Raw genomic sequence first — 46,740 nt, forward strand, 5'->3', positions numbered from 1 at the left:
ATTCTCGCCGGTGTGTCCCCGGCCGCTTCCGCCGCCGCCACGTCCTGCGCGTTGGCCGCCAACACCTCGTCCCGCCGCGCCCAGATGGCGTCCGCCATCGCAACGAGCGCCCGGTTTTTCTCTTCCGTCCCGGCGGCCGCCAACGCCCGCGCCGCCCGCTGCGCAACCCGCAACTGGGCATAGATCGCTTCTTTCAGGCCTGCCTCTGCTCCTGCCACCCGCATCGCTCCCTTGCCAGATTGTCATGCTGCCATCCGCCCGCCGCCGGCCCGCCGAACGGGTCCTTCCCATCAGGAGGGTTCCGCCGACCGCGACACGAGGATGACCAGGTCATTCCGGTGGACGACCTCCTGGAGGTGGGTCAGCACCTCGCCCCGGGCGCGCCGCTCCAGCAGCATGCGCAGGTCGCGATCGGAAAAATTGACGACGCCTTTGCCGAACACGCGGCCGTCCGGACCGGCGATTTCGACCACTGCCCCCTCCTGAAACGTGCCGATGACGCCGGTGACCCCCGGCAAGAGCAGACTGACCGACCGGTTGCACAACGCCTCCACCGCGCCGGCGTCCACCAGGATCCGCCCGCTCGCGCGCGACCCGTACGCCACCCACGACTTCTTGCCGCGCACCGGGTGCGGCCGGGCGTGAAACCAGGTGCCGACCGGCTCCCCGGCGGCGATCCGCAACAGCACATCCTCCGCCTCGCTCGAGGCGACGACGGTGTCGATGCCGGATTCCATCGCGATGCGCGCCGCCGCCAGCTTGGTGCGCATGCCGCCCGTCCCGACCTTGCTGCCGCGGCCGCCCGCCGCCCGCTCCATCTCCGGTGTCAGCTCCCACACGTCGGTGATGCGCCGGGCGGATGGGTCCCGGCGCGGATCGGCCGTGTACAGCCCGTCGATGTCGGTCAAGAGCACCAAGAGCTGCGCCTCGGCCACCAACGCGACCAGGCTCGCCAGCGTGTCGTTGTCGCCGAAGCGAATCTCTTCCACGGCGACGGTGTCGTTCTCGTTGACCACCGGGATGACCCCGTGCTGCAGCAGTGTCTCCATCGTATTGCGGATGTGGAGGAACCGCTTGCGGTCCGCGATGTCCGCGCGCGTTAAGAGGAGCTGGGCGATGAGGAGGCCGTGCTCCGCGAACCGGCGCTCGTACTCTGCCATCAGCAGCCCTTGCCCCACGGCGGCGGCCGCTTGCTTCTCCGGCAGGGTGATGGACGCCCGCTGCCATCCCAGACGCTCCGTCCCCGCCGCGACAGCGCCGGAGGAAACCAGGACCACTTGCCACCCGTGCTCAAAGCGCAAGCGGACCATCTGCTCAGTCAGGCGCGACACCTTCCGGGCGCACAAGCCGCCATCCGGGCTGGTCAGACTGCTCGAACCCACCTTGATGACCGCGCGCCGAACCTTCACGGTGTCACCCCTCCCCTCCGCGCAGGCGGGCGGATTGCCCCCTTTTTGCCTCGCTGTACCTCGAACCGGACTTGGCAGCTCCTGTGCGACACATACCAAGATGATACTGCAAAACGAGGCTTGGCGGAATGTGCCGCCGTCCCTGCCTTGGCCGCGGCGAACACGGCCGCGTGCGCCTCCTCACTTCAACCGCAACAGGCGCCACGGATACGGTGGACTGGCGATGGGCGCGGTGGTCACGAGCGGTACGGAGATGGTCTGCCGGCCCGCGGTCACCCGCAGCACGCCGAGGCTGGCGCCGCCTGGCACGGGCGCGTGGACCTCGCCCGGCACGACGCGCGCTTCCATCCACATGCCGGGCCAAGCGATGACGGTTGCACCCGACCGAGCCACCACCTGCGTTTCGTCTCCCCACGGTGCCCGGATGGTGCCGACGACCTGGCCAGGCTGGGCCACGTGCATCAACCTCAGCTGCCGCCGTGCGTCGTTCGCCAGCGTGCGGGCCTCCGTGAGCGCCGCGTCCAACATGTGCATACCGCCCTGACCGAGCACCACGCCCATCACCGTCACCGGCTGGTTCTCAATCATGCCTTCCGCCGCGAAGGCAAAGCACCCGCCCGCCTCCAGCGAGCTGCCGGTCTTGATGCCGATGATCCCGTCACGCCCGAGCGCAGCGTCCACGTTGTAGACCGTTCCAGCCACCGGGAGGGTGGCCTGCGGCATCCGCACAATCTCCCGCAACACCGGATTCTGCATCACCAACTCGGCGACGCGGTACTGGTCCAGCGCCGTGCTCACCGTCTGCGGATTGGCGCCGCTGGCGTCCGCGTACGTCGTATGCACCATGCCGAGTGCCCGCGCTTTCTGGTTCATCATGCGCACGAACGACGCTTCATCCCCCGCCACCCAGTTGGCGAGCATGGTCGCGATGTTGTTCGCGGAAGGGAGCAGCAGGCCCTCCAACAACTGGCGCTCCGTCAGGCGCTCGCCTGCCACCACCTTCATCACCGATTCGCCGGCCTTCTTATCCCGCTCGTACACCGCCACGTCGGCCGGCGTCACGGTCAGGACGGGCCCTTCCTCACCCGGTTGCAGCGGATGCTTCTCCAAAACCAACAGGGCGGTCATCATCTTGGTGAGGCTGGCGATGGGCACCGGCGTCTCCGGGCCGTACTGGCCCATGAGGCCGACCCCTTCGATGCCGACCACCGCTTGTCCGGTCGTCGGCCAGTGGAACGACACCGTCCCTGGCACCGCCTGGACCGCCGCGACCGCCGGCTGAATCTTGAGCATCGGCAGCGGGCGAAACACCTGGACCACCGCCAGGATGAGGATCAGCAACAACACGCCGAGGATGGTCAGACCAGTCTTGCGCACGTTCGTCCTCCTCGTCTATCGCACCGGCTTCGGTACGGAGATAGCGTCAAAAGGTTTTCGGCGGTTGAAACAGCGCCAGCCGTTCGTCCGGCCCGGAGAAGACAGCACGATTGTACATCAGTTTTTTGTTCGACGCAGGGAAAGCCGCATCCTGCTCGCTGCATGTGGAAGAATCTTACTCACCTGCCACGGCAGGCCCCTTGACCGCGGTGGGTCCGCGCGCTGCACCCTGACGGCATGGTTCACCATGCCGCGCGTCATCACGCCGCCTGCCCATCCGCAGAGCAGCCAAGCGCCCACCCCGGGCGGGATGAGACATGCGGCGAGGTAGGACGACGAGAACCCATGCCAAACGCCGGGCGGCACCATGCGCAGCCACGTCGAAAACGGGTGCACCCAAAGCTGAAACACGCCGTTGCACCACTCGTTGCCGCCGTCCTGAGCGGCGAGTGCCAGCGAGGCGCCGGCCAATACCCATCCGGGCGCCTGCGCCGCCCACGCCGCCTGCACCACCCAACGCCCCCGCCAGCCCCGCCACCCTGCGTGCGCGCCACACCCCAGCGCGAACATCAACCACGCGGCACTCAAGGCGGCGGCCACCTGGTCGCACGCGGTGGCGGCCAACGTGGTGAACACCAGCACGACGTAGCTGTCGAAGAGACGGCGTGCCAACCGCTCATCCCTCCTTTGGCCCGGCGGCACCATCGCCCGCCGGACCGCCTGCCTTGGCGACGACCTGCAGCAAGCGGCTCTGGTACAAGTCGTCCGGAACAATCCACGCCTTCGGCGGGCACAACGTCACCCCGGCCCGCCGGTACGCGGTCCATACCAACTTGCTGCAGTACTGCCGCCGGTCGTCGGACAGGGGGGCGAACGGGTCGTACATGCGCCCTACGTACGCCTGCGCGATGCGCGCGCTCTGCCGCCGGACCGCCGCAGGCACCGCCGGGCGCAGCAGCGCGGCCTTTTCATAGTACTGAAAGACGGAGAGGGGGCGAAGCGTCGTCCCGCGCACGAAGTCGGTGGCATCGATCACCCATCCGCCGCCGGCGTACAGCACGGCGTGTGACCAATAACCATAGGCGCAGTGCGGATTGTGAAAGACGAGGACGTCGCCCGGCTCCGCCAAACGCTGCCAAGCGGAGATCTGAATCCGAGGTACGGCAGGCACGGCGCCGTTCAAGCGCCCCATCGTCATGCCGCGCAACACCGTGCGGGCAAACGCGATGTCGCTGCCCGGCGGCATCGGCACCGGAAGCCACGCGAAGAGAAGGATGACGGCCAAAAGCGCCGCCAATCCTGCACACTCCATCCAGTACGGATGGCAAACACGGCGCACCCGCATCTCCCTCCTTTGTCCGCAGGAGTATGGCGCAACCCCCGCCACGGCATACTACCGCCACCGCAAAAAGCCTCGTCTCACCCTGGGAAGGAGGGATGGCACGTGCCGGGCCGACAACACCCCACCCGTCGTTTCGCCCCTCGCCCCTGGTGGATGTCCGCCGGTTGGCGAGCGTTGGCGCACGCCATATTGGCCATGTTGATCGGCGAGGAGTGGGAGCCAAGCGCACCCCCGCCGGCGCATGAAGAGCGCCTGTCGCGAACACACTGATCCAGGCATCTCACACAGAGGAGGATCTTGGGTGTTCTACACGGTGCAGTGTGCGGCTGATTCGCCGCGGACGCGGTGGCTGCTCACGGGGCTCGCCCGCCGGTGCGAGGCCATGGGATACAAGCGGATCGCCGCCGGCGAAGCGGAGGCAGCGGACGTGCGCTTGGTGTTCAACTTCATCGATCCGTCGCAACCCCGCCCCTACCGGCGCCGGGCTCAGGCCACGTTCGTCGTCTCGATTGCCGAAGCCGATCCACCGCCTGCCAACGTGTTGTACGCGGGCTATCCCCTTTTGGTGCGTTCGCTTGCGAACCTCTTGATCTACTTAGTGCACGGGCGCGACGGGATCGACACGTACTTCATCACCTTGGAACAAGGCTGCTATCCGGTGCCCTGCCGGCCGGGGGAGGACGAGGCGTACTTCGACGCCTTATGGGAGCGCATTCGCCCGTTGGCGACGTCCAACCTCGTCATCGACAACGAGTTCCACCCCGACCTGCCCCAGGCGCTCTGGGAAGGAGACGAGGTCACGGAACGGGTGCGCTGGGCGGCGCGGAAGATCGACGAAATGAACCTCTGGCCGGCGCCGTTCCCCATCCAAGAGATCCTGCCGCCGGAAGACTTGCGCCATGTCAAACGGCTGTACGGCATCGGCGGCCTCAGCTACGGCAACCTGAGCGCCCGCAAGGACGGGGAACGCTTCTGGATGAGCGCCAGCGGCGTCAACAAAGCGAACCTGCATAAAATCGGCGAGGACATCCTGATGGTGACCGGATTCAACCCCGGCCGGCGGGCGATGCGCCTCAGCGTCCCTCCGCACGTGCAACCGCGCCGGGTGTCGGTCGATGCCATCGAACACTGGATGATCTACCGCGAACACCCGCAGGTCGGCGCCATCGTCCACATCCACGCCTGGATGGAAGGCGTCCAATCGACCCAGGTCAATTACCCGTGCGGAACGGTCGAACTGGCCAAAGCTGTGGCGGAGCTGGTGCGGCAAGCGGACGATCCCGCCCGCGCCATCATCGGGCTGAAAAACCACGGCTTGACCATCACCGGGCCGGATCTCGATGACATCTTCGAGCGGATCGACGGCAAGATCATCCCTCAGGTCCCCATGAGCTGAACCGGGCAGCGATTTCCGCGAGGCGCTGCCGCCAGCCGCGGACGGTGAGATGGTAGTACCGCTCCACCAGCCGCGGAAAGGCGTAGCCGACCGGCGCGATGGCCTGAAGGCGGCGCGGCACCACCATCTCGTCGCGCCGGTTCACCACAGCCCGGACGACGGCCTCCCCCGCCCGTTCCGCGGTCAGCACCGGGATGCCCGGCGGCAGCGGGAACCACTCGCCGTGGAGCTTCCCGGCGACGAGCGGCGTGTCCACCGGCCCGGGGGAAACCAGACCGACGTGGAAGCCAAGCGGCCGCAGCTCCTGCCGCAGGCTGAGGGCGAACCCGCGCAACGCATGCTTCGGCGCGGCGTAGGCGGCGAAGAACGGCGGTGTGCACGGGACCGACAGCGAGGAGAGGTAGACGATGGAGCGGCGCGCCCCCCGGGCCAACTGCGGCAGCAGCGCCTGCGTGACCATGACGGCCCCCCAGTAGAGGACGTCCATCGCCCGGCGCGCCCGCTCGAGATCGAGGCCCGCCACCGGTGCCAACTCGAGTTCTCCGGCACCGTACACCAACGCCCCCAGCTCGCCGAGGTCCGCGACGGCACGCGCCAACGCATTTATCTCCGCCGGATGGGTGACGTCGGCCGGGAACGCCACCGCATCTCCCCCCTGCTCGCGAATGGCGGTTGCAGCCGCCGCCAAGCGATCCGCTCCCCGCGCGACGAGCACCACCCGCGCGCCCCGGCGCGCGAACCCGGCAGCCGCCGCGCGGCCGATGCCGCTCGAACCGCCGACGACGACCACCGTCTCGCCTGCGAACGAACCCTTGCGCCTGTGCCACCTCAAGGCACGCCCCCTCCTTGCATCTGCTTATCGGCACGTTTCTCGTCAATACGTTCCTCGTCGGCACGTTCCTCGTCGGCGCGCGCCTTGGTTGCACGCGGAACGAGGTCCGGCACGGCCGCGAGCAAGCGCACGCCGCCTTGCATCACCTCGGCCCGGAGCCCGTCTGCCACCAAGGATTCACCGTCCGTGTGACCTGGCCAAGCGGCCGCCGCCTGCACGCACACCCGCTGGCCGCGCAGCACGGTGACGTACGGATGGTGCCGGACGTGCCGGCCCGAAAAGACGAGCGGGAACAGGCGCACAAACCGCCCCACGTCCAGGTCGGCGACCACGCACACGTCGAGCAGGCCGTCGTGCCAGCGTGCATCCGGGCAGATGCGCATTCCGCCGGCGTAATACGGGCAATTGGCGATGGTGATCATCCATGCCCGCGGCACAAAGAGCGACGTGTCGTCCACGGTGATGCGGGCCGGTTGCGGCCGAAAGGCGAAGAGTGCAGCGCAGGCTCCGGCCGCGTACCCGAACTTGCCAAGCCGCTGGATGCCGGGGTGTTGCCGGATGCGCGCCACCACGTCGCCGTCGAAACCCACACCGGCCGCCATCAGGCAACGCCGGCCGTTGACCAAAGCGAGATCGAGCGAAACCGTCCGATTGTCTGCCAGCATCTCGAACAGCGCGTCGGCGCGGCGGGGCAGGCCGAGCGAACGGGCCACGTCGTTGCCGGTGCCAAACGGCAACACCCCGACGACCCCTTGGCCCACGGCCACACCGTTGACCACCTCGTGGAGCGTCCCGTCGCCCCCCACCGCGACAATGCGCTCGAATCCTGCGCGCTGCGCCTGACGGGCCACCTCGCTGGCCTCGCCCGGACGCGTGGTCGCGTGCACTTCGAACGCGAACCGCGCGCCGGCGAGCTGCGGGAGAAACGCCCGCCACCTGTGGCCGCACCGGCCGCGCCCGGCCGCCGGATTGACGATGAACATCGTTTTCACGCATCCCACCTCGCGCGATGGCCTGTCCCTGCATGCGGCCGTGCAGGGACGTGTGCGGCCGCAGAGGAACCTAACGCCCCGCCAAGGCCTGAGGACGCATCGGCGCCCGGTGCATCGCCAGGACCGCCTCGTAGTGGCGGACGAGGTCTTCCGTCGTCCGCCGCCAGTCGAGCCGCTGCACGACGGCCTGCGCATAGGCGCACAGCGTTTCCCGGACCGCATCGTCGTACAAGATGGTCCGCATCGCCCGCGCGGTGTCGTCCGGATCGTCCGGATGGAACAGCACCCCGGCGCGACCGCGGTGGAGCACTTCCCGCGACGCGGGTGCATCGGCCGCCATGACGGGCAGGCCGCTCGCCATCGCCTCCAACAACACCAAGCCCAGGGTCTCGGTGGTCGACGGGAAGACGAATCCGTCCGCCGAGGCATATGCGGCCGCCAGCTCCTCGCCGAACAGGTAACCGAGAAACGTCACGCGCCGCCCGGCGAGCGCGCGTTCCACCGCCGCCTTGTGCGGGCCGTCGCCGACGAGCGCCAGATGGACCTCGTCCGGCAGGCGGTCGAGCGCGGCGGCGAGCTTTGCCAACCCCTTTTCCGCGGCAATCCGCCCGACGTACAACAACACCTTGCCGGACGCCGCGCCGCCAAGCAACCGCCGGCGCATCGCCATGCTGCGTTTGGCCGGAGAGAACAGGCGGGTGTCCAACCCCCGTTCCCACAGGGCAAGCCGCTCGAAGCCGCGCGCCTCGAGGTCAGCCATCGTGGCGCGCGACGGGCACAGGTTCACGGCCGCTTGGTTGTGAATGGCGCGAAACGCCCGCCACAGCCACGGTTCGAGCCACGGCAGGCGATAGAAGCGGGCGTAGGCAGGGATGTGGGTATGGTACGACATCACCAGCGGGCGACGCAGGCGCCGGGCGTAATAGATGGCCGCGAAACTGAGAAACCCCGGATTGACCGCGTGGATGACATCCGGGTCAAACGCCTGCAGCCGCCGGCCGACCCACGGCCACGGTCGGGCGAAGCGCTTGCCCGGATAGAGAGGGAAAGAGAACGGCGGCACGCCCACCACCGCCGCACCGGCGTACGCTTGCGGCCCGCCTGCCGGCGCCACCAGCAGGACATCGTGGCCCAATTCGGCGAGGTGGCAGAGCGTGGCGCACAACCGGGTGACCACGCCGTCGGTGTTGGGGAGGAAGGTCTCAGAAAAGATGGCAATCCGCACGCGCGACAACCGCCTTCATCCGGGATATCGATGTCCCCGGGTGTCCATGTTGGCCACCCTTTCCTTAGATTCCCTCAGGCCCGTACCGTCATACCCGGCATGCTGCGGCGCCGCGGCACGAAAAATGCTGTAGAAAAGCCCTTCGCTTCGACACCCGGGTTCCGACACGATTCGCGCACCACGTCTCGTATCGTGATCTGTGGGGGTGAAACCATGGCCATTCAGCAGGCACCCAAATCGCGATGGGCCTACCTTGGCCTCGGGGTGGGCGCGGTGGTGGTCGTCGCGGTTTTCCACCACGGCCTGCCGTGGCGTGTCCCCGCACCGCCGTCGCGCTTCCTCGCGCAAAAGGCCGCCTATCCTGCCGTCCTCCACCCGGGTGCGGCGGAGACGACGCAGATCCGGCAGATCGACGCGGTCATCCGGCTCATCCCGGGAGCGCGTCCTGCGCCCGCCCGTCTCCGCGCAGACCACCCCTTGCCCAACGGCCCGCAACCTGTCGTGTGGCGGGAGGCCGGACGCGTCTACCGCGCCATCCACTGCCTCGCGGTCCAAGATGCGCGATCGCGCCGCTTTGTCCCCATCTCCCCTGACCTCACCAACGCCTACCTCCCCGGTTCATCCGGCTTTGGCGTGGATGGCATCACCGCCGTCGCGCGCACCGGCGACGGCTGGGTGGTGGGCACGCTCACCGGCCGCCTTGCCGTCAGCCGCGACGGACACCGCTGGCTGTTGATCACCGGCCTGCCGCAGCGTTCAATCACCGCCATCGCCGCCCTGACCGGAACCCCCGGCGCCGTGGTGGTGGGGTACGGCGGATACGGCACCGCGACCCCGGAGGTCCCGGGCCACATCTACGCCACGTTCGACGCAGGCCGGCACTGGGTGGATTGGACCGGCGGGCTGCCCGACGCCCCGGTACAGGCCATCCGCGCGTCCGTACCGCGCCACGGGACACGGGCATACGACCTGCGGGCCGAGGTGGACGGCAGGTGGTACGAGATGGTCACCCCGGGCCATTGGCTTTTTGCTGCGGTCAATCCCGGGGCAGGACGAGCGACACCGCCTGCCGCTCTTCCGCGAAGTGTTCGCGCAACCGTTCGTTCGCGTCCTCCCAGCGCAGCGATAAAAGCACGTCCAACGTCGCGAACAGGTCGGCCTGCCGCAGGTGGTAGGCCGTGAAATGGCGCGCGACGTACCCCAATGCGTCCAAGCCCGAGAGAAAGCGCCCGATGTGCTTGCGCCGGCTGCGCTCGAACACATCTTTCGGGATGCCCTCCTGGCGCGCCCGCGCCACCGCCGCCGTCGCCCGCGCGATGAACGCCTCCGGCCGGCTGACGTTGCCGCCGACGAGCGAGTATCCGTACGACGGCGCCAGCTCGTACTCCCACGTGAAGCTCGGATCGATCACGCCCTCGTCCAGCAGCTCATGGTACAGGTCGGCGCTGCGCCCGAACAGGGCGTCGAGCACCATCCCGGTCAAAAGCTCCTGCCGGAGCAGATCCAATCCCGCCAAGCCGACCCGGACTTCCTTCCATCCGATGAGGCAGCGCGGCTGGCTGACCGCGAGACGGGTTTCCTGGCGCGCGGCCGCCGCATCCGCCGGTTCGTCCGGCAATACGCGGGTGATGCGGGGCGGCGGCCCGAACGACTTCTTGGCCTGGTTGTCGCGGATGAGATCCATCAGCGCATGCGGATCCAACCCGCCGACGGCGAAAAATACCATGTTGCTCGGATGGTAAAAAGTGGAATAACACTCGTACAGCAAGTCCTTGGTGATTTGCCCGATGCTCTCCACCGTCCCCGCGATCTCCGTCCGCACCGGATGCGCGTGGTACAGGGCTTTGAGCAGGCCGTAGAAGCTGCGCGCCTCCGGATGGTCCTCGTACATGCGGATCTCCTGGGCGATGATGCCCTTCTCCTTCTCCACGTTCTCGTCGGTGAAGTACGGTTCCTGGACGAAATCGAGCAGGATGCGGATGTTTTCCGCCACGTCTTCCGTGCAGGAGAACAGGTACGTCGTCTGGTCAAACGAGGTGAACGCGTTGGCCGACGCGCCGTGGGCGGCGAACTGGTTGAACACATCCCCGGCGGGCGATTCGAACATCTTGTGTTCGAGGAAGTGGGCGATGCCGTCCGGGACCGTCCGCACCGGCCCGCCGTCGCGGGCAAACGCGCTGTCCACCGAGCCGTAATGCGCGGTGAACGTCGCGTACACCTGCCGGTAGCCCGGCCGCGGCAACAAGTACACCTGCAGGCCGTTGGCCAACTGCTCGTGGTACAACGTCAACCCCAGCTGCTCATACGGGATCTCCCGCATGCACCCCCACCTCCTCGCTGCGCAGGAAGTAAATGGTGTCGAGCGCCAACGACTGGGCCACCCTGGTCACATCCGCGCGCGTCACCGCCTCCAACGCCTGCAACAGGTCGTCGACCTCGCGGTGCACACCGGCCAAAGCGCCTGAGAAGTGGATGTCCGCGAGCGACAACGGCTGATCCCCCAACTGCAGGAACTGATTGCGCAGCCCCCGCTTGGCGAACGCCAGCTCCTGCTCCGACACCTCGCCCGCCTTGAGCGCCTCCACCTGCGCGCAGATGATCGCCAATGCCTGGTCGTATTTCCCAGCGTCAATCCCGGTCTGCACCATCAGCACGCCGGACAACCCGTCCAGACGGCTCGAGGCGTAATAGGCGAGGCTCGCCTTCTCGCGGACGTTGACGAACAGCTTCGACGTCGGAGACCCCCCCAATACCGCATTGGCGACCAACAGCGCCGGATAATCCGGGCTTGCGTACGACACCCCGGTGCGAAACCCCAGGTTCAGCTTGCCTTGCTGCACAGGCTGGTGTTCGACCACGTGCCGCACCTCGCTCCCGCGCGGCGACAATGCGGTGACCGGAGGCGCTGCATGGGCGCGAACCTCTGCGGCAAAGGGCGAAAACGCAGACAGCAACCGGCCGAGCAGCGCCTCGGCCATCCGCCCTTCGTCCGCGAACGCGCCGATGGCGTACACGTGCACGTCCGCCGACGCCAGCAATGCGCGGTGTTCCTGCCACAACGTGGATCCCGAGAGGTGAGCCAGGTCCTCCAGGTAGCCGAGGCGCGGCAGGCCGTGCGGATGGCCGCTGCACACCGACTCCAGGCACCGCTCCATGGCGTATTGGATCTTGTCGTCGCGGATGCTCTCGATCCGCTTACGGTGCAGAACCTTCTCTTTCTCCACGTGTTCGGGAACGAATCCGTCCCCCGCGATCGCCGGGGCGGTGATGACCTCCGTCAAGAGGGCCGCCGCCGCGTCGAACAGCCCGTCCGCTCCTCTGAGCGCACGCTCCTCCGGTACGCTCGCGTACGCCTCGATGACTTGGCGATCTCCTTTCTTCCCGGCGCCCGTGCGCACCATGGCGCCGTACAGGTCGTCCGCGCGCCGCATCAACGCCCGCATGTTGGGAAGGCTGGCGGTGCCCTCCAGCCACAGGTAGGGCAAAAGCGCCGTCGCCGTGACGTGATGGCGGGCGAGCGGGCGCGCCAGCTTGACGTCGAGGTACCGGGTGCGAAACTGGCTCGTCGCCAAGACGTGCAGATGGAACCGGCCGCGGCGGTGGGTCACAAACCCGGGCATGCCCGGCACCTCCTTCGTCATGACGGTTTGACCTGACGAGGTTATGTAAAGAAAGAGGGGTTATCCCCCTCCGTCACCGTCAGTATGGCTGATTCCATGTCCGGTTATCAAGGCGGCGGGCTCACGTCCTGCCGTGCCTCACCGCCTGTGCAGGTGGTAGCCGAGCGCCTGCGGAACGTCGAAGTCGGCGCGCCGGATCACCTGCGCCTCCTGGATCCAGCGCTGGATCTCGCGCGTCAAGCGCGGGGCGATGTACCGCGGCGGCCCGTACCTTGCCACCACCTCCCGCTTCGCCAGCTGGTGGCGGGTCATGCAGTGCGCGTTGGTCAGGGCTTCGACCAACTCGCCACACACCGGGCAGAGAAACATGGAACCCCTTCCTTTCCCGAGTCTTCAGACACCGCAGTGGTTCATGCATATGGCGCGCCCTGCACCGGTATGCCTGACCCGCTCTGCACCGCAGGCTGTGCTATCATAGATGCGTGACGCGCGATGCACGATGCGACGAAAGACGGAGATGACATCATGCGACACGGGAGCGGCCCGAAGAGACGTAGCATGTGGGCGTGTACATGGTATGCGTGCGAGCTGTACGAACTGATGGGCGCGTGCGCCCTGGCTGCGGTCGCTGGGGTGTTTTTCACCCACGCCCGCCTGTTCGCCGCCATCACTGGCATGGACGGCCATCCGCTTTGGATCGCGGCGCTGGCCGGGGTACTGCGGTCCCCGCAGGCCTGGGTGCTCGTCTTCGCACCGCTGGCCCTGGCGGGCGCGCACCTGGCGGCGCGGCGCAGCCCGCGCTTACGATGGCGCCGGGCGGCGTACCCGCTCAGGGCGCTCTTCTCTTTTTCCATTGTGCTCTTGGTTTACCGCTGCGTCAATGCGTACGTCGCCGTGTTCCAGCCGTGGGACCGGGACGAGGTGTTGGCCGCCCTCGACGCCCGGCTGTGGCTCGGCCACACGCCGGCGCAGTGGTTGGACGGCATTGTTTCACCCCCTCTGACCTGGCTGATGTGCGGCGCCTACGCCTCGTGGTTCGTGCTGGTGTACGCCACGGTGTGGGTGATGCTGCAGCACAGCCAACAAGCCGCGGCAGAGTATGTCAATACCGCCGTGCTGGCATTCTACCTGGGCTACTTGACTTATTTGTTGGTGCCGGCCATCGGGCCGGCGTACACCTTGCCTTTCCGGCATCCGCTCTCCGGCCTCGTCGGGCTGTTCACCCAAGGCCAAGCCCGCTTGGCGCGGGACTGCTTTCCGAGCCTGCACACGGGCCTGGCGGTCGTCATGGCCACCTCGGTGTGGCGTTACCGGCGCCGGTGGTTTCCTTGGTACGCTGCGCTCACGGCCGCCATCATCCTGTCGACCATGTACCTGCGCTTCCACTACGGGATCGACGTCGTCGCCGGCGCGGCCCTCGGCTGTGTCACGGCGTACATCGGCCCCGTCCTGACGCGGGCGTGGCGGCAACGCCAACTCCTTGCCGCCGCGGCCCGCGCGTGGCCGCGCGCCGGCCGCGTCGCCACCGTCGCGACGACGGCCGTGCCGGGATCGAACTATTGAAAAGGACAGGGGCGTATTATATGATGAACCTAGTGTCTGGCACATCCGCTGCTCGAGGAGGAATCGCGCGTGGCATTCGTCATCACATCGCCGTGCATCGGAGAAAAAGCGGCTGATTGCGTCGAAGCCTGCCCGGTGGATTGCATCCACGAAGGGCCAGATCAGTACTACATCGATCCGGACACCTGCATCGACTGCGGCGCATGCGAGGCCGTATGCCCGGTGAACGCCATCTACCAGGAGGACTTCGTCCCCGAGGAAGAGAAGGAGTTCATCGAGAAGAACCGCGCGTTCTTCCGCAATCGGTGAGGTCACGGTCTGTGGCGCAGTTCTGCGTGACGTCCGCGTAACCGGCCTGCGGCGGCCGGTTCAGACCCCATGGCGTTTGAACCGGCTCGGCCGGGTCTCCGTGGTGTTGTTTCCGCTTTCTTGCCTCTTCCCGCCCACACCATGACCCAGGTCCCGAGTTGAACAAAACCGAGTCCGGTTGCAAGTTGCGCGATGATCCGCGCGTGCGGCCGGGTGGATACCATCATCAGGAACAAGGCGATGCCGAGCACACGGCCCGCGTTTTGAAACGCTTCCCGGACGACGATGTGGACGGCTGCGTCGCGCCCTGTGGGACAAAGGCGATCCATTCCGTCCGCCACCATGCCCTGCAGCGGAATGATGAACATCGGCAACACCACCGCGAGGATACAGCCGTACGCCACCATCACGGCAGGCGTGACAGGCAGTTGAAACAACAGGGCGGCCGCCGCCATGGCCGCCGCGCCGACGCCCATGAACCCCAGGCGACGGTGCGGCTTGATCAGGCGGCCAAAAGCATAAAAGGCGGCGAACATCAGCCCGTTTTGCAGGAGAAGGAAACGTCCGAGCCGCGCCTCGCTGCCGGTGGTCACATACAGAAGCAACCCAATGAGAAACAGAAACACGCCCTCGCGCAACCCGTAGATGAGGCAGCCGGCCATCACCATCCGCCAAGGGCGGCGCGCCAGCGCGCCGGCCGCCACCTCCCATGCGAAACGCGCCGCGGCGGGCTCCGGGCGGATCTGAAAACTGAGGAACGCCGCCAGCGCGAACATGCCCAAGGAGAGGGCGAAGATGACATGATACCCGGCCAGCCCGCCGAGGCGGTCCTCGGCGGTGATGAGCCAGCCTGCCACGGGCGGGGCAATCATCCCGGCGGCCGCCGTCACCACGCCGTGGTAGCCGTAAAACGCCTCCCGTTCACCGTGGCGGGTCAAGGTGAGGCCGAGCAGGTTGAACGCAAACCAGTAAAACCCGCCCGCCGTGCCCATGAGCGCCCCGAGCAACACCGGCCACGACGCCACCTGCGTGCCGCCCGCCAGCGCGACAGCGTAAAACAGCGCGTGCAAGGCCAGCCCGATGCGCAGCGGCCAACCGGCGTGCCACCGGATGGACAGCTGTCCGGCGGCCACAAAGGTGATGGGCAACAGCGTGTACACCGCCAGGTTGTACCACCCGATGGCCGCGTAGGTACGGTCGACCTTCCACAAATACACGTTCACGAACGTATTCGACAAGCCCACCGCCAAGCCGAACACGCCGCTGATGCCGATGAGCCACCACGCCTGCTTGCGCATCGCCGCACCGTCACCCCCAGCCGATGGCCCGTTCGCGATGTCCCCCAGACCGAGCCGCGCGTACGCCGACCCAGTTCTCCCCGCGCGCCTCATCCCGCGCACCCCACGCGCCTGTGCAACCGGGTGCAAAGTCTGGTATCCTGGAGGCGCTTGTATCTGAAAGAGGAGGGGAAGCGGATGACGGCGCCAGACTTCACCGCGCCCAAGGCGGCGTACGAGCGGTACGACGGCATCCTGCTCGGCGCCAACGTCTCCGTGGCCAAGACGGGTTTGTTGGCTGCGGTCGAAGAGACCATCCGTTACGATGCCAACACGTTCATGATCTATACGCGCAGCAACCGGGGCGGCAAAGCACGGCCCATCACCGAGTTTCACCGCGACGAAGGGTGGGCGTTGATGCGCCAGCACGCCATCGCCGATCCGGTGGTGCATCTGTCCTACCTGGTCAACTTGGCGAGCCCGAAACCGGACACGTGGGCGTACGGGGTGAGCGTTCTGCGCGAGGAGATTGAGCGCGTCGCGTACCTCGGCTTTCGGTACATCGTCATGCATCCCGGCAGCCACGTCGGCGAAGGCCCCGCGTACGCCATCGAGCGGATCGCAGAGGGGCTCAACGAGGTCCTCACGGGGGAAGAACCGCTGACGGTGTGCCTGGAGACCATGGCCGGAGACGGTTCAAAAGTGGGCAATTCCCTGGAGGAGATTGCGGCCATCATCGAGCGGGTGCACCATGGGGACAAGCTCGGGGTCTGCATCGACACCTGCCACAACCACAGCTACGGCTACGACATCGTCTCCGACTTCGACGGCTTTCTCGAGTTGTTCGACCGCATCCTCGGACTGGACCGGCTCAAGGTGGTGCACATCAACGATTCGAAGACGCCGTTTGGCTCGCGCAAAGACCGCCACGCCAACATCGGGGAAGGCTCCATTGGCCTCGCGGCTTTGAAACGGATTGTCCATCACGAGCAACTGCGCGGCATCCCGCTCATCCTGGAAACACCTGGCGGTAAGTATCGTGCCGAGATGGACCTGTTGCTCGACCGCCCGCGCGGGCCGGAGGAGCTGTACGTACCGCTCGGCGGCAGCGGGGAGCCGGCCTGACGGGCACAGGTCAGACGTTGTCCCAGCCCCCGCCCCCGTCCCCGTCCCAGCCGTCGTCCGGGTCCCCGAAGCCGCCGCCGTCGTCATCCGGGGCGTTCCCGGCAGACCAGAAACCCGGCGGATCGTCGTCCGGCGGATCGTCGTCCGGCGGATCGTCGTGCCAGGAAGCGTCCGCGCCCTCCCATCCGTTCGATCCGCCGCCCCAGCCGGGGCCGCCCCAACCGGGGCCGTGCTCGTGCAGCAGGTCGCTCAGCATCCACCACTCGGCAGCCGTGGCGACCGCCTGCGCCAGCATCCACCAGGGCCCGGTATCGTACGGCCCGGCCGCCGGGACCGCCCAACCGCCGTCCGGCCATCCGGCCTGCCATCCCTGGTGGCGAGCCGCAAGTTCATCCGCGCGCCTGCGCAACGTCTCTTCCTCCTCCCGATGGGAGAGGAGCGCCGCCACGACGCGCAATTCTTCGGACAGCCACCGTTCGTACCGGCTGAGCTCCTCCTCATCCGCCACCGACCACAGCCGCTCTTGCCACGCGGAGAGCTTCTGGTACTCAGCCGAATCCGCAAGCCCCGCGGCGGCCAACTGCGCCAACGCGTCGGCCAACCGGCGCTGCAGCGCGTCCCGCCGCGCGCCGAGTTCGGCCTCCTCGCTGCGGAACGCCGCAGCCTCATGCTCCAGTTCGCTGCGCAGTTCGGAGAGGGTGCCGCGCACCGCGAGCAGGCGGTCCACGTCCTCCGCCCGCACCGCCGGGCTGCCGGACGCGCCGGCATGTTCAGCCGCGCCTGCGCCGGCCAGGGCCGCATCCGCCTCCGCCAACGCAGCGTCGCAGCGGGCGCGAAACGCAGCATACCGGCTCGCATCCTGCCGCCGCCAGTGCTCCGCGAGCGTCTTTGCTTCCGGGGAACGAAGCCAGGCGGCAAGGGTTTGCACCTGGTCGGCAGCACGTGCGGCGGCCACCCGGAGGGCGTGCGGATCCGGCGTTTGGGCCAACGCCACCACCTGCGAAGCGCGGCGCAGCACCTCGGGCGTCGCCCGGCGCAGCCAGGCGCACGACCACGCCGCGTCGGGGCTCGCCGCTTGCTCGGCCGACATGGCGGCGAGATCGGACGCCTCCTGCTTCAGACGGCGGACGTCCTCCGCCGCCCGGCTGTGCGCAAGCTGCAGGGACGCCAGCTTGGCCAGGCAGGCGTCGAGGATGGGCATGCGGCTGGCTGCTTCCTGCCGCCACTCCGCCCAGACCGCCAACTGCTCCGCCGCCCGCTCCCACTTGGCGATCTCCATCTTCACCTGCGCGAGCCCTGCCCGCCGCGCGGCCTCGTCCGGTTCGGCGGCAAGGCGGGCCAGACGTTGGTCAAGGTCCTGCCATGCACGCTGCCAAGCGGCCGGCAGTTCCCCGCAGAGCTTGGTGATCTGCTCCCGGATGGCGCGCCATGTGTTCGACCAGCGCTCCACCTGGGCGCGCGCCCCCTCCAGCCGCCGGCGGAACGCGTCCAACTGGCGCTCCCACGCCGTCAGCCGCTCCCGCAGCGCCGCCACGTCGTCCTGGAGCCGCGCGACGGCGACGCGGTCGTCGAAACGGACCCAAAAGCTGCGCACCCGGGCGAGGCGTTCGAATTGTTCGTGCAGGCGCGCATACGCATCGCTCAACGCCACGCCTGTTTCTTGAAGGGTTTTCACTTCCTCCGCCCACTCACCGTGGCGGTACACATCGAGAAACGGCAACTCGGCGGTGAGCCGCGGCAGCCGTTCAGCCACTTGCTGTAAATCCGCACGCGCCGCATCGAGCATCCGGCGGAACTCTCCGACCCGTTGCATGGCGGACACCCCTCCCAGACAGGCGACGAGCAGCATACCCGTCCACAGCCAAAACGCCACCGTGCTGCCCCCCTCTTCACGGCTTGCGGTCGTGCACGCGCTCCTTTTGCCACGTCCGCCACTGCCAGACCGCAAAGCTCCCCAGCCAAGAGAGCATCACGTACAGCAACAGCCAAGGCCAGAAGTGCAGGGTGAAGCGGAAGTACATCGCCGCGCCGGTGCCGAAAAGCACGATGGCGCTCGGCAACAGAACCCGGCGCCACCAGGCGTAAAGCATGGCTCCGGCCGCGAACGACAGCAGGGGAAACCAACCGGCCACAAAGGTCATGACGTCGTCGGGTACCACGGCGCCCACCTCGTTGCTTTCGGCGGCGCAGCATGCCATGCCAACGTGCCTGCCCACGCCCGCGCCGCTTGATGGCAAAGTCAAGGCTGCTGGCCCTATCTTAGCACAACGCCTGCGCGCTGTGGCGGCCGCCGCCGCAGACACGTGTGGCGCAAAGGGTGGCGCGAAGCACCGCGCTGCATCACGCGAAATACCCGCCTGCCGCCAAGATGCGCCCGGCAATCTCACGTTTCATCCGCTTGCCGTTCACCGGTTCGTAGCGCGTCCACTTGCGCCAGACCGCAAGATGGGTGCGCAGGGCGTCGCCCTCCTCCATCGCCGCCAGCGCATCGCGGGACCGGGCGGCGATGCGGTCGAACGCCTCGCGGACGTACACCCGCACCATGTCCGCCTGGTGTTCCGCGCGGCCGCCGCCCCGCTCTGCCGCCTTCTCGGCGCGAAGCAAGGCGCTCTCTGCCGCGTACACCTCGATGGCGAGATCGGCCAAGGCGGCGAGGATCTCCTGCTCCCCTTCCAGCGCCTGCCCAAAGCGCTGGACCGCCAACCCTCCCGTGTAGAGAAACAACCGTTTGCCCACGGTGAGCAAGCGCCGCTCTGCGGCGAACACCCCCTGCGCCTCGTCGGGGCTTGGGTTGAACACCTCGCGCTCCACATCTTTCGCCGCCTGAAGAAGCGGCAACTCCCCTTTCATGGCTCGCCGCAGCAACATCTCCGGGATCAGCAGGCGGTTGATCTCGTTCGTGCCCTCGAAGATCCGGTTGATCCGCGCGTCGCGGTACATGCGTTCCACCGGATAGTCCTCGATATACCCATAGCCGCCGTGGATCTGGACCGCCTCATCGACGACGAACCCGAGCGCTTCCGAGGCGTACACCTTGTTGATGGAGCACTCGAGGGCGTACTCCGCAATCCGCCGCGCCGCATCCCGGCCATCCGCCGGTCCGCCGTCTGCCGACAGCTCACGGTCGATGTCGCCGGTAGTCCGATAGCACATGCTTTCCGTGACGAATGCCCGGATGGCCATATCGGCCAGCTTCTGCTGGATGAGCGGAAACTCGGCGATGGCCCTGCCGAACTGCCTGCGGGTCTGCGCGTAGCGGACCGCTTCCGCGATGGCTTCCTTCATGCCGCCGACACAGCCGACCGCCAGCTTGTGGCGGCCGATGTTCAGGATGTTGAACGCAATCACGTGACCGCGCCCCGGTTCTCCGAGCAGGTTCTCAACCGGAACCGGCACGTCCTGCAAGATGAGCGGGCGGGTGGACGACGCCTTGATCCCCATCTTGTGTTCCTCGGGCCCCGTGGCCACGCCGGGGAAATCCCGCTCCACGATGAACGCGGAGAACCGCTCGCCGTCGATCTTGGCGTAGACGATGAACACGTCGGCAAACGCCGCATTGGTGATGAACTGCTTGCTGCCGTTCAGGATGTAATGCCGCCCGTCCGGCGCGAGGCGGGCGGTGGTACGGGCGCTGAGCGCGTCCGATCCCGACTCGGGTTCGGTGAGCGCGTACGCGGCGAACTTGTCCCCTGCGGCAAGTGCCGGCAGGTAGCGGGTCTTCTGGTCCTCACTGCCGAAGAAGACGATGGGCAGGGTGCCGATGCCCACATGCGCACCGTGGCTGAGTGCGAACGATCCGCCCTGCGCCAGCGCCTCGCTGATGAGCGCCGCCGACACCTTATCCAGCCCCAGCCCCCCGTACGCCTCCGGCACCTCGGCCGCGAGCAGTCCTTGCTGGCCAGCCTTGCGCAGCAGGCGCACCGTCAGGTCCCAGTCCTGCCGCTCCAACGCGGCCAGGTGGGGCCGCACCTCCCGCTCGACGAACGACCGCGCCGCCTCATGGATGAGGCGGTGCTCCGCGGTGAAATCCTCCGGCGTGAAGACCGCCTCCGCCGGGGTATCGGCGATCAAAAACGCCCCGCCGCGCATCCACGGTGCCCGTTCCATCACACCCAACCTCCCGTCTCAAGGATCACGCCTGTTCGGACATGTCCGCCCGTTTGGCCACCATCACGCCTGCGATCACGCCCGTTCGAACACGCCCGCTGCCCCCATGCCGCCGCCGACGCACATGGTGACCAACCCGTAGCGTCCGCCGCGGCGGACCAGCTCGTAGAGGAGCGAAACCACGAGGCGCGCGCCCGTACACCCGAGCGGATGCCCGAGCGCGATGGCGCCCCCGTTGACGTTGACGCGGGATGGGTCGAGCTCGAGCGCCCGGATGACCTGCACCGCCTGGGCCGCGAACGCCTCGTTCAACTCGATGAGGTCCACGTCCGCCAAGGAAATCCCCGCGCGTAAAAGCGCTTTGGGCACCGCCGCCACCGGGCCGATGCCCATCACATCCGGATCGACCCCCGCGACGGCGAACGCGCGAAAGACGCCGAGCGGCTTGACGCCGAGTTCCTTCGCCTTTTCCGGCGACACGACGAGCACCGCCGCGGCGCCGTCGCTCATCTGCGACGCATTGCCCGCCGTCACCGTCCCGCCCTCGCGAAACACCGGCTTGAGGCGGGCCAACGCCTCGAGGGAGGTGTCGGGCCGCACCCCCTCGTCCACAGTCAGCGTCCGCTCCACGGTCTCCACGCGGCCTTCCGGGCCAAGCCGCCGCTCCTTGACCGTCACCGGCACCGTCTCCTCGGCGAACCGGCCCGCCGCGATGGCGGCGGCAGCCCGCTGGTGGCTTTGGAGCGCGAACGCGTCCTGCGCTTCCCGGGTGACGCCGAAGCGGCGCGCCACCTCCTCCGCCGTCTGGCCCATCGCCATGTACGCCGCAGGATAGTGCGCAACGAGGTACGGGTTCGGGCTGAAGGCCGTGCCGCCCATCGGGATGAGGCTCATCGACTCGACGCCGCCGGCGATGAGACAGTCTGCCATCCCGGTCATCACCTGCTGGGCCGCCAAGGCGATGCTCTGCAACCCCGACGCGCAAAACCGGTTGACGGTCACGCCGGCCACGCTCGCCGGCAACCCGGCGCGCAAGCCGATGACGCGGGCCACGTTCATCCCCTGCTCTGCTTCCGGAAAGGCGCACCCCATCCAGATGTCCTCGATCTCGTCGGGCGCAAGCGCCGGCACGCGCGCCAACAGCGCCTGCACCACGATGGCGCCCAGCTCATCCGGCCGCACGGTCCGCAGCGCCCCGCGCCCCGCTTTGCCGATGGGCGTCCGCACCGCTGCGGCGATCACCGCCTCTCGCACCATTCTCCCCCCTTTGCGCGCGATGCGCAGCATGCTGTCAGTTGCGCAGCGGCTTGCCGGTCGCCAACATGTGGCGCATCCGCTGCCGGGTCTTCTCCTCGCCGATGAGGCTGAGAAACGCCTCGCGCTCCAGGTCGAGCAGGTAGCTTTCCGGCACCTCCGTCCCGCGCGGCAGATCACCACCGGTCATCACCCGGATGAGATGGTGCGCGATCTTCACGTCGTGATCGGTGATGCGGCCGGCCAGGCGCATATCGGCCACACCCACCTTGAGCGCGGCGGCGGCCGGTTCTCCGCCCACCGGGATGCGTGCCGGGCGCGGCGGCCGGTAACCGGACCGGGCGAGTCCGAGCGCCGCCTGCTTGGCGTCGTACAGCAGCCGGTCGCGGTCGAACGTCACGCCGTCTTCCGCGCGCAGGTAGCCGAGGCGCTTGGCATCCTGGGCGCTCGTCGACACCTTGGCCAGCGCGACCGTCTCGAACGCAAAGCGAAGGAACGGATCGAGCCGGACCTCGACGCCGGGCGGTATGCGGCTCGCCGCGCGCAGGGCCATCTCCTTCGTGCCGCCTCCCGCCGGGATCAGTCCGACACCCGTCTCGACCAACCCGAGGTACGCTTCCGCCGCCGCCTGCACCCGGGCGGCGGCGAAGCACACCTCCAGGCCGCCGCCGAGGGTCATCCCGAACGGGGCCGCGACCACCGGTTTCCGCAGATACTTCAGGCGCAGGACAGCCTGTTGAAAACGGCGGACCATGGCGTCAATCTCGTCCCAGTTCTCGTCCTCCGCCTCCATCAACATCAGCATCAGGTTGGCGCCCACGCAGAAGTGGCGGCCTTCGTGGCCGATGACGAGCGCCTCCCAGCGCGCCTCCACCTCGTCCGCCGCCTGCTCCATCATCGCGATGACGTCCGGACCGATGGCCTGTTTGGGCGCGTGCAACTCGAGGCACAACACGCCGTCGCCGAGATCGACGAGGCTTGCCCCCGGATTGCCTGCGACCAGGTGCCCGGCCTCCTTGAGCTGCACGAGCGAGATGCGCTCCGGCGGCTGCTCGACGCCGCGGTACACGCCCGCGGCGGTATAGCAACGCAAGACGCCGCCTGTGCCGCGCTCGTAAAACACCGCCGGTTGGCGGCTTGCCACGTGCGCGACCGCCTGCGGCAAGCGCTCCCCTTCCGCTTCCATGCGGCGCGCCAGGGCCGTCACGCCGAGCGCGTCCCACATTTCAAACGGGCCGAGCTCCCAACGGAACCCCCACTTCATCGCCTGGTCGACGGCAGCCACGTCGTCCGCAATCTCCGGCAGCTTCTCCGCCGCGTAGAGGAGCACCTTTTTCAAGACGAACCAAGCGAAGTCCGCCGCGCGGTCGCCTCCCTGCAGCAACGCCCGCAGCCTGTCCGCAGCGGACGGCAGCGCGCGCGCCGCCTCGATGACCGGGGAAGACAGGCGCCGCCGCGGACGGTACGACCACGTGGCCAGGTCGAGCACTTCCAGCTCGCCCGTCTCCCGGTTGCGGCGGTAAAAACCGCCCCCCGCCTTCTCGCCGGTCCAGCCGCGCGCCACCATCTCCTCGATGAACGCCGGGACGGCGAACACCGCCCGCTCCGCCGGGTCCGGCAGGGCTTGCTGCATGTGGCGCGCCACGTGGACATACGTGTCGATCCCGACCAGGTCCAGGGTGCGGAACGTGGCGCTCTGCGGCCGGCCCATGACCGGACCGGTCAGGTCGTCCACCTCGTCCGGCGCCAGCCCGAACGCCGCCATGGCGTCGAGCGTGATCGCCAAGGCGTACGTGCCGATGCGGTTGGCGATGAAATTGGGCGTGTCCTTGGCAATCACGACCCCCTTGCCGAGCACCTGCGCCGAAAACGCCTGCATCCTCGCCACGACCGCCGGGTCGGTGTCGGGTCCGGGGATGATTTCCAGGAGTTTCATGTAGCGCGGCGGATTGAAGAAGTGGGTGCCGAGGAAACGGCGCCTCACCTCGGGCGGACAGCCCTCTGCGATGGCGGCGATGGACAGGCCGGAGGTGTTGGTGCTCAATACCGCTTCCGGCTTCAGGTGCAGCGCGGCGCGCGCGACGACATCCTGCTTGACGTCGAGGCGCTCCACGACCGCCTCGATGACCCAGTCGCACGCCGCCAGCCGCGGCAGGTCGTCCTCCAGGTTGCCGACCTCAATCCACGTGAGGTCGGACGGATCGAAACAGGGCGGAGGCTGCTGCTGCCGCAGTTGCTCGAGGGCACGGGCGGCGATGCGGTTGCGCACCTCGCGCGAAGCCAGCGTCAACCCGCGCGCCGCCTCCTCCGGCGTCAGGCGGTCGGGCACGATGTCCAGCAACAGGACGTCCAAACCGGCACCCGCCAACAGCGCCGCGATGGCGGAACCCATCACGCCGGCTCCCAGCACGGCGACCCTGCGGATATGCGGATTCACCTCGTCATCCCCTTTCCGGCGCGGCAGCGTTCACCCCATGGTGCGGCGCGCCGCGAACGCCTCCTGCAGCCTCCCGGTCACCGGCCCGGGACCCTTGGCCTGCCACAAGGTGACGAGCGGCCCGTCGCGCCCGACCAATCCGCGCGGGCGTTCCTCCCCGAGCTGGTGCAACGACGGAAGATCCGCTTCATACGCGAGAATCCTGTCGACCGCCAACACCTCGGTCGTCGTCCCGGTGAGGAACACCTCGTCGGCAGCGGCGAGTTCAGCCAGCGGCCAAGCGACCTCGCGGACAGGGATGCCCAGATCATGCGCCAGACCGAGCACGAAACGGCGGGTGATACCCGCAAGGATGTAGCGGTTGGCCGGATGGGTGTAGAGCACCCCTTGGTGCACGACGAACAGGTTGCTGGCCGCCCCTTCCGTGATGGCGCCGGACCGCACCAAGAGCGCCTCGTCCGCCCCCGCCCGCCGGGCGTTCTCTTTCGCGATCACGTTGGGCAACAGGTTGATGCTCTTCACCCAGGCGTTGGCCCACCGCTCATCCGGCAGGCACAAGAGCGTCGCCGCGCGGGGCGCGGGCGGCGCTGTCCACGGCCGCACCACCATCGTCACGGCAGGTTGAACATCCGGGAACGTGTGCGCGCGCGGCGCCGTCCCGCGCGTCACCTGCCAGTACACCGTCGCCTCCGCCGCACCGCTTTGTGCCACCGCCTGTTCGATGAGCGACGTCCACTCCGCATCGGAGTGGGGATTCGCCAGTCCGATGGCGGCAAGGCTGTGCGCCAAGCGCTCGAGGTGCCACGCGAGCAAAAACGGCCTGCCGCCGTACACGCGCACCACTTCGTAGACCCCGTCGCCGAACAGGTGCCCCCGGTCCTCCAGCGGCACCACGGCGCCATCCGCGTCCGCCGCGACGAACACCCCGTTGACGTACGCGACGCTGGGCATCCTCGCTTCCCCTCGCTTTATCCACGTTGTATGATAAGTGGAAACCGTTCATGCGCGGAGGTGAGACGATTGAGCGATTGCATCTTCTGCAAAATCGTCCAGGGAGAGCTGCCGGCGGACAAAGTCGCCGAGACCGACGACCTGCTTGCGTTCAGGGACATCCGGCCCCAGGCCCCGGTGCACGTGCTGATCATCCCGAAAAAGCACATCCCGTCGGCCCACGCGGTGACGGAAGAGGACGCCCCGCTCATCGGGCGCCTGCACCGGTTGGCGCAACAGGTGGCGGAGCAGACCGGCGTCGCCGCAACCGGGTACCGGCTCGTAACCAACGTCGGCACCCACGGCCAACAGACCGTCCACCACCTGCACTACCACCTGTTGGGAGGCCGGCAACTCACCTGGCCGCCCGGCTGATGCCCGGCGGCCCAGATGCCCGGCGCTTCGGATGCCCGGCTGATGCCCGGCGGCCGTTTCTCGGCTTCTCCTTGTCCAGCCGCATCCCATCTCCTCTGCACCTCATTCTGCCGGCTGTTCCGCCGGGCGCGTCACCTCGACGCCGTTGAGGAGAAGGCGGGGCACAATCCGCGCCTTGAGCGACGCGGATGCGGAGCAGTACTTCTCTTCGCTCAATTGGATGGCCCGCCACGCCTTCTCCGGCTGCACATCCCCTGTCACCTTGTACGTGAGGGTGATCTCGGTGAACGCTTGCGGATGCTCCTCCCGCCGCTTGCCCTCGGCTTCAATCTCCAGGCTCTGCAGCGGTTGGCGCATCCGCTCCAGGATCATCGCCACGTCAATCCCGGTACATCCGGTCAACCCCATCAGGAGCAGCTCCATCGGCCGGTGCCCCTTGCCTTCACCGCCCGCTTCCGCGCTGGCATCCATGCTGACGGTGTATCCCGAAGGTCCGGTGGACACAAAATGACGCTTCCCTTGCCATGTGGTGGTGACGCGCATCGGCTGTCTCCTCTCTTCGTGCGTGACCTTGCGCCACGATGCGGGCGATGGCTGGCGGCGCCAGTCATCGCCCGCGCTGGAGCCGGTCATGGAACTCGCCAGTGCATGGTGCGCTTCCTGGCGTTGCCTCTATTGTACGTTGGCCGCATCCGCAGGCTCAAGCGAGAGGCGGGATCAGCCACAACGCGGCGAGCCCCATCACCGCACCGTGCCATGCCCCGGCGATGACATCGCTTGGGTAATGGAGGCCATGGTACACGCGCGAGACGCAAAGCAGGATGGCGAGGCCCACAAGCAGCACCCGGTAGCCCGGAACCGGCCAAAACGCGACGGCCAGCGCGAACGCGCCTGCCGCGTGGTTGCTCGGGAACGAATCGCCGCGGCCGTGGGCGAGGAGCGGAACAAACGCCTTCTGTTCGAACGGCCGCGGCCGGTGCACCAGGCGGGCGGCGATCTCGTTGGCGACACGGACAGCGACCGCTGCGGCCACGGCACACAGGCCGCACCCAAGCGCGCGCGGCACACCGGTGGCGGCAGCCCAGCCCATGGTGAACACCATCGCCAAGGGGGCCCAGCGGCCGAGGACGACGCTCGCCGCATCCAGCGTCGGCCAGCGGTGCCACAGCCGCCGCGCCCAGGCCACCGCGCGTTCATCCCATACGTTCGCACGCGCGCAGGCGGCCGCCAGGCGCCGCTTGGGATATGACATGAAAACCGTGTGCGCCACGCGCGTCACCCCGCATCCTGGAACACTCGATGGCGAACGGGATAATCGGTCCCGCGGCCGACCTGGACGGTCAGGTCGTCCGTCAGCGCTCGGTCGAACGCCGGCACGTCGTACAGTTCGATGTCGCCTTCGTGGTTCACGTCGTACGCTTGGCGGCTGAAGTTGGCGCTGCCGATGATGAACACCCTGCCGGCGTCGACGTCGAGGATCTTGGCGTGCATCAACTCATCCCCGTACGGGCGGTAGAACCGCACCGCCGCACCGGCGTCCCGCAGTCGGTTGGCGGTGCGCCGGTTCTGCGACTGCGTCGGATCGAGCAGGACCTCGACGGCGACACCACGCCGGCATGCGGCGACGAGCGCGTCGATGACCTGCCAGTCGGAGAGCACAAACGCCTCCATGCGGATGGAGGTGCGGGCTGCCTCAATGGCCTGCACGACGTGTCGGCGCACCGCGCGGTCGTAGAGGAGCGGATGTTGCGCTGCGGGCGCCTGGGCGGGTTCGCCGTGCGCCCGTGCCCAGTCCCAGCGGAAGAGGGCCAAAAACGACGGATTGGCCTTCGCCAGATAGACGGACGCGTCGTTGTTGTGCCAACTGTAGGTCCCGAAATTCATGCCGCCGAGGAGGACGCCGCGGTCGGTGACCATCATTTTGATATGGGAGATCCCGCGCGGGATGCGCAATGACTGCACCGCGACCCCGGCGTGGCGCAAATACGGAAACCCCTTCGACTGAGATGCCCGTTCGTTCGCATCGACCACGACGCGCACGTCCACGCCGGCGCGACGGGCATCCACCAAGGCCTGTAAAATGTCCGGGTCCGACAGCTCATACATGTCGAGATACACGTAGCGTTGGCTGTGGTGAATCAGGGATAAGGCCTCGCGCTTGACATCCTCACCCCAGACGAGCGTCATCCCGTCTTCCGTCACCGGTTTGGGCAATGGCGGGGTCGTCCGCGGCGCAATCCCGATGCCGCCGATGCCGCAGCCTGTGCACAGCCCGGCGAGAAGCACGGCGATGCCCGTCCACTTCCACCGCATGAGTCTCCGTCTCGTCATGCACAGTCTCGTCATGCACCGCTCTCCCTTCACACGTTTTCTCTAGGGTTCTCCTCTGCGGCGCCAGCTCCTGTTTGCAATACGCTCAACCGCTGCTGATATTGGCCGAACACACGTTTGGATTTTCGGCTCGGCATGCCGTATACTCATAAGTGCCATGAGAACATACGTTCGGGGTGAGACGATGCGCGTCACAGCCATTCTGCGCGAACTGTTGATCTTGGAATGGTTCGAACACCGCTTGCAGCGGCGGCGCCGTGAACTCACCCGACAGCTCGCCGCGGCAGGTGTGCGCATCGTGGATCGCATGGACAGCGAGCTGGACGTGACCATCCGCTACACCGAGCGCGACTGGGAACGGCAAGCCGTGTACATGCGCCCGATGCTGGAGGCCGAGGCGGCCGGCCGGCTGCGCAAGGCGGGGATACAACCATGAGCGAATGGAGCGAATGGATCGTGGGCCACATCGATATGCAGAGCTTTTATGCTTCCGTCGAGATCGCCGCCGACCCGCGGTGGGCGGAGCGGCGGCAGCTGGAGGACGACCTCACCGATCCGCCGCTCGCCGTGACGGGTGACCCCAAACGCCGCAGCGGGATTGTGCTCGCCGCATCGCCCACCGCCAAACGCGCCGGCGTGGATACCGCCATGCGCCTGGGCGAGGCGTTGCAGGCTTGTCCGCGGCTGGTGACCGTCCGCCCGCGCATGCAATTGTATCTCGACATCTCCGTGCGCGTCCACGACATGGTGCGCATGGCGTTCCCGCTGTACGAACCGTTCAGCGTGGACGAGTGCTTCTTCGCCTTCCCCTGGCCGAGCGACCTGTTCCCGGACCCTGTCGCGGCCGCTCGCCGACTCAGGGAACAGATATGGGACCAATTCCGCATCCGCTGCCGGATTGGTCTCGCCCCCAACAAATGGTGCGCCAAAATGGCGAACAAACGCGCCAAGAAGACGCCGGGCGGAGTGGTCTGGTGGCCGAGGGAACGGGTGTTGGCCGAGCTCCATCCGCTGCCCGTCGAGGAGATGTGGGGGCTCCGCCGGCGCGCGGAGGTGCTCAAGGCGCAATTCGGCTGCCGGACCATCGGCGATGTTGCCCGCATCCCCGTCGGCCGCCTGCGGGATGCGTTCGGCGTCTGGGGCGAGGTCATCCACCGCTGGGCCCACGGGATGGACCCATCCGGCATGCACCCCGGCACGATGCGCGTCCCGCACCAGGGGTTCTCGAACCGGACCACGTTGCCGCGCGATTACGTGGAGCGGGCGGACATCTGCGTCGTCGTGCTGGAACTGCTGGATGAAGTATGCGAACGCGCCCGGCAGGCCGGTCAAGCCGGGCGGCGGATCGGGCTTGGCTTGACGTACGAAGGTTTGACGGGTGGATTCTACCGCGCCAAAACCCTCCCTTGGCCCACCAACCGGCCGGAAGAACTGTACCCCACGTTGCTGGCCTTGCTGGATCGCCACTGGGACGGGCGCGGGGTACGGGCGGTGTCCGTATCGCTCGACATGCTGACATGGGAGAACTCGCTGCAGTTATCGCTGTTTGCGGACGTGCCGCGGCGAACAAGGTACTGGCGGACCGTGGACGAAATTCGCGCGCGCTTTGGCGAGACGGCGGTGATGCGCGCAAGCAGCCTGCTGCCGGCCGGCCAGATCCGCGAACGCGCGCGCAAGATTGGGGGGCACTGGGCGTGACGTCCATCCGCGACGGCAATATCTTCGCAGCGATGCGGCTTTTGCTTCCGGAACACCGGGCGACAGCAGAAACGTACCGGCAACAACGGGAACGCCGACAACCGCCGGAACTCTCCGAGGATGCGCTGACGGAGATGCAGTTCATCCTGCAGAAAGCGGCAGCACGGCGGAAACCCGTGCGGCTGACGCTGTTTGACCAGGCACAAGATGAGATGCTCCTCGGTATCCCGGAAATCCGCGACGGACGGATTTGGATACACACAGAGGACGGCCGTCGCCTGCCCTTGGACGGGCGGCGGGTGCTGCGGGTGGAGCCCGGATAACCCGCCGCATCCATGCGGCCTACCGGTTCCGGCTCGAACGCACCTTCCGTACGCGATGCACCGTCGGCGTGTGATGAGGGATGACCGAAATGGTCCCGTCCATCTCCAAGATGGCCGTATCGACCTCTTCGATTCGCTCTATGCCATGTTCGCGTAATGCAGCCATCAGCTCATCCAACAAAATCCCTTCGCGCCGGAGATGCTCCTCCATCACGCGGCCGCGGGTGATGAGCACAACGGGAGCACCCTCGACAAAGCGGCGAAGCCGGGTTCGGTGACTGACGAGCCCGTTGAGGAGAAGGAGCACCACCGCCCCCGCCAAACCGCCCAGCAAGGAATTGTCAGGGCCAATCATGGCGTTCTGCACCACGTTCGACAAGAGCAACAGCGTGAGCAAATCAAACGGCGTCATCTGTCCGAGCATCCGGCGCCCCACCATGCGGAGGGCGATGAGCAGCACCGCGTAGACCACAACCACCCGAGCCGCCGTAAACAAGATCGTCCAGCCCTGCCCGAGTGCTTCGTCGACATGGGACATGAACGGCGCCATGCCATCTCACCTGCCCACGATGGATTCAAGACCCTGGCTTCTATGATACACCTCCATGTCTTCTCGACATCTCAAACACAATTTCTTAAACTCTTTTCAGCAGCGTCCCGCTGCCTCGCAGCGTGATCGCTTTCCGTTGCCCCCAGGAAACGACGACATCTCGCCAAAGGAGATCTCTATGTGCGGTCTGTGCGGAATGATAGGGAAGATGGGCCGGCCGGCGGACGAAGGGATCCTGAGAAGGATGAATGATGCCATGCTGCACCGCGGCCCCGACGACGAAGGGTATTTCTTGCAAGACCACATCGGCATGGGGTTCCGGCGGCTCTCCATCATCGATGTGCAGGGAGGTCATCAGCCGCTTGGCAACGAAGACCAAACGGTGTGGCTCGTCTTCAACGGGGAGATCTACAACCACCGTGCGCTGCGCAACATGCTGCGCGCCCGCGGTCACCGGTTTGCGACCCACTCGGACGGCGAGGTGATTTTGCACCTTTACGAAGACATGGGTATGGACTGTGTGCGCGAACTGAGAGGCATGTTCGCGTTTGCCTTATACGATGTACGGCAAGGCGACGTCTTTCTTGTCCGCGATCCGTTTGGCATCAAGCCGTTGTACTACGCGGACTTGCCCGGTTTCTTCCTGTTCGCTTCGGAGGCCAAGAGCCTGTTGGCCAGCGGCCTGATTCGGCCAGAGGTTCATCCGGCGGCGTTATGGAACTATTTCACGTTCCAATACGTACCTGATCCCCAAACCATGTGGAAGGCCATTCAAAAGCTGCCCCCTGCACACTATCTGCACTGGAAAGCGGACAGATGGACGCTCCACAGGTACTGGCGCGCGGAGTTTCGCCCGGATGAAACGCGCCCGTTGTCGTATTTTGTCGAAGGGGTGCGGCAAAGACTGCGGGAATCCGTGCAATTGCACATGCAAGCCGACGTCCCCGTCGGAGCCCTGCTGTCCAGTGGCGTGGACTCCAGCGCCATCGTCGCGTGGATGCGCGAGTTGGGTCCGGTGCATACGTTCAGCGTGGGATTTTCCGGAGCGCATCCGGCGCACGATGAACTGGCGATGGCCCGCGCGACGGCCCGCCACCTGGGGACCATGCACCATGAGGTCCGCGTCCGTGCGCAGGAATACCGGGATGTGCTGCCGAGACTCGTGTATTATCAAGACGATCCCGTGGCCGATCCAAGCGCCATCGGCTTGTACTTTGTCTCGGAACTCGCCGGCCAATACGTGACCGTCATTTTGTCGGGAGAAGGCGCCGATGAGATATTTGCCGGTTACCCCATTTATCATGAACCCTATTCCCTGCGCATCTTTTCTTATATCCCGGAACGCCTCCGCCGACACCTGCGCGATTTCGCGGCCAAATTACCAGTCGGCATGAAGGGCAAGAGTTTTCTGGAACGCGGAACGTTGCCTCTGGAACGGCGGTTTGTCGGGAATGCGTTTATCTTGAATGAGGAGGCAAAGCGCGAGCTTTTGCAAGGGATCGACGCGTCACAGATTGTACAGACGCCCTATGACATCACGCAAACCTATTACGCCGAAACAACCCATCTGGATGACATCACGCGCATGCAATACCTCGATATCCATACCTGGTTGCCGGGAAACATTTTGATGAAAGCGGACAAGATGACCATGGCCAATTCGGTGGAGTTGCGCGTGCCGTTCTTAGACAAAGAGTTGTTTGCGTTCGCCGCGACCATACCCACCAAGTACCGGATTGTGGGACGAACCACGAAATACGTGTTGAGAAAGGCCGTGGCCGACCTGCTTCCCAAGGCGGTGTCCACACGTCCGAAGCTTGGTTTTCCCGTACCGATTCGCCAATGGCTGCGCGCTGAACTGCGGGATTTCGCGTACGACGTCCTGCAATCGGACGCGGTCGATCCGTTTCTCAACCGCAAGCACATGCTCGAGATGTTTCGCGCACACTGCGCCGGCGAGCGGGATTTTGCACGCCCGCTTTGGACCATCCTGACGTTCCTGTTGTGGTTCGACATCCATATTCGGCAGCGGCGCACGTTTCAACCATCCATTCCGCCGACCGTCCGCATCCGCCGGACATCGTCGCCCGCCACCTGACGCAAGGAGGAGACTTCGTGAAAGCACAGGCATCGTTCATCTCCCGCGGATGCGGCACCATCCTCAGCATCGGATGCGCGTGCCTGCTCCTCCTCTCGGCCAGCGAGGACCATGTGATTGCGGCGAGTCCCCGGCACACAGAGAACCATCCATCGACCCCGCGCAGGGTCGTTGCCTTCACCAAGCATCCATTGCCCACGGCCGCTTTGATCCCCGTGCCAGGTCAATCGCAACTGCCTGAACTCCCCAACGGTTGCGAGGTGACCACGCTATCCATGCTGCTCGCCGCGATGGCCCATCCCGTGGACAAGTTGACGCTGGCCAAAGAAGAGCCGACGGATCCTACGCCCGTTGTGTATGACGCGCATCATCGCATTGTCTATTGGGGTGACCCGAACCGAGGATTCGTAGGCAAAGTGGACGGTCATCCAGGATATGGTATATATCACCGGCCCATTGTCGCGCTGCTGAACCGGATCCTCCCCGGCAAGGCCATCGATCTCACCGGCCGTCCGTTCACAGACCTTCTGGCCATGGTGGCCCACCATACCCCGGTCATGGTCTGGACAACGACCAGCTTCCGCCCCACGTCCGACTGGATCACATGGAAAAGTCCGGATGGGCCCGTTCGCGCGACGTTTTTGGAGCATGCCGTTCTGCTCGTGGGTTACAATCGCACGAAACTGTTTATCAATGACCCCCTCGACGGTTCCGTGGCCAAAGCGGTGGACCGAGCCCCGTTCATCGCGGCGTGGCGGCAGCTTGGCCGCCAAGCGGTGACCGTTTCCCGGTGAGAGGCCATATTCGTGCAAGAACAACAAAGGCCGCCCCACCCCCTGGAGCGACCTTGCGCGTTGCAAGCAAGTTGTCATTGGCCAGAAGTCTGGGCCGTCACCGTCAGCGTCACGCTCTCCGAGACACCGCCCTGGGTGAACGTCACCGTGTAGGTACCCGGCGTCGCACCCGGCTGCACCGTCACCGTGCCGGTCACCGGATCGATGCTTACGCCCTGCGCGCCTTCCGGCCCCGACAAGCTGTACACGCCGCTTACCGCCAGCGTGTTCCCCGCCGCGTCTTTCACCGTCGGTTGCACCGCGACCACATCGGTCACAGCGGCTGCACCAGACGCCGGGATCACGATGCTCGACGTGGCGTAGGCCAATCCCGTGACGCTCGCCGGAACGCCGGACGCTGAACCGGACGCCGAAGAACCTGATGTCGTCGAACCGGACGACGTGGCCGACGGCGCCTTCGCCAGCTGGATCCACAGCTTCGTGTACCGGATGGCCGACGCCTGCAGGTCGAGGATGGTTTTCTGCAGCTCGCGCAACGCGCCATCGAGCGGCTGTTTCCATCCGCCTTTCCTTTGCGAGTCGGCCTCCTTGATCCGCAGGTCCACCTCGTCCTCCAGCATGGCGATCTCTTTGTACCGCAACTCATCCAGCCGCAGTTGCACCGGCTTCTTCTCCCTGCGGTCCTTCGCAATCTGGCTCTGCGCCGCCTTGGCCTGCGCCTTCAGTTTCGCCCGCTGCTGCAACAGAGGCTGTCCCCCGCCAACGTCCGCCGGGATGTTCGCCTCCGCATTCGCCAGCGTCTGCTCCGCCGCATATAACGCCGCAATCTGTTGATTGAGCGTGTCCACGGTCGCCTTCAACTGTGCGACGGTCTGATTGGCAGATTGGAGCGACGCCGCCTGCTGCAAAAGCTGCGCCTCCAACTGTTGGTTCTGCTGATACCGCGCGGCAAACTGTGCCTGCAACTGAGAAGAAGCGTCCTTCGCCAAGACGGCCGGCGTCGCCAGCGCGCTGGTCAGGACGCACGCCGCCACGGCACCCATTGTTTGCGTTTTGCGCAACACCATTCACAGCACCTCCGGTGAATTGGGCTTGCTCTGAATGTACCGCCATCACCTTAAAACTTTCTTAACAAAGCGGAGGACCACCGTCTCCGGAATTCATCGTGTCACACTGGAAACGGTGGCGTTTGCCAAAAGCACAAGCCAAAACGTGATCGCGCTGTTCATCGGGTTTGACGATGAGTCCATTCATAAAATGGAAGAAAAATGGGAACGGTGGGGGGCGCCCTGCCGCTTGGTGACCATCAAGAGCGAGTACCGCTCTCTGCTTGGCCCTTTATCCCGCTTCGTCCGCCGGCTCGAATTCTGGGAAGGCGGGAAACCCGATCATATTCAGATTTTGATTGCTCAGTTCGTGCCGAGAAAATGGTGGCATCACCTGTTGCACAACCAGACATCGTTTCTGTTGCGCATGTGGATGATTCGGCATAAGGACGTGGTCGTGACCACGGTACCGTATCACCTGCACAAGTGAACCCTGGACTTCCACCGCCACAGGCCGAATCCGCGGCGGTCGCATCCGCAGCGGTCCGTCTTCGTCACGGATGCGCCGCGCCATCCTGTCCCGCCGACTCCGGCGCGCTTCCCCTCCAGCGCAAGAGCGAACGGGCGGCCGCCTGTCCGCTGCGGACGGCGCCCTCGAGACAGGCGGGCCAACCCGTATCGGTCCAATCGCCGGCCAAAAACAACCCCGCGATGGGAGATACAGGAGAAGGGCGAAGCCCCCACGTGCCCGGGGCCGCAAGGAAGGTGGCACGCGGCTGCCAAACGGGAAACGCGTGCAACAACCGGACATCGGCCATCTCCCGCGGGTGAGCTTGGCGCAGTTCCTGGTCGACCTGGCGGACGATCTCATCGCCCTGTATGCCCCGGAGCGCGTCGGCGGCGCTCAGGGAAACCGAGAGCAGCCGGCCGTCCAGATCAGGGTTGCCCAACAGGCGGCCGCGATTGAACACAAACTGCAACATTCCTCCGCAGTACGCCGCCACTTCCCGGCGAAAGACCGGCCGGTCGTACAGGAGATACACGTTCAGGATGGGGCTCCAACTCAGCCGAGCCAGCCCTGAAAACGTTGCATGACCCTGCCATCCGGACGGCAGGAGCCGGTACAAGGCGTCATGGGGGACGGCGGCCACGACGGCTTCCGCAGGAATGAACATGCCTTTGCGGACGCGAACCCCGCACACGCGGCCGGACTCCACCACAATCTCCTCCACCGCTTGGTGGAATCCCACGTTTGCCCCCCGTCGTGTCAACGCCTGGACAGCCCCTTGGGCGACGTCACCCAAAGGGATGGTAAAGTACCCAAGGCGGGCGGCCTGCCACCCCGACAACACGCCCATGCGAAACGACGTCAACGCCAACGCAGCACTCACCCGCTCCGCATGTCCGTTCAATACCGCCACGCCCACCAAGTCCCACAAGCGCTCCACGGCTCGATCGCTCTGCCGGTGCAAGGCCAACCAATCGGCGAACGAAAGGTGATCCCAACGCCTGAAATCCAGTCGGGTCAAATGCCGCACCATCCCCACGAGGCGGGCGCGATCCATCCGCGAAAGATGACGGTAACGGACGAGCGTCCGCGCCAGGTGAAGCGGCCCAGGCAGCCGCACGCTCGACAGGTCAGCCCAGCATCCGCCGGCGTACACCGGGATGTGCAGCAGGTCCTGAAAGCGAACGGCATCGCCCAATCCGAGCGCCGTGAGCAACTGCACCATCGCTGCACAGCATCCAAGCAGGACGTGCTGGCCATTGTCCAACTCCAAGCCGAACGAGCGATCGCGGAACGAGAACGCACGTCCGCCGGGGTGCGGTGCACGTTCCAAGACCCAGACCTCGCGCAGGCGCGCTTGCCCCCCGCGTGCGTCTTTTGCACAGAGGAGCTCCCAAGCTGCCGCCATCCCGGCCCAGCCCGCACCGATGACGACCACCCGGCCGCTCCCGTCGCGGTCGCCGAATGACCGCCGGGATGGCACAGGCCAAACCATGTCCGTATCCTTCAAACCGTTTGCTTCTGCCATAGGGCTCCCCAGAAAAGCTGCATTTTGCGTGGCGTGGATACCCGGATGCGCACATCAAATACGTGAAACCGGTTCGCCTCAATCTGCTGCAACAATTCGTAGTAGACAGCATACAGCAAATGCAAGCAGCGCAACGAGTCCTCCTCGATGAGCGGGAACAACCTCTGCGCCCGCTCGTAATACTGGCGTGCCCGCGCCACCTGGCGTTGCATCAGGACTTCAAACGCCGGCGTGTAGCGTAGGTTGCGCAGGTCTTCGAGCGCGTAGCCCGCTTCCGCCAACTCTTCGAGCGGCAGGTAAACACGTCCGCGCTCCACGTCCTCCCGCAAATCGCGCAGGATGTTCGTCAGCTGCAGCGCGATGCCCATGTCCACCGCGAGCTTGAGGGCGTCCGGGTGCTTGTAGCCGAAGATGTGCACACACAGCCGGCCGACCGTCCCCGCCACGCACTCACAGTAGTGCTGCAACTCCGCGTACGTGCGAAAGCGGACCAGTTGCATATCCATCTGCATGCCTTCCATCATGGAAGCGAACGGTTCCTCGGGGAGGTGAAAGCGCCGGATGGTGTCCCCCAAGGCCTGAACGAGCGGATGCGGATCCGACGCATAGCCGCTTCCTGCCGCGCGTTGATACATCTCCCAGACACGCTGCAGACGTTCACGCGCGTCCTGTCCTTGATGCTCGTCCACGGCGTCGTCGCACGCGCGACTCCACGCGTACACCGCGTAGATGGCGGATCGCTTCGCGGGAGGAAGCAGACGCATGCCGTAGTAAAAGCTGCTGCCGGCCTTGCGCACCACCCGTTCACAGGCTTTGTACGCTTGCGTCAACCGCACACCCTCACCTCCTCGGCGCAATCGTGAACAAGGCCCGACAGGCAAGCCAAGCCTTGGCTGCAGGGCCGACGGTCGGCCGGCGCAGGAACGGATCGTACCCTTGGCGGCGCAACGCCTGCAGCACAGCCTGGCCACCCAGGCGATACAACCGAAGCTGCAGAGAGAGGCGAAACGGGACCATGCGTTCCAGGCGGGCACCGCTGCGGAACAGCGCCTCCGCCCGTTCACATTCAAACGCGATGCACCGGCGCAGCCGCGGATTCATACGGCCGCGCCGGTAGTCGTGCAGGAGCTCCTCCACGCTGGTGCCAAACTGCGCCAAGTCCGACAAGGGCAGATAGATCCGCCCCATTTCCAGGTCGCGCCCCACGTCTTGGAGAAAGTTCACCAGTTGCAAGGCGGTGCAGATGTCGTCCGATAACCGTTGGCGCTCCTCGTCCCGGTAGCCGAACAGGGCAAGCACCAGGCGTCCCACCGGATCGGCCGAGCAGCGGCAGTAGTCGCGCAGTTCCTCCCAGGTGTGATACCGGTGAACCGTTTGATCCCTGCGATTGGCCTCGATGAGACGAAGAAACGGCTCTTCCGGCAGGTCGAAGCGACGAATGGTATCCTGCAGGGCGACGAATACCAGCGCATCCGGCTGACCCGTAAAGCAAAGCCGGAGCTGCCGCTCCCATTCGGCGAGCGCCTGCAACCGGTCTCCTTGCCACTCGTCTCCGAGATCGTCCACACCCCGGCAGTACGCATACAGTGCACAGAAGTGCGGGCGCAACGCCCGGGGCACAAAGCGGGATACGACCTGAAAGTTTTCATAGTGCCGGGTGACCTGGGCGCAGTATTGGTACGCCTCCTCCAGGCGAGTCAGCAAAGCCCCTTCCTTGTGCACCGCCCACGCCCACACCATGGCGATTACCCCTCATCCTGCCGGATGGCCGCGCGCCATCGGCCGAGTGCCAAAACCGGAAAGACGTTTCGGTACATGTGATAGCCAATGTAAAAATCACGCGGAAATCCGGTCCCGGTATAATGAACCTCGTCCCAGCCCCCGTCCGTACGCTGCGTGTGGAGCAGATAGGCGACCCCGCGGCGGGCGGATTCGCTCCCCGCGCGCCCGCCGGCCACCAAGGCCAGGAGCGCCCATCCGGTCTGTGACGGTGTGCTCTCGCCCCGGCCTGCGTATCGTGCATCGTCATAGGAACGGCAATCCTCACCCCAACCGCCGTCCTCGTTCTGGTGCGCCTCGAGCCAGTCGAGGGCGCGTTGAATCCATGGCTCCGTGACATCCATCCCCACGGCCGCCAGGCCGGGAACCACCGCGCCGATGCCGTAGATATAGTTGACGCCCCACCGCCCGAACCACGATCCGTCCGGCTGCTGCGCCCGTTTCAGATAGTCGATGCCGCGGCGGACGACCGACCACGCGTCGTCGTAACCAAAGCTCCCGAAGCATTCCAGGACATGGCCGGTGACATCCTCGGACGGCGGATCGATCACCTCACCGAAGTCACAGAACGGGATGCGGTTGACCAATTCGCGGGTATTGTCCACATCGTACGCACCCCAACCGCCGTTTCGGCTCTGCATGCCGACCAACCAGCGGAAGCCGGCTGTGAGCGCCCGCCGCCTCCGCATCTCGTCGGGAAGCTGCAGGCTGTTGAGGGCCAGCAAGACCATGGCGGTGTCGTCGATGTCCGGATAGTGGACATTGTCGAACTCGAACGCCCATCCCCCCGGTTCCAACTGCGGACGGCGCACCTGCCAATCGCCGGGGACAAACACCTGCCGGTCGCACAACCACAACCCCGCGCGCACCAGCGCGGGATGATCCGGGGGCAGACCGGCGGCCCGAAGCGCCAGCACCGCCAGCGCAGTGTCCCACACCGGCGATACGGAGGCTTGGAACCACCATCCGCCGTCCGGAGTGTTCACGCCGTACGACTCAAGCCCTGCCACACCCTTCTGGTACACGGGATGATCCGTTTTCCCGAGCACCTTGAGCGCCAACAGAGCGTAAAACCACGGGGGTTGGATGCCGCCCCAACTGCCGTCCCCCGCCTGGTGTTCGAGGATCCATGCCAACGCCTTTTGCTCGGCTGCGGCTCTGCCAGGATGCACGGATAGGTTCTGATACCAGTGCAGCGCGCGGTCGAGCGCAAGGAACAGGCGGTGCTCGCCACCCTTGGGCGGCGGCGCAGCCTGTCCGGCCGGCAGATAAAGTTCCGGGATGCCTGCCCCGTCCGGAAGCGGGAACACGGGACGGCGGCTCATCAGGATGCTGATGGGGACGACCGTCGCGCGCGCCCAACTCGCAAAATCGTAGATGTTGAGCGGGAACCACTTGGGCAAAAACATGATCTCCGGCGGCACGACAGGCAATTTGGACCACGGGTACTGGCCGACCAAGGCCAGCCACAGGCGTGTAAACACCCGCGTGGCGTCCACGCCCCCGTTTGCCAGGATGAAATCGCGTGCGCGCGCCATACGTGGATCGGTTTCCGGGACGCCGATGAGCTTGAGCGCTTGGTACGCTTCCACGGTGGCATTGAGATCGCCCGGTCCGCCCGGGTAGATGGCCCACGTACCGTCTGCGCGCTGCTGGCTGAACAGATAGCGCTGAATCTGTTGTTCGCGATCCCGGTTGCGGCAGTCCAAACAATGGCACAACAGCACGTATTCGGCTTCCATGCACACATTGGACGCGAGCGGCCCCCACCAGTAACCGTCCGCATACTGCAGGGAGAGCAGGTGGTCGACGCCGGCAGCCAACGCCTCGTCGATCGTGGTTCGCGACAAAGATACGCTCACGCAGCACTCACCCCTTTCCGCCGGCGGGCGGGATCGCATGTTCTGTCACATCCCCCGCCGCACCGTGCATCCGAAACGTGCGGAACCAGGCGACCGCTTCCGCCAACGCCTGACGGACCGGCGTCTGCGGAAGCCCCAGCTCGCGAACCGCCTTCTCCGCAGTGAAATACATCGGCTGTTTGGCGAGTTGCACGCCCGCGAGCGGGATACGGGCAGGCCCGCCGCGCACCGGCGTGACGACGAATTCGTCGACCACGGCGGCGCACCATGCGACCCAAAACGGAATGCGCAGCTTGGGTGGACGGCGGCCGGCCAACTCCGCCACGACCTGAAGGATCTCGCTCAAATGCATGTTCTGATGGCCGAGGATGTAGCGTTCACCGCTTTGGCCGTGCCGCCACGCCAAGAGGTGACCGGCGGCCACGTCTCCGACGGACACCACATTCAAACCCGTCTCGACATACCCGGGTATGCGCCCCTTCATCGCATCGAGCACGATCCGTCCGGTCGGCGTCGGCTTGACATCCCCCCATCCCACAGGGGCCGACGGGTTGACGATCACGATGTCCATGCCTTCGCGGCAGGCGTCCAACACGAGGTTTTCGGCGAGGATCTTGCTGCGTTTGTAGGCGCTGCGGACGCTGGCGGGATCGACAAAGCGTGACTCATCGGCCGGGCCGCCGTCCGCGCGCAAGCCGATGGTCGCAGTGCTGCTGGTGTACACCATCCGCGGACCGCCCGCCCGCCGCACCGCCGCCAACACACGGCGCGTGCCTTCGACGTTGACGGCATACATGCGCGGTCCGTCGCGCCGATCGAGCGAATAGTGGGCTGCGACGTGGAACACCGCATCACACCCAGCTACCGCCGTCCCAATCCCCTCGCCGGTGGCGAGGTCTCCCATCACCACTTCGACCCCGAGCGGCTCCAGGCGGCGCGCGGCCTCCCGCGATCGGACCAGGACCCGAACGCTGTGTCCTGCGGACAGCAGGGTGCGGACGACATGAAAACCGATAAAGCCGCTGCCCCCCGTTACAAGTGCGCGCACAACAACCGCCTCCCCGCTTCCGCAAGCGCCCGCCGGGCCGCCAACGCCCGCGCCGGGAGCCGCACGGCACTCCGCCAACTCCGTCCATTGCGCCAATCCGGCAGGTATTCCTCAGCCGCATCCAGCACGACGCGCAGGCAAAAGAACGGAATGCCTGCCTCCAAAGCCGCCTGGCACCAAGCATACGTCTCTTGATCGACCCACCGGGCCCGGTGACGCACCGCCAGCGCCGTTTTCTCTTCCGGTGTCCGCGCGGGCCTCTCGACAGACACCATGCGGCCGCTGGTCACGACGGGTAACGTGCCCCCGCGCCAGTCGTCCAGGGCCTTGGGTTGCCACGTCCGCCGCAACACCGGTTGACCCGGGGCATCCGCCGCGAATTCATCCGGCATGACCACGCACCCGGCCCTGTCCCCAGGCAGCAAGCCGCCGCATACGCCCGCGCCGATGACCAAATGCGGCCGTATCTTCTCCAACCACGCCGCAGCCGCCCGCCTGGCCCGCTCCGGGCCCATCCCGGTCACCGCCACGCACCACGCCTCACCCCTGCCCGGGATGCCGCGCCACGCAGCCGCTTCAAACGAGAGCGCCGTCAAAACCAACACCATGTCCGCCACCCCGTCATGAGGCGAACATCCAGCGCACCATGCGCCACGCGTCCCGCAGCGACATCTGCGCCACGGCGGACGCCTCGTAGCCGCTGTGCATCATGCAGCTGGCGCAGCGGGGGTTTTCTCCATACCCAAATTCCTCCCAGCGGGTATCCGCCATCATCTCCGCAAACGAGTCATAATGACGGTCGGTCAACAAGTAACAAGGTCCCTTCCACCCTTTTGGATCGCGCGTGGGATTGCCCCACGGGGTGCAGCGCAATTCCTTCTTCCCCATTAAGAAGTCGAGAAAGATAGGCGTGTTATAAAAGCGCACGCGCGGTCCCGCTTCCGCGACGATTTCCCGCACCATCCTGCGCGCCTCGTTCCTTCTGAGGAAAATCCCCCGGTTGGCCGGATCCACCTCCTCATATGTAAACGCGGGTGACAGGATGCAGTTGTCGACACCCATGTCGCACAGTTCCCGCAGCAGTTGTCCAATCGCCTTGGTGTCCGCCCCTTTGTACAAGGTGGTGTTCGTGGCAACACGGAATCCCCGCTCCTTGGCCGCGCGAATGCCTTTCATCACGATGTCGAACACGCCCGGGCGCTCCACCATGCGGTCATGGTGCTCGCGCGGTCCGTCGAGGTGGAAGACGAAGGTGAAGCGCGGGTCGGGGTCCAATTTATCGAGCACACGGCCGAGCAGAATGCCGTTGGTGCACAGCAACGTCAATTTGCGCCGCGCCAAAATGCCTTTGACAATCTCGACAATCTCGGGATGCACCAGCGGCTCCCCGCCCGCGATGGACACGGCCGGCGCACCGCACTCATCCACCGCGGCCAAGCACTCCTCCACGGTCAGCCGCTTGTTCAGCACCTCCGGACTCTGGCGGATCTTCCCGCATCCGGTGCAGGTGAGGTTGCACATTTCCGTGGGTTCGAGCATCAGGACCATGGGAAACCGGCGCCTGCCGCGCAACTTCTGCATCACGACATACTTGGCCATGTCCACGGTGAGACCCAACGGCTGCCTGGACACGTTCATCACCTCTCTATTCAGAAAAATTTAATCGCGATCGCGGCCGTTCCGGCGCATGGTTTAACGGTCGGCCCCCTGTGCCGTTCGTTCCAAGAAACCCGCATGACCACGCGCCAGCAACCATTCGCGCAAAAGACCGGTGATGACCAATGGCCGCCGCCTGAGTTCCTGCCAACTCCGGCAACCCGTGAGGACCAACAGCGCGCGCAGCGTCCAGTGCAACTCCTCCAGATAGCGGTCCAACGCAGCGTCTCCGTCCGGGTGATCCAAGAGGCGAAGCAACGCGCCAGCGATCCCGACGGCGGAAGCGCCCAATGCCATCGCCTTGGCGACATCGTGCCCCGTCCGGATGCCGCCGGACGCCACCACATCCACCCTGCCCCGGACAGCATCCACCACTTCGCAAACCGCGGCTGCAGTGGAAATACCCCACGCCTGCCACGCGTCGGCAAGCTCCCAGCCTCGCCGCCACGCCTCGACCGCGACGAAATTCGTCCCTCCGCGCCCGCCCACGTCAATGCCGCGCACACCCGTCTGCACCAAACGTTCCGCCTCCAAGGACGTGACGCCTTGGCCGACCTCTTTGGCAATGACAGGCACGCCCACCCGTTCCACGATGTGACGGAGGGCTGTGAGCGCGCCGCGAAAATCCCGGTCACCTTCCGCCATGAACAACTCCTGCGCCGCGTTGAAATGGACCTGAAGCATCTGAGCGCGGATGAGATCGACCGCGAACTGCGCGACGGAAACATCGGTGCCCATGCCCACATTGGCAATCAGCACACCATCCGGGTACACCTCACGCACCACTTGATAGGTGTACCTCATGTCGGGATCCCGCAGCGCTGCCGTCTCGGAACCCACTGCCATCGCCAGACCGTGCCGCCTGGCCGCCGACGCCAAACGGCGGTTCACCTCGTACGATTGCTCCGTGCCGCCCGTCATGGCGTTGATGATGACAGGCGACGCCAAACGGATACCGCACAGCTCAGTTTCCAAGCTCACCTCCTGCCAGCTCACTTCCGGGGCACAGTTCGGGAGAAGTGAGACGAACTCGAACCAAGAGGTCGCCAGCGGATTGTCGCTGAGGGTCCGCACCGCCTCCAAGTGTTCTGCCTTTCGACGCCTGCTGACGTGCGTCGCCTGGTCCAACCATGCATCAGCGGTTTGCAGGCGGCCGGGCTCGTTCGTAGCCAACCGTCACTCCCCCAAACATAGCCAACACAGAGTATTTCGAGATCCTTTTAGACGCATTATAGCAAAACGACAGACCTGTGAGCACGGACATGGGGTTGTATTGCGGCAGGCAGGACGAGCATCTCACCGGGTTGGACGATTACCCAGTGGTGAGGTCAGGAAAGCACTCGTGGCGGACGCCCACCACTGCTTTGCCGCCAGCAATTCGAAAGAGGAAAGCGACACCGTGATGAAGAAGGTTTTTTATGAGAAACCGAAGCATCGTCGAAGGAGCATCGACCCAACATGGCCACCATCTACGACATCGCAAAACGTGCCGGTGTGTCTCCGGCAACCGTCTCCCGGGTTTTGAACAGCTATCCGGATGTCAGTCCCAAAACGCGCGCCAAGGTGCAACGCGTGATTCAAGACCTTGACTATCAGCCGAGTTCGTTGGCGCGCGGCTTGGCGACCAAACGTTCCATGACCATCGGGGCGTTTGTCAAAGAAGGTCCCAACGATGGATTGCGACACCCGCTGCTTTCGGATGTCTTGGCCACTTTTCAAGATGTCGCCGGAGAAAAGGGCTATGACATCTTGTTCTTTTCCCTGAATGAAGCCAACCCGCAACCGGACAAATACGAAGCGATAGCAAGATACCGCCATGTCGACGGACTCTTGGTGCTCGGTTTGCCGCGGACCGACCCTGCGGTGATCGCGCTTTCTACATGCGGCATCCCCTGTATATCGATTGATCTCGATCTGATTGGTCCTCGTGCCGGTTACGTCATGTCGGACAACGTCGGCGGCGCCATGCAAGCCGTCGAGTTTTTGGTCCGGCACGGTCATCGGGCCATCGCGTTCATTGGCGACCAATTCGCAACCAAACCGGGGCATGATCGACTGATCGGGTTCCAACGTGCCATCCAGGCGTTCCATCTGCCCTTTCGCCCCGAGTGGGTGCAAGAAGGGGATTTCACGGATGCCAGCGGATATCAAGCCATGCAACGACTTTTCGAACTGCCCGACATACCGACCGCCGTGTTTTGCGCGAGCGACTTGATGGCCATCGGTGCCATGCGCGCCATCCAGGAGCGGGGGCTGAACGTCGGTGCGGACATTTCCGTCATCGGATTTGACGATATTCGCTGGGCCAGCATGGTCACGCCCGCATTGACCACCATTCGGCAACGCAAGGACGAATTGGGCAGACAGGCGGCATACGCCTTGCTGCGCATGATGGAGGAACCCTCCGCGCTCCCGCCCGTCATCACCGTCCCGACGGAATTGGTTGTGCGCGATACAGTCGGTGTTTGTCAAGTGAAAAGTTGGCCAGGGTGAGCACGGCGCCCCCCAATAAAACCAAGTATGTACATCCGGCGGCGTCCAAACATATCCGCCAAGCGTGCAAAAGGTACAACAAGACCAGCCAAAGTCAACAAATATGCCAAGCTGACCCACTCAATGATGTGCATGCGGACGTCAAAGTGGCGTTTGAGCACGGGCAAGGCGATGTTCATAATACTGGCATCGAGTGCGGCCATGAACGCACCCACGCACACGGTCCCGACCACCAACCACGGGTAGCCTGGACAGTCCTGGACTTCGGCATCGTCACCCGCCTGGCAGCGATTCAATTCGAATCCCCCCATACCCTGCTTGCATCAACATGGTTATCGCGACCCAAACGCCTGTGCAACGCACAAACCCAAGTCATGCCTCACGGCCAAATTTCGCCGCATTTAGGCGATGAAATTCTGCACTACGACGTCTATTTCCTCCATGTGAGCATGTTGCGTTCCGGCATTTCATCGGGCCATTCATGGATAGGTACATGCCGCCTCACGAAGGATTGTCCTCCCATACACTACATTGACCTTTCGTTCACGAGGAGGTGACTCCGCATGTACGACGGCGGATGCTTTGGCTGTAACCGCTCACGCTGTTTGGCGGAAGACGAGCGGTTTTTTGCTGCGTTCGTTGACGGAGGGTTTTCCGGGTGATTGTCGTATGACAATTCGTATCGTACCGACAATCATCGACAGGAGGGATAAAAGAAGAAGAGAGACCTTCAAGGTTTACCGGCCTCGGTCTCTCTTCTGCGGGGTCACGGTTCTCACCGTGCCCTGATTCAGGTATGTCTCAATCTTACACCATCCCCTTTCCCGACGTCGAGTCCTACCTGCAATTTTGTGTGGATCCGGATCTGGACCGGCTTCGCCCGCCCAGATGTGGTCATTGCGCACATCCTGTCTTGCATGGCCACGGCAGGTATAAGCGCAACGTGTGGGCAAAGGAGCGGTCGTGGCGTATCCCGGTGTTCCGGTTCCTTTGTGCGAATCCGGAGTGTAAGCGAACCTGCAGTGTGTTGCCTAGTTTCGTGGGACGGTACGAGCGGTTTGTGTGGGACGTCCAGGAGCAGGTGTGCACAAATGTGGATACACAGCACTCCATGGAGGAGGCGGGCAGGATAGTCCCCGCCCCGGTCGGCCCCATTTGTACCCGTACAGTGTGGCGGTGGTTCAGGCGTTGGCGGGCGTACATGGAGGAGTTGGAGAGCCAGTTCTGGCAGTACGTGATTTCGCTCCATCCCACGTTGCATATGCCAAGAGGGCGGGACCGGCCCACCCGCCGTCTGCAATACTGGCAGAAGGTTTGGATGCAGCTGGTGCCAAAGAAAGTGAACGTTCGACTCTTCCATGGCCTGTACCGTCTTCGCCAGTCGTGTGCAGCCCTC

Annotated in this window: 45 protein-coding genes and 1 pseudogene (1 of these 46 cut by a window edge); 14 read left to right on the forward strand and 32 right to left on the reverse strand. The window is 65.6% G+C overall.

Annotated features, from left to right (window positions below; all coding sequences use genetic code 11):
• The 5 genes from IEX97_RS02280 to IEX97_RS02300 form a co-directional block, all read right to left on the reverse strand.
• On the reverse strand, nt 1-197 hold the beginning of the coding sequence (locus IEX97_RS02280; RefSeq protein WP_373289374.1) for a glutamate-5-semialdehyde dehydrogenase. Its footprint begins 1,072 nt before the window's first position; the window shows 197 of its 1,269 coding nt (coding positions 1-197); its start codon is at nt 195-197; its stop codon lies off the left edge, out of view.
• A gap of 93 nt (nt 198-290) precedes the next feature.
• The gene (gene proB, locus IEX97_RS02285; protein ID WP_188880901.1) at nt 291-1,409 is read right to left on the reverse strand and encodes a glutamate 5-kinase; all 1,119 of its coding nucleotides are present in this window, start codon (nt 1,407-1,409) and stop codon (nt 291-293) included.
• A 180-nt stretch (nt 1,410-1,589) separates the two neighbouring features.
• Nucleotides 1,590-2,786: a D-alanyl-D-alanine carboxypeptidase family protein gene (locus IEX97_RS02290; protein ID WP_188880902.1), complete on the reverse strand. Its 1,197-nt coding sequence runs from the start codon at nt 2,784-2,786 to the stop codon at nt 1,590-1,592.
• Nucleotides 2,787-2,903: 117 nt separating this feature from the next.
• Entirely contained in the window at nt 2,904-3,458 is a 555-nt protein-coding gene (locus IEX97_RS02295) for a hypothetical protein (protein WP_188880903.1), read from the reverse strand.
• 4 nt (nt 3,459-3,462) lie between these two features.
• Nucleotides 3,463-4,125 (reverse strand): YiiX/YebB-like N1pC/P60 family cysteine hydrolase, encoded by a 663-nt coding sequence (locus IEX97_RS02300; RefSeq protein ID WP_188880904.1) that lies wholly within the window; start codon nt 4,123-4,125, stop codon nt 3,463-3,465.
• Nucleotides 4,126-4,429: 304 nt separating this feature from the next.
• On the opposite strand from IEX97_RS02300, the gene IEX97_RS02305 reads away from it, so the two are divergent.
• On the forward strand, nt 4,430-5,524 hold the full coding sequence (locus IEX97_RS02305) for a class II aldolase/adducin family protein (RefSeq protein ID WP_229776259.1): 1,095 nt from the start codon (nt 4,430-4,432) through the stop codon (nt 5,522-5,524).
• On the opposite strand, the gene IEX97_RS02310 is transcribed toward IEX97_RS02305, so the two are convergent.
• The 6 genes from IEX97_RS02310 to IEX97_RS02335 form a co-directional block, all read right to left on the reverse strand.
• Nucleotides 5,499-6,356 carry an SDR family NAD(P)-dependent oxidoreductase gene (locus tag IEX97_RS02310; RefSeq protein ID WP_188880905.1) on the reverse strand — a complete coding sequence of 286 codons (858 nt, stop codon included), beginning with the start codon at nt 6,354-6,356 and terminating at the stop codon, nt 5,499-5,501. The two genes, IEX97_RS02305 and IEX97_RS02310, sit on opposite strands and share 26 nt — an antisense overlap.
• Nucleotides 6,353-7,339, reverse strand: coding sequence for a diacylglycerol/lipid kinase family protein (locus tag IEX97_RS02315; RefSeq protein WP_229776280.1), 987 nt, complete (start codon nt 7,337-7,339; stop codon nt 6,353-6,355). Before IEX97_RS02315 ends, IEX97_RS02310 begins: the two co-directional genes overlap by 4 nt.
• 79 nt (nt 7,340-7,418) lie before the next feature.
• Nucleotides 7,419-8,573, reverse strand: a complete 1,155-nt coding sequence (locus IEX97_RS02320; RefSeq protein ID WP_188880907.1) for a glycosyltransferase family 4 protein — start codon at nt 8,571-8,573, stop codon at nt 7,419-7,421.
• Between the two features lie 1,036 nt (nt 8,574-9,609).
• Nucleotides 9,610-10,893: an EF-P 5-aminopentanol modification-associated protein YfmH gene (gene yfmH, locus IEX97_RS02325; RefSeq protein ID WP_188880908.1), complete on the reverse strand. Its 1,284-nt coding sequence runs from the start codon at nt 10,891-10,893 to the stop codon at nt 9,610-9,612.
• A complete protein-coding gene (yfmF, locus tag IEX97_RS02330) occupies nt 10,874-12,193 on the reverse strand; it encodes an EF-P 5-aminopentanol modification-associated protein YfmF (protein ID WP_188880909.1) in 1,320 nt (439 codons plus the stop codon). The genes yfmH and yfmF overlap by 20 nt, the downstream gene beginning before the upstream one ends.
• Before the next feature lie 138 nt (nt 12,194-12,331).
• Nucleotides 12,332-12,562 (reverse strand): hypothetical protein, encoded by a 231-nt coding sequence (locus IEX97_RS02335; protein WP_188880910.1) that lies wholly within the window; start codon nt 12,560-12,562, stop codon nt 12,332-12,334.
• Between the two features lie 189 nt (nt 12,563-12,751).
• Here IEX97_RS02335 and IEX97_RS02340 point away from each other — a divergent pair, with 189 nt between their 5' ends.
• Together IEX97_RS02340 and IEX97_RS02345 are read left to right on the forward strand one after the other, a co-directional pair.
• A complete protein-coding gene (locus IEX97_RS02340; protein ID WP_188880911.1) occupies nt 12,752-13,756 on the forward strand; it encodes a phosphatase PAP2 family protein in 1,005 nt (334 codons plus the stop codon).
• 69 nt (nt 13,757-13,825) lie between these two features.
• On the forward strand, nt 13,826-14,065 hold the full coding sequence (locus IEX97_RS02345; protein ID WP_188880912.1) for an indolepyruvate ferredoxin oxidoreductase subunit alpha: 240 nt from the start codon (nt 13,826-13,828) through the stop codon (nt 14,063-14,065).
• Nucleotides 14,066-14,067: 2 nt separating this feature from the next.
• Here the strand turns inward: IEX97_RS02345 and IEX97_RS02350 are convergent, their stop codons facing one another.
• The gene (locus IEX97_RS02350) at nt 14,068-15,456 is read right to left on the reverse strand and encodes an MFS transporter (protein WP_188880913.1); all 1,389 of its coding nucleotides are present in this window, start codon (nt 15,454-15,456) and stop codon (nt 14,068-14,070) included.
• A gap of 84 nt (nt 15,457-15,540) precedes the next feature.
• Between IEX97_RS02350 and IEX97_RS02355 the strand changes: the two genes are divergently transcribed.
• On the forward strand, nt 15,541-16,467 hold the full coding sequence (locus IEX97_RS02355) for a deoxyribonuclease IV (protein WP_188880915.1): 927 nt from the start codon (nt 15,541-15,543) through the stop codon (nt 16,465-16,467).
• A gap of 10 nt (nt 16,468-16,477) precedes the next feature.
• On the opposite strand, the gene IEX97_RS02360 is transcribed toward IEX97_RS02355, so the two are convergent.
• From IEX97_RS02360 to IEX97_RS02385, 6 genes are all read right to left on the reverse strand, one after another.
• On the reverse strand, nt 16,478-18,340 hold the full coding sequence (locus IEX97_RS02360; RefSeq protein WP_188880916.1) for a hypothetical protein: 1,863 nt from the start codon (nt 18,338-18,340) through the stop codon (nt 16,478-16,480).
• A gap of 16 nt (nt 18,341-18,356) precedes the next feature.
• Nucleotides 18,357-18,683, reverse strand: coding sequence for a hypothetical protein (locus IEX97_RS02365; protein WP_188880917.1), 327 nt, complete (start codon nt 18,681-18,683; stop codon nt 18,357-18,359).
• Between the two features lie 124 nt (nt 18,684-18,807).
• Complete coding sequence (locus IEX97_RS02370; protein ID WP_188880918.1) at nt 18,808-20,574, reverse strand: acyl-CoA dehydrogenase family protein; 1,767 nt, start codon at nt 20,572-20,574, stop codon at nt 18,808-18,810.
• A gap of 75 nt (nt 20,575-20,649) precedes the next feature.
• Entirely contained in the window at nt 20,650-21,828 is a 1,179-nt protein-coding gene (locus IEX97_RS02375; protein ID WP_188880919.1) for a thiolase family protein, read from the reverse strand.
• Between the two features lie 37 nt (nt 21,829-21,865).
• Nucleotides 21,866-24,265 (reverse strand): 3-hydroxyacyl-CoA dehydrogenase/enoyl-CoA hydratase family protein, encoded by a 2,400-nt coding sequence (locus IEX97_RS02380; protein WP_188880920.1) that lies wholly within the window; start codon nt 24,263-24,265, stop codon nt 21,866-21,868.
• 30 nt (nt 24,266-24,295) lie between these two features.
• Nucleotides 24,296-25,216 (reverse strand): aminotransferase class IV, encoded by a 921-nt coding sequence (locus IEX97_RS02385; protein WP_188880921.1) that lies wholly within the window; start codon nt 25,214-25,216, stop codon nt 24,296-24,298.
• Between the two features lie 30 nt (nt 25,217-25,246).
• On the opposite strand from IEX97_RS02385, the gene IEX97_RS02390 reads away from it, so the two are divergent.
• Complete coding sequence (locus tag IEX97_RS02390) at nt 25,247-25,630, forward strand: histidine triad nucleotide-binding protein (RefSeq protein WP_229776262.1); 384 nt, start codon at nt 25,247-25,249, stop codon at nt 25,628-25,630.
• A 102-nt stretch (nt 25,631-25,732) separates the two neighbouring features.
• On the opposite strand, the gene IEX97_RS02395 is transcribed toward IEX97_RS02390, so the two are convergent.
• From IEX97_RS02395 to IEX97_RS02405, 3 genes are all read right to left on the reverse strand, one after another.
• Nucleotides 25,733-26,173, reverse strand: a complete 441-nt coding sequence (locus IEX97_RS02395) for an OsmC family protein (protein WP_188880923.1) — start codon at nt 26,171-26,173, stop codon at nt 25,733-25,735.
• Between the two features lie 157 nt (nt 26,174-26,330).
• Nucleotides 26,331-26,900: a phosphatase PAP2 family protein gene (locus IEX97_RS02400; protein WP_229776264.1), complete on the reverse strand. Its 570-nt coding sequence runs from the start codon at nt 26,898-26,900 to the stop codon at nt 26,331-26,333.
• Between the two features lie 5 nt (nt 26,901-26,905).
• Nucleotides 26,906-27,943: a phospholipase D-like domain-containing protein gene (locus IEX97_RS02405; RefSeq protein ID WP_188880924.1), complete on the reverse strand. Its 1,038-nt coding sequence runs from the start codon at nt 27,941-27,943 to the stop codon at nt 26,906-26,908.
• Between the two features lie 202 nt (nt 27,944-28,145).
• Here IEX97_RS02405 and IEX97_RS02410 point away from each other — a divergent pair, with 202 nt between their 5' ends.
• From IEX97_RS02410 to IEX97_RS02420, 3 genes are read left to right on the forward strand one after another with little or no spacing between them, the layout of a single operon-like run.
• Complete coding sequence (locus tag IEX97_RS02410; protein WP_188880925.1) at nt 28,146-28,397, forward strand: YhjD family protein; 252 nt, start codon at nt 28,146-28,148, stop codon at nt 28,395-28,397.
• Nucleotides 28,394-29,659 carry a DNA polymerase IV gene (locus IEX97_RS02415; RefSeq protein WP_188880926.1) on the forward strand — a complete coding sequence of 422 codons (1,266 nt, stop codon included), beginning with the start codon at nt 28,394-28,396 and terminating at the stop codon, nt 29,657-29,659. Before IEX97_RS02410 ends, IEX97_RS02415 begins: the two co-directional genes overlap by 4 nt.
• Nucleotides 29,656-29,982: a YolD-like family protein gene (locus IEX97_RS02420; protein WP_188880927.1), complete on the forward strand. Its 327-nt coding sequence runs from the start codon at nt 29,656-29,658 to the stop codon at nt 29,980-29,982. Before IEX97_RS02415 ends, IEX97_RS02420 begins: the two co-directional genes overlap by 4 nt.
• A gap of 19 nt (nt 29,983-30,001) precedes the next feature.
• Here the strand turns inward: IEX97_RS02420 and IEX97_RS02425 are convergent, their stop codons facing one another.
• Nucleotides 30,002-30,532 carry a DUF421 domain-containing protein gene (locus IEX97_RS02425; protein WP_229776266.1) on the reverse strand — a complete coding sequence of 177 codons (531 nt, stop codon included), beginning with the start codon at nt 30,530-30,532 and terminating at the stop codon, nt 30,002-30,004.
• Between the two features lie 178 nt (nt 30,533-30,710).
• Between IEX97_RS02425 and asnB the strand changes: the two genes are divergently transcribed.
• Together asnB and IEX97_RS02435 are read left to right on the forward strand one after the other, a co-directional pair.
• A complete protein-coding gene (gene asnB / locus IEX97_RS02430; RefSeq protein ID WP_188880928.1) occupies nt 30,711-32,630 on the forward strand; it encodes an asparagine synthase (glutamine-hydrolyzing) in 1,920 nt (639 codons plus the stop codon).
• A 17-nt stretch (nt 32,631-32,647) separates the two neighbouring features.
• The gene (locus IEX97_RS02435; protein ID WP_188880929.1) at nt 32,648-33,424 is read left to right on the forward strand and encodes a C39 family peptidase; all 777 of its coding nucleotides are present in this window, start codon (nt 32,648-32,650) and stop codon (nt 33,422-33,424) included.
• Between the two features lie 74 nt (nt 33,425-33,498).
• On the opposite strand, the gene IEX97_RS02440 is transcribed toward IEX97_RS02435, so the two are convergent.
• Nucleotides 33,499-34,491 (reverse strand): hypothetical protein, encoded by a 993-nt coding sequence (locus IEX97_RS02440; protein WP_188880930.1) that lies wholly within the window; start codon nt 34,489-34,491, stop codon nt 33,499-33,501.
• A gap of 115 nt (nt 34,492-34,606) precedes the next feature.
• On the opposite strand from IEX97_RS02440, the gene IEX97_RS02445 reads away from it, so the two are divergent.
• On the forward strand, nt 34,607-34,960 hold the full coding sequence (locus IEX97_RS02445; protein ID WP_229776268.1) for a hypothetical protein: 354 nt from the start codon (nt 34,607-34,609) through the stop codon (nt 34,958-34,960).
• A 64-nt stretch (nt 34,961-35,024) separates the two neighbouring features.
• Here IEX97_RS02445 and hpnE read toward each other — a convergent pair whose 3' ends face one another.
• Genes hpnE through fni form a run of 8 tightly spaced genes read right to left on the reverse strand, consistent with a single transcriptional unit; the run spans nt 35,025 to nt 44,024 of the window.
• Complete coding sequence (gene hpnE / locus IEX97_RS02450) at nt 35,025-36,473, reverse strand: hydroxysqualene dehydroxylase HpnE (protein ID WP_188880931.1); 1,449 nt, start codon at nt 36,471-36,473, stop codon at nt 35,025-35,027.
• An 11-nt stretch (nt 36,474-36,484) separates the two neighbouring features.
• Nucleotides 36,485-37,342 carry a presqualene diphosphate synthase HpnD gene (hpnD, locus tag IEX97_RS02455; RefSeq protein ID WP_188880932.1) on the reverse strand — a complete coding sequence of 286 codons (858 nt, stop codon included), beginning with the start codon at nt 37,340-37,342 and terminating at the stop codon, nt 36,485-36,487.
• A 4-nt stretch (nt 37,343-37,346) separates the two neighbouring features.
• Nucleotides 37,347-38,246 (reverse strand): squalene synthase HpnC, encoded by a 900-nt coding sequence (gene hpnC, locus IEX97_RS02460; protein WP_188880933.1) that lies wholly within the window; start codon nt 38,244-38,246, stop codon nt 37,347-37,349.
• 5 nt (nt 38,247-38,251) lie between these two features.
• Nucleotides 38,252-40,147, reverse strand: coding sequence for a squalene--hopene cyclase (gene shc, locus IEX97_RS02465; RefSeq protein ID WP_229776269.1), 1,896 nt, complete (start codon nt 40,145-40,147; stop codon nt 38,252-38,254).
• A gap of 7 nt (nt 40,148-40,154) precedes the next feature.
• The gene (gene hpnA / locus IEX97_RS02470; RefSeq protein ID WP_188880935.1) at nt 40,155-41,195 is read right to left on the reverse strand and encodes a hopanoid-associated sugar epimerase; all 1,041 of its coding nucleotides are present in this window, start codon (nt 41,193-41,195) and stop codon (nt 40,155-40,157) included.
• Nucleotides 41,180-41,803 (reverse strand): phosphorylase family protein, encoded by a 624-nt coding sequence (locus IEX97_RS02475; protein ID WP_188880936.1) that lies wholly within the window; start codon nt 41,801-41,803, stop codon nt 41,180-41,182. The genes hpnA and IEX97_RS02475 overlap by 16 nt, the downstream gene beginning before the upstream one ends.
• Before the next feature lie 13 nt (nt 41,804-41,816).
• Nucleotides 41,817-42,827, reverse strand: coding sequence for an adenosyl-hopene transferase HpnH (hpnH, locus tag IEX97_RS02480; protein WP_188880937.1), 1,011 nt, complete (start codon nt 42,825-42,827; stop codon nt 41,817-41,819).
• Nucleotides 42,828-42,887: 60 nt separating this feature from the next.
• The gene (gene fni, locus IEX97_RS02485) at nt 42,888-44,024 is read right to left on the reverse strand and encodes a type 2 isopentenyl-diphosphate Delta-isomerase (protein ID WP_229776271.1); all 1,137 of its coding nucleotides are present in this window, start codon (nt 44,022-44,024) and stop codon (nt 42,888-42,890) included.
• 285 nt (nt 44,025-44,309) lie between these two features.
• Between fni and IEX97_RS02490 the strand changes: the two genes are divergently transcribed.
• Entirely contained in the window at nt 44,310-45,344 is a 1,035-nt protein-coding gene (locus IEX97_RS02490) for a LacI family DNA-binding transcriptional regulator (protein WP_188880938.1), read from the forward strand.
• Here the strand turns inward: IEX97_RS02490 and IEX97_RS13495 are convergent.
• Nucleotides 45,320-45,655 (reverse strand): MFS transporter, encoded by a 336-nt coding sequence (locus IEX97_RS13495; RefSeq protein WP_268238305.1) that lies wholly within the window; start codon nt 45,653-45,655, stop codon nt 45,320-45,322. The genes IEX97_RS02490 and IEX97_RS13495 overlap by 25 nt on opposite strands.
• A gap of 485 nt (nt 45,656-46,140) precedes the next feature.
• Between IEX97_RS13495 and IEX97_RS13980 the strand changes: the two are divergent.
• Nucleotides 46,141-46,452 (forward strand): annotated as a pseudogene (locus IEX97_RS13980) (DUF6431 domain-containing protein); the annotation flags it as partial.
• Nucleotides 46,453-46,545: 93 nt separating this feature from the next.
• Nucleotides 46,546-46,740, forward strand: a 195-nt coding sequence (locus IEX97_RS13500) for a hypothetical protein (protein ID WP_229776275.1), incomplete at its 3' end; no start/stop codon positions are given.

Origin of the sequence: Paenalicyclobacillus cellulosilyticus (assembly GCF_014647315.1) — a bacterium.
GTDB classification, from domain to species: Bacteria; Bacillota; Bacilli; order Alicyclobacillales; family Alicyclobacillaceae; genus Alicyclobacillus_J; species Alicyclobacillus_J cellulosilyticus.

Bases quoted from the DNA above. Each gene is read 5' to 3' on its own strand.
- IEX97_RS02405 (WP_188880924.1), bottom strand. From the start codon at position 27,943: ATGCGGTGGAAGTGGACGGGCATCGCCGTGCTTCTCGCCGGGCTGTGC.
- IEX97_RS02410 (WP_188880925.1), top strand. From the start codon at position 28,146: ATGCGCGTCACAGCCATTCTGCGCGAACTGTTGATCTTGGAATGGTTC.
- yfmH (WP_188880908.1), bottom strand. From the start codon at position 10,893: ATGCGGGAGATCCCGTATGAGCAGCTGGGGTTGACGTTGTACCACGAG.
- IEX97_RS02385 (WP_188880921.1), bottom strand. From the start codon at position 25,216: ATGCCCAGCGTCGCGTACGTCAACGGGGTGTTCGTCGCGGCGGACGCG.
- IEX97_RS02340 (WP_188880911.1), top strand. From the start codon at position 12,752: ATGTGGGCGTGTACATGGTATGCGTGCGAGCTGTACGAACTGATGGGC.
- IEX97_RS02440 (WP_188880930.1), bottom strand. From the start codon at position 34,491: ATGGTGTTGCGCAAAACGCAAACAATGGGTGCCGTGGCGGCGTGCGTC.
- IEX97_RS02335 (WP_188880910.1), bottom strand. From the start codon at position 12,562: ATGTTTCTCTGCCCGGTGTGTGGCGAGTTGGTCGAAGCCCTGACCAAC.
- IEX97_RS02425 (WP_229776266.1), bottom strand. From the start codon at position 30,532: ATGGCGCCGTTCATGTCCCATGTCGACGAAGCACTCGGGCAGGGCTGG.
- IEX97_RS02390 (WP_229776262.1), top strand. From the start codon at position 25,247: ATGATAAGTGGAAACCGTTCATGCGCGGAGGTGAGACGATTGAGCGAT.
- IEX97_RS02475 (WP_188880936.1), bottom strand. From the start codon at position 41,803: ATGGTGTTGGTTTTGACGGCGCTCTCGTTTGAAGCGGCTGCGTGGCGC.
- IEX97_RS02355 (WP_188880915.1), top strand. From the start codon at position 15,541: ATGACGGCGCCAGACTTCACCGCGCCCAAGGCGGCGTACGAGCGGTAC.
- IEX97_RS02395 (WP_188880923.1), bottom strand. From the start codon at position 26,173: ATGCGCGTCACCACCACATGGCAAGGGAAGCGTCATTTTGTGTCCACC.
- IEX97_RS02490 (WP_188880938.1), top strand. From the start codon at position 44,310: ATGGCCACCATCTACGACATCGCAAAACGTGCCGGTGTGTCTCCGGCA.
- yfmF (WP_188880909.1), bottom strand. From the start codon at position 12,193: ATGCCCGGGTTTGTGACCCACCGCCGCGGCCGGTTCCATCTGCACGTC.
- IEX97_RS02315 (WP_229776280.1), bottom strand. From the start codon at position 7,339: ATGTTCATCGTCAATCCGGCGGCCGGGCGCGGCCGGTGCGGCCACAGG.
- hpnC (WP_188880933.1), bottom strand. From the start codon at position 38,246: ATGGTGTGGGCGTGGGCGGTGCACAAGGAAGGGGCTTTGCTGACTCGC.
- IEX97_RS02415 (WP_188880926.1), top strand. From the start codon at position 28,394: ATGAGCGAATGGAGCGAATGGATCGTGGGCCACATCGATATGCAGAGC.
- asnB (WP_188880928.1), top strand. From the start codon at position 30,711: ATGTGCGGTCTGTGCGGAATGATAGGGAAGATGGGCCGGCCGGCGGAC.
- IEX97_RS02350 (WP_188880913.1), bottom strand. From the start codon at position 15,456: ATGAGGCGCGCGGGGAGAACTGGGTCGGCGTACGCGCGGCTCGGTCTG.
- IEX97_RS02370 (WP_188880918.1), bottom strand. From the start codon at position 20,574: ATGGAACGGGCACCGTGGATGCGCGGCGGGGCGTTTTTGATCGCCGAT.
- hpnE (WP_188880931.1), bottom strand. From the start codon at position 36,473: ATGGTTTGGCCTGTGCCATCCCGGCGGTCATTCGGCGACCGCGACGGG.
- IEX97_RS13495 (WP_268238305.1), bottom strand. From the start codon at position 45,655: ATGGGGGGATTCGAATTGAATCGCTGCCAGGCGGGTGACGATGCCGAA.